The sequence below is a fragment of the Variovorax sp. PAMC26660 genome (genome assembly GCF_014302995.1).
Classification (GTDB): Bacteria; Pseudomonadota; Gammaproteobacteria; order Burkholderiales; family Burkholderiaceae_C; genus Variovorax.
Genome location: NZ_CP060295.1, coordinates 3851266 through 3905503, shown reverse-complemented (window position 1 = coordinate 3905503; position 54238 = coordinate 3851266). Strand labels below are relative to the sequence as shown.

57 protein-coding genes (1 of these 57 cut by a window edge) are annotated in these 54238 nt (G+C 64.9%); 8 read left to right on the top strand and 49 right to left on the bottom strand.

Annotated elements, in window-relative coordinates; translation table 11 throughout:
- Nucleotides 1-2 precede the first annotated feature (2 nt).
- The 9 genes from tatC to H7F35_RS18430 all read right to left on the bottom strand — a co-directional run bounded on the left by tatC (nt 3) and on the right by H7F35_RS18430 (nt 4875).
- A complete protein-coding gene (gene tatC / locus H7F35_RS18470; protein WP_187108061.1) occupies nt 3-821 on the bottom strand; it encodes a twin-arginine translocase subunit TatC in 819 nt (272 codons plus the stop codon).
- Between the two features lie 66 nt (nt 822-887).
- Complete coding sequence (gene tatB / locus H7F35_RS18465) at nt 888-1355, bottom strand: Sec-independent protein translocase protein TatB (protein ID WP_187108060.1); 468 nt, start codon at nt 1353-1355, stop codon at nt 888-890.
- A gap of 16 nt (nt 1356-1371) precedes the next feature.
- Nucleotides 1372-1623, bottom strand: coding sequence for a Sec-independent protein translocase subunit TatA (tatA, locus tag H7F35_RS18460; RefSeq protein WP_187108059.1), 252 nt, complete (start codon nt 1621-1623; stop codon nt 1372-1374).
- 65 nt (nt 1624-1688) lie between these two features.
- Complete coding sequence (locus H7F35_RS18455) at nt 1689-2048, bottom strand: histidine triad nucleotide-binding protein (protein ID WP_187108058.1); 360 nt, start codon at nt 2046-2048, stop codon at nt 1689-1691.
- Nucleotides 2038-2427, bottom strand: a complete 390-nt coding sequence (locus tag H7F35_RS18450; protein WP_187108057.1) for a DUF4870 family protein — start codon at nt 2425-2427, stop codon at nt 2038-2040. Before H7F35_RS18450 ends, H7F35_RS18455 begins: the two co-directional genes overlap by 11 nt.
- Before the next feature lie 10 nt (nt 2428-2437).
- Nucleotides 2438-2818, bottom strand: coding sequence for a phosphoribosyl-ATP diphosphatase (locus H7F35_RS18445; RefSeq protein WP_187108056.1), 381 nt, complete (start codon nt 2816-2818; stop codon nt 2438-2440).
- Entirely contained in the window at nt 2815-3204 is a 390-nt protein-coding gene (gene hisI, locus H7F35_RS18440; protein WP_013539725.1) for a phosphoribosyl-AMP cyclohydrolase, read from the bottom strand. Before hisI ends, H7F35_RS18445 begins: the two co-directional genes overlap by 4 nt.
- Before the next feature lie 37 nt (nt 3205-3241).
- A complete protein-coding gene (gene hisF / locus H7F35_RS18435) occupies nt 3242-4021 on the bottom strand; it encodes an imidazole glycerol phosphate synthase subunit HisF (RefSeq protein WP_187108055.1) in 780 nt (259 codons plus the stop codon).
- Between the two features lie 20 nt (nt 4022-4041).
- Nucleotides 4042-4875, bottom strand: coding sequence for a D-hexose-6-phosphate mutarotase (locus H7F35_RS18430; protein WP_187108054.1), 834 nt, complete (start codon nt 4873-4875; stop codon nt 4042-4044).
- Nucleotides 4876-5040: 165 nt separating this feature from the next.
- On the opposite strand from H7F35_RS18430, the gene H7F35_RS18425 reads away from it, so the two are divergent.
- A complete protein-coding gene (locus tag H7F35_RS18425; RefSeq protein WP_187108053.1) occupies nt 5041-6348 on the top strand; it encodes a dicarboxylate/amino acid:cation symporter in 1308 nt (435 codons plus the stop codon).
- 8 nt (nt 6349-6356) lie between these two features.
- Nucleotides 6357-7277, top strand: coding sequence for an amino acid ABC transporter substrate-binding protein (locus tag H7F35_RS18420; protein ID WP_187108052.1), 921 nt, complete (start codon nt 6357-6359; stop codon nt 7275-7277).
- A gap of 16 nt (nt 7278-7293) precedes the next feature.
- Here H7F35_RS18420 and H7F35_RS18415 read toward each other — a convergent pair whose 3' ends face one another.
- The 22 genes from H7F35_RS18415 to H7F35_RS18310 all read right to left on the bottom strand — a co-directional run bounded on the left by H7F35_RS18415 (nt 7294) and on the right by H7F35_RS18310 (nt 29408).
- Nucleotides 7294-8463, bottom strand: coding sequence for an AAA family ATPase (locus H7F35_RS18415; protein ID WP_187114328.1), 1170 nt, complete (start codon nt 8461-8463; stop codon nt 7294-7296).
- A gap of 19 nt (nt 8464-8482) precedes the next feature.
- Nucleotides 8483-9226 carry a 1-(5-phosphoribosyl)-5-[(5-phosphoribosylamino)methylideneamino]imidazole-4-carboxamide isomerase gene (hisA, locus tag H7F35_RS18410; RefSeq protein ID WP_187108051.1) on the bottom strand — a complete coding sequence of 248 codons (744 nt, stop codon included), beginning with the start codon at nt 9224-9226 and terminating at the stop codon, nt 8483-8485.
- Nucleotides 9227-9289: 63 nt separating this feature from the next.
- A complete protein-coding gene (hisH, locus tag H7F35_RS18405) occupies nt 9290-9946 on the bottom strand; it encodes an imidazole glycerol phosphate synthase subunit HisH (protein WP_187108050.1) in 657 nt (218 codons plus the stop codon).
- A gap of 19 nt (nt 9947-9965) precedes the next feature.
- Entirely contained in the window at nt 9966-10583 is a 618-nt protein-coding gene (hisB, locus tag H7F35_RS18400; protein WP_187108049.1) for an imidazoleglycerol-phosphate dehydratase HisB, read from the bottom strand.
- The gene (gene hisC, locus H7F35_RS18395; RefSeq protein WP_187108048.1) at nt 10580-11671 is read right to left on the bottom strand and encodes a histidinol-phosphate transaminase; all 1092 of its coding nucleotides are present in this window, start codon (nt 11669-11671) and stop codon (nt 10580-10582) included. Before hisC ends, hisB begins: the two co-directional genes overlap by 4 nt.
- Nucleotides 11668-12039 (bottom strand): hypothetical protein, encoded by a 372-nt coding sequence (locus H7F35_RS18390; protein WP_187108047.1) that lies wholly within the window; start codon nt 12037-12039, stop codon nt 11668-11670. Before H7F35_RS18390 ends, hisC begins: the two co-directional genes overlap by 4 nt.
- 7 nt (nt 12040-12046) lie before the next feature.
- The gene (locus tag H7F35_RS18385; RefSeq protein ID WP_187108046.1) at nt 12047-12856 is read right to left on the bottom strand and encodes a hypothetical protein; all 810 of its coding nucleotides are present in this window, start codon (nt 12854-12856) and stop codon (nt 12047-12049) included.
- A 34-nt stretch (nt 12857-12890) separates the two neighbouring features.
- Nucleotides 12891-14213, bottom strand: a complete 1323-nt coding sequence (hisD, locus tag H7F35_RS18380; protein ID WP_187108045.1) for a histidinol dehydrogenase — start codon at nt 14211-14213, stop codon at nt 12891-12893.
- A complete protein-coding gene (hisG, locus tag H7F35_RS18375; RefSeq protein ID WP_187108044.1) occupies nt 14210-14854 on the bottom strand; it encodes an ATP phosphoribosyltransferase in 645 nt (214 codons plus the stop codon). Before hisG ends, hisD begins: the two co-directional genes overlap by 4 nt.
- Complete coding sequence (murA, locus tag H7F35_RS18370; protein ID WP_187108043.1) at nt 14851-16140, bottom strand: UDP-N-acetylglucosamine 1-carboxyvinyltransferase; 1290 nt, start codon at nt 16138-16140, stop codon at nt 14851-14853. Before murA ends, hisG begins: the two co-directional genes overlap by 4 nt.
- A 42-nt stretch (nt 16141-16182) precedes the next feature.
- Nucleotides 16183-16425, bottom strand: a complete 243-nt coding sequence (locus H7F35_RS18365) for a BolA family protein (protein WP_007835251.1) — start codon at nt 16423-16425, stop codon at nt 16183-16185.
- Nucleotides 16426-16444: 19 nt separating this feature from the next.
- On the bottom strand, nt 16445-17209 hold the full coding sequence (locus tag H7F35_RS18360) for an ABC transporter permease (protein WP_187108042.1): 765 nt from the start codon (nt 17207-17209) through the stop codon (nt 16445-16447).
- Nucleotides 17206-18153: an ABC transporter ATP-binding protein gene (locus H7F35_RS18355; RefSeq protein WP_187108041.1), complete on the bottom strand. Its 948-nt coding sequence runs from the start codon at nt 18151-18153 to the stop codon at nt 17206-17208. Before H7F35_RS18355 ends, H7F35_RS18360 begins: the two co-directional genes overlap by 4 nt.
- A gap of 33 nt (nt 18154-18186) precedes the next feature.
- Complete coding sequence (locus H7F35_RS18350) at nt 18187-18462, bottom strand: lipid asymmetry maintenance protein MlaB (RefSeq protein WP_187108040.1); 276 nt, start codon at nt 18460-18462, stop codon at nt 18187-18189.
- 15 nt (nt 18463-18477) lie between these two features.
- A complete protein-coding gene (locus H7F35_RS18345) occupies nt 18478-19134 on the bottom strand; it encodes a phospholipid-binding protein MlaC (protein ID WP_187108039.1) in 657 nt (218 codons plus the stop codon).
- A gap of 165 nt (nt 19135-19299) precedes the next feature.
- Nucleotides 19300-20016, bottom strand: coding sequence for a VacJ family lipoprotein (locus tag H7F35_RS18340; protein WP_187108038.1), 717 nt, complete (start codon nt 20014-20016; stop codon nt 19300-19302).
- A gap of 26 nt (nt 20017-20042) precedes the next feature.
- Nucleotides 20043-20531: an outer membrane lipid asymmetry maintenance protein MlaD gene (gene mlaD / locus H7F35_RS18335; RefSeq protein ID WP_187108037.1), complete on the bottom strand. Its 489-nt coding sequence runs from the start codon at nt 20529-20531 to the stop codon at nt 20043-20045.
- A gap of 37 nt (nt 20532-20568) precedes the next feature.
- Nucleotides 20569-21351 (bottom strand): lipid asymmetry maintenance ABC transporter permease subunit MlaE, encoded by a 783-nt coding sequence (mlaE, locus tag H7F35_RS18330; RefSeq protein ID WP_187108036.1) that lies wholly within the window; start codon nt 21349-21351, stop codon nt 20569-20571.
- Nucleotides 21348-22208, bottom strand: coding sequence for an ABC transporter ATP-binding protein (locus tag H7F35_RS18325; protein WP_187108035.1), 861 nt, complete (start codon nt 22206-22208; stop codon nt 21348-21350). The genes mlaE and H7F35_RS18325 overlap by 4 nt, the downstream gene beginning before the upstream one ends.
- Nucleotides 22209-22275: 67 nt before the next feature.
- A complete protein-coding gene (locus tag H7F35_RS18320) occupies nt 22276-23754 on the bottom strand; it encodes a glutamate synthase subunit beta (protein WP_187108034.1) in 1479 nt (492 codons plus the stop codon).
- 35 nt (nt 23755-23789) lie between these two features.
- Complete coding sequence (locus H7F35_RS18315) at nt 23790-28529, bottom strand: glutamate synthase-related protein (protein ID WP_187108033.1); 4740 nt, start codon at nt 28527-28529, stop codon at nt 23790-23792.
- Between the two features lie 183 nt (nt 28530-28712).
- Nucleotides 28713-29408 carry a transposase gene (locus H7F35_RS18310; protein WP_187108032.1) on the bottom strand — a complete coding sequence of 232 codons (696 nt, stop codon included), beginning with the start codon at nt 29406-29408 and terminating at the stop codon, nt 28713-28715.
- 68 nt (nt 29409-29476) lie between these two features.
- Here H7F35_RS18310 and H7F35_RS18305 point away from each other — a divergent pair, with 68 nt between their 5' ends.
- A complete protein-coding gene (locus H7F35_RS18305; protein ID WP_187108031.1) occupies nt 29477-30196 on the top strand; it encodes a DUF1266 domain-containing protein in 720 nt (239 codons plus the stop codon).
- Between the two features lie 7 nt (nt 30197-30203).
- Here the strand turns inward: H7F35_RS18305 and H7F35_RS18300 are convergent, their stop codons facing one another.
- The 11 genes from H7F35_RS18300 to H7F35_RS18250 form a co-directional block, all read right to left on the bottom strand.
- The gene (locus H7F35_RS18300; RefSeq protein WP_187108030.1) at nt 30204-31088 is read right to left on the bottom strand and encodes a class I SAM-dependent methyltransferase; all 885 of its coding nucleotides are present in this window, start codon (nt 31086-31088) and stop codon (nt 30204-30206) included.
- Nucleotides 31085-31660: a DUF1415 domain-containing protein gene (locus H7F35_RS18295; protein ID WP_187108029.1), complete on the bottom strand. Its 576-nt coding sequence runs from the start codon at nt 31658-31660 to the stop codon at nt 31085-31087. The genes H7F35_RS18300 and H7F35_RS18295 overlap by 4 nt, the downstream gene beginning before the upstream one ends.
- Nucleotides 31657-32901 (bottom strand): CynX/NimT family MFS transporter, encoded by a 1245-nt coding sequence (locus H7F35_RS18290; RefSeq protein WP_261803268.1) that lies wholly within the window; start codon nt 32899-32901, stop codon nt 31657-31659. Before H7F35_RS18290 ends, H7F35_RS18295 begins: the two co-directional genes overlap by 4 nt.
- 8 nt (nt 32902-32909) lie before the next feature.
- On the bottom strand, nt 32910-34040 hold the full coding sequence (locus tag H7F35_RS18285; RefSeq protein ID WP_187108027.1) for a deoxyguanosinetriphosphate triphosphohydrolase: 1131 nt from the start codon (nt 34038-34040) through the stop codon (nt 32910-32912).
- Between the two features lie 73 nt (nt 34041-34113).
- Nucleotides 34114-35223 (bottom strand): 3-dehydroquinate synthase, encoded by a 1110-nt coding sequence (gene aroB, locus H7F35_RS18280; protein WP_187108026.1) that lies wholly within the window; start codon nt 35221-35223, stop codon nt 34114-34116.
- A gap of 34 nt (nt 35224-35257) precedes the next feature.
- Nucleotides 35258-35806 (bottom strand): shikimate kinase, encoded by a 549-nt coding sequence (locus H7F35_RS18275; RefSeq protein WP_187108025.1) that lies wholly within the window; start codon nt 35804-35806, stop codon nt 35258-35260.
- Nucleotides 35807-35829: 23 nt separating this feature from the next.
- Nucleotides 35830-38004 carry a type IV pilus secretin PilQ gene (pilQ, locus tag H7F35_RS18270; RefSeq protein ID WP_187108024.1) on the bottom strand — a complete coding sequence of 725 codons (2175 nt, stop codon included), beginning with the start codon at nt 38002-38004 and terminating at the stop codon, nt 35830-35832.
- Nucleotides 38001-38540 (bottom strand): pilus assembly protein PilP, encoded by a 540-nt coding sequence (locus H7F35_RS18265; protein ID WP_187108023.1) that lies wholly within the window; start codon nt 38538-38540, stop codon nt 38001-38003. Before H7F35_RS18265 ends, pilQ begins: the two co-directional genes overlap by 4 nt.
- Nucleotides 38537-39214, bottom strand: coding sequence for a type 4a pilus biogenesis protein PilO (locus H7F35_RS18260; RefSeq protein ID WP_187108022.1), 678 nt, complete (start codon nt 39212-39214; stop codon nt 38537-38539). Before H7F35_RS18260 ends, H7F35_RS18265 begins: the two co-directional genes overlap by 4 nt.
- Nucleotides 39215-39220: 6 nt before the next feature.
- Complete coding sequence (locus H7F35_RS18255; RefSeq protein ID WP_187108021.1) at nt 39221-39841, bottom strand: PilN domain-containing protein; 621 nt, start codon at nt 39839-39841, stop codon at nt 39221-39223.
- The gene (locus H7F35_RS18250; protein WP_093246107.1) at nt 39838-40917 is read right to left on the bottom strand and encodes a pilus assembly protein PilM; all 1080 of its coding nucleotides are present in this window, start codon (nt 40915-40917) and stop codon (nt 39838-39840) included. The genes H7F35_RS18255 and H7F35_RS18250 overlap by 4 nt, the downstream gene beginning before the upstream one ends.
- Nucleotides 40918-41156: 239 nt before the next feature.
- Between H7F35_RS18250 and H7F35_RS18245 the strand changes: the two genes are divergently transcribed.
- Nucleotides 41157-43565, top strand: a complete 2409-nt coding sequence (locus tag H7F35_RS18245; protein ID WP_187108020.1) for a penicillin-binding protein 1A — start codon at nt 41157-41159, stop codon at nt 43563-43565.
- A 9-nt stretch (nt 43566-43574) separates the two neighbouring features.
- Here the strand turns inward: H7F35_RS18245 and cyaY are convergent, their stop codons facing one another.
- Nucleotides 43575-43907, bottom strand: a complete 333-nt coding sequence (cyaY, locus tag H7F35_RS18240) for an iron donor protein CyaY (RefSeq protein WP_187108019.1) — start codon at nt 43905-43907, stop codon at nt 43575-43577.
- A 12-nt stretch (nt 43908-43919) separates the two neighbouring features.
- Between cyaY and lptM the strand changes: the two genes are divergently transcribed.
- Nucleotides 43920-44195 carry an LPS translocon maturation chaperone LptM gene (lptM, locus tag H7F35_RS34610; protein WP_222621960.1) on the top strand — a complete coding sequence of 92 codons (276 nt, stop codon included), beginning with the start codon at nt 43920-43922 and terminating at the stop codon, nt 44193-44195.
- Nucleotides 44195-45484 carry a diaminopimelate decarboxylase gene (gene lysA, locus H7F35_RS18235; protein WP_187108018.1) on the top strand — a complete coding sequence of 430 codons (1290 nt, stop codon included), beginning with the start codon at nt 44195-44197 and terminating at the stop codon, nt 45482-45484. Before lptM ends, lysA begins: the two co-directional genes overlap by 1 nt.
- Nucleotides 45485-45499: 15 nt before the next feature.
- Here lysA and H7F35_RS18230 read toward each other — a convergent pair whose 3' ends face one another.
- The 5 genes from H7F35_RS18230 to H7F35_RS18210 form a co-directional block, all read right to left on the bottom strand.
- A complete protein-coding gene (locus tag H7F35_RS18230; RefSeq protein WP_187108017.1) occupies nt 45500-46165 on the bottom strand; it encodes a sulfite oxidase heme-binding subunit YedZ in 666 nt (221 codons plus the stop codon).
- A 31-nt stretch (nt 46166-46196) separates the two neighbouring features.
- Nucleotides 46197-47213 carry a protein-methionine-sulfoxide reductase catalytic subunit MsrP gene (gene msrP / locus H7F35_RS18225; RefSeq protein WP_187108016.1) on the bottom strand — a complete coding sequence of 339 codons (1017 nt, stop codon included), beginning with the start codon at nt 47211-47213 and terminating at the stop codon, nt 46197-46199.
- A gap of 122 nt (nt 47214-47335) precedes the next feature.
- A complete protein-coding gene (gene ccsB / locus H7F35_RS18220) occupies nt 47336-48652 on the bottom strand; it encodes a c-type cytochrome biogenesis protein CcsB (protein WP_187108015.1) in 1317 nt (438 codons plus the stop codon).
- On the bottom strand, nt 48649-50829 hold the full coding sequence (locus tag H7F35_RS18215) for a cytochrome c biogenesis protein ResB (RefSeq protein WP_187108014.1): 2181 nt from the start codon (nt 50827-50829) through the stop codon (nt 48649-48651). The genes ccsB and H7F35_RS18215 overlap by 4 nt, the downstream gene beginning before the upstream one ends.
- A 128-nt stretch (nt 50830-50957) precedes the next feature.
- A complete protein-coding gene (locus H7F35_RS18210) occupies nt 50958-51632 on the bottom strand; it encodes a c-type cytochrome (protein ID WP_187108013.1) in 675 nt (224 codons plus the stop codon).
- A gap of 73 nt (nt 51633-51705) precedes the next feature.
- Here H7F35_RS18210 and yihA point away from each other — a divergent pair, with 73 nt between their 5' ends.
- Together yihA and H7F35_RS18200 are read left to right on the top strand one after the other, a co-directional pair.
- The gene (yihA, locus tag H7F35_RS18205; protein ID WP_187108012.1) at nt 51706-52455 is read left to right on the top strand and encodes a ribosome biogenesis GTP-binding protein YihA/YsxC; all 750 of its coding nucleotides are present in this window, start codon (nt 51706-51708) and stop codon (nt 52453-52455) included.
- Between the two features lie 85 nt (nt 52456-52540).
- Nucleotides 52541-53455: an alpha/beta fold hydrolase gene (locus H7F35_RS18200; protein ID WP_187108011.1), complete on the top strand. Its 915-nt coding sequence runs from the start codon at nt 52541-52543 to the stop codon at nt 53453-53455.
- On the opposite strand, the gene H7F35_RS18195 is transcribed toward H7F35_RS18200, so the two are convergent.
- Nucleotides 53449-54238 carry the 3' portion of a lipid A biosynthesis acyltransferase gene (locus tag H7F35_RS18195; protein ID WP_187108010.1) on the bottom strand. It continues 95 nt past the right edge of the window, so only the last 790 of its 885 coding nucleotides appear in the window; its start codon lies beyond the right edge, outside the window; it ends in the stop codon at nt 53449-53451. The genes H7F35_RS18200 and H7F35_RS18195 overlap by 7 nt on opposite strands.

Genomic DNA, 54238 nt, shown 5'->3' with positions numbered 1-54238 from the left:
GATCAGGAAGACGCCGAGGAATCGGCGTTTTCTTTTTCTTCCTCTTCGGACTTCTTGCCCGAGCTCGCGAAGTAGCGGGCACCGATGATGCCCACTTCATACAGCAGGCACATCGGCACAGCCAGCGCAAGTTGCGACACCACGTCGGGCGGCGTGAGCACGGCTGCCACCACGAAGGCCACCACGATGAAGTAGCCGCGGAAGGACTTCAGCTTGTCGATGGTCACCAGCTCGAAGCGCACCAGCAGCATCACCACGATAGGCACCTGGAAGGCAACGCCGAACGCGATGTAGAGCGACAGGATCGCCTCGACGTACGAGGAAATGTCCGGCGTCGCCTGCACCGCGGCAGGCGCAAAGCGCTGGATGAAGCTGAACATCTTGTCCAGCACGAAGAGCTGCACGAAGGCGATGCCCCCGTAGGCCAGCAGGCTGCCGAAGAAGATCAGCGGCAACGCGAACTTCTTTTCGTGGCTGTAGAGCCCCGGCGCCACGAACATCCATGCCTGGTACATGAGCCAGGGCAAAGCCAGCAGCACGGCCGCCATCATCAGCACCTTGAGCGGCACGAAGAACGGCGAGAACACGCCGATCGCGATCAGCTTCGCGTCGTGCGGCATGTGGGCCTTGATCGGCATCGCGATGATGTCGATCAGCCCGCCCGGCCCCGGCCAGATGGACAGCAGGATGCCCGCGATCACGAGGCCATAGACGCAATAAAGCAGGCGGTCGCGAAGCTCGACCAGGTGCGCCACGAACGGCTGTTCGGTGCCCGCCAGCTCGTCTTCTTTGTCTTTGTTCTTGTTGTCGGAATCGGCCATTGGAAAAGAAGATAGCGTGACGTCGGCCGGCGTGCGGCGCGTGCAGAACGCGGTGTTGTGGATGCGCTAGTTGATCTTGTTGATCGTGTGCGGGCGGAAGCGCGCAACCCGCGCCGCACCCGACAGCGCCTTGGTGCGCACGCCGTTGCGCGCCTTGTACCACTGCGGCGTGGCGCCCTGCTTCAGGCGCCAGTTCTTGCGAGGGTGCCTGTATTCGGGCACCGAAGCCTCGGGCTCGGCCAGCGCCGAAAGCGTTTCGCCCGACCCGGAGAATTGCTTCTCGAAGTCGCTCGCGCCGGTGTGGATGGTGTGCTCGACGTCGCGCGCCGCATCCTCGACGGTGGTCTTCATCTTGCGAAGCTCGTCGAGCTCCATCGAGCGATTGACCTCGGCCTTGACGTCGCTCACATAGCGCTGTGCCTTGCCGAGCAAGGTGCCGACGGTGCGGGCCACGCGCGGCAGCTTTTCCGGCCCGATGACGATCAGCGCCACGACGCCGATCAGCGCCAGCTTCTCAATGCCCAGGTCGAACACGTTGCGGTGCCCGTGCTCAGGACTTCTGACGCGCTTCGACGTCGATGGTCGGCTTGTCGCTGTTGGCCGGCTGGCCGGTCACTTGCTGGGCCGGGGCCGACGAGGCGGCGGAAGCGTCGGCAGAAGAACCGCCTTCTTTCATGCCGTCCTTGAAGCCCTTGACGGCGCCACCGAGGTCCGAACCCATGTTCCGCAACTTCTTGGTGCCGAAGATCATGACCACGACGAGCAGCACGATCAGCCAGTGCCAGATAGAGAAAGAACCCATGGAAGACTCCTAAGAATGTGTCCGATTTTAGTCGGGCGGAATGTGACAGTTTGGCTTAATGCGGCTCAGCCGCGAAGCCATGGCCGGGGACCGCCCATGACATGGACATGGAGATGGTGAACCTCCTGCCCGCCCTCGGTGCCGGTATTGACGACGACCCGGTATCCGCCGTCCGGATAGGGCCGGCAGCCCTGCTCCAAAGCCAGTTTGGGCGCCAGGGTCATGATCTTGCCCATCAGCGCCGCGTCGTCAGGTGTCAGCTGCGCCATCGAAGCGATGTGCTTCTTGGGCACCAGCATGAAATGCACCGGCGCCCAGGGCGAGATGTCGTGAAAGCCGAACAGATCGTCGTCTTCGTAGACCTTGCGCGAGGGGATCTTGCCTTCGATGATTTTGCAGAAGACGCAGTTCGGGTCAGATGACATCTTTGGGTTCCATGGGGCGGCTGTCGTTCATGCGGATCATGCCTTTCACGATCCGGTAGAGAAACCACAGCGAAATCAGGCTCCAGGCGATCCAGCCAGGCACCAGAAACAGCAGCCAGAGCCAGGCCGTGAGGATGTAGGCCAGGCCGGCCCAGAGCACCGAGCGGATGCGCCAGCTGAAGTGCGACGCCTGCCAAGTGCCGGCTGCGTCGTCGCGCTTCACGAAGTCGATCACCAGCGCCACCAACAGCAGCAGCACCGAGGCCTGCGCGCCCGGCAGCACGGCGCCGATGGCCACGATCAGGTGCAGGATATAGCTGACCCAGCCCCAGGTCTTGAGGGAGTCGTCGGGTTCCACGTTCACGATGTCGTTGGCCATAAGGGTCCTTTCAGTCGTTGCCAGCCTCGCGGGCGTGCACCTTGCGCAAGGCTTTTTCCTCGATGCCGCTGGTGCCTTCGCGGCGCTCCAGCTCCGCGACCACGTCGGCCGGCGAGAAACCGTAGTGCGCGAGCGCCACCATGGTGTGGAACCACAGGTCGGCCACTTCGTTCACTATTTTCGAGCGGTCGCCGCCGTGGTCGGCGTCTTTCGCGGCCATCACGACTTCGGTGGCTTCCTCGCCGATCTTCTTGAGGAAGGCATCGGGGCCCTTGTGCAGCAGGCGCGCCACATAGCTCTTTTCGGGGTCGCCGCCGCGCGCGGGCAGGCGGGTCTCTATGACCTCAGCCAGGCGTGCAAGGGCGTCGGAGGTGTTCACGGTGGCCGTCATTTGTAGATCGACTCCGGGTCTTTCAAGACCGGTTCGACCACGGTCCACTGGCCCTTCTCGTACTTGCTGAAAAAGCAACTGTGGCGGCCGGTGTGGCAGGCGATCCCGGGCTCGTGCCCGAGCTGGGTGACCTTGAGCAGCACCACGTCGTTGTCGCAATCGAGCCGGATCTCGTGCACGGTCTGCACGTGACCCGATTCCTCGCCCTTGAACCACAGCTTGTTGCGCGAGCGGCTGAAATACACCGCGCGGCCCAGCTCGGCGGTCTTTTCGAGCGCCTCGCGGTTCATCCAGGCGAACATCAGCACGTCGTTGCTGCCTTGTTCCTGCGCGATGACCGGCACCAGGCCGTTCGCGTCCCATTTCACTTCATCGAGCCAATTCATCGGCATATTGTCAGGGATAGAAAAAGACCCTTGAAGCTCAGCTGCGCACAGGGATACCGCGCTCGGCCATGCGGGCCTTGGCCTGCCCGACCGTGTATTCGCCGTAGTGAAAGATGCTGGCCGCCAGCACCGCATCGGCGCCGCCGGTCTGGATGCCATCGGCCAGGTCGTCGAGGTTGCCGACGCCGCCCGAGGCGATCACCGGCACGTTGACCGCATCGCTCACCGCGCGGGTCAGCGCCAGGTCGAAGCCGCTCTTGGTGCCGTCGCGGTCCATGCTGGTCAGCAGGATCTCGCCCGCGCCCCGGCGAACCATCTCGGTCGCCCACTCGACGGCATCGAGGCCGGTGTTCTTGCGCCCGCCGTGGCTGTAGACGTCCCAGCCCGCGCCGCGCGTGGCCGCATCTTCGGGGCTGCGGCGCTTGGCATCGATGGCCACCACGATGCACTGCGCGCCGTACTTCTGCGAAGCGTCGTTGATCACCCGCGGATCGGCGATGGCGGCCGAATTGAAACTGGTCTTGTCGGCGCCCGCGTTGAGCAGCCGCCGAACGTCCGCCACGGTACGCACGCCACCACCCACGGTCAGCGGAATGAAGACCTGCGAAGCCACCGCCTCGATGATCGGCAGGATCAGGTCGCGGCCGTCGCTGGTGGCGGTGATGTCGAGGAAGGTGAGTTCATCTGCGCCCTGCGCGTTGTAGCGCGCGGCAATCTCCACCGGATCACCGGCGTCGCGCAGTTCGAGGAAATTGACGCCCTTGACGACACGACCGCCGGTGACGTCGAGGCAGGGAATGATGCGTTTGGCAAGCATGGGAATGAACCGGTAAGAAATCAGAGAACGCGAAGCTGTTGCCAGCCCTGCCATTGGGCGCCGGGGGCCAGCAGCACCGGCTCGTCGATGCGCGCCGCTTCGACGCACAGCATGTGGCGATAGCCGTCTTCGGGCATGTCGGCGAGTTTCGCACCGAGCACAGCGCCGGGGTTCCAGACCACGGTTTCGCTGCAGCTCGCGCTTTGCGAAATTTCGAGCGTGCCGCCGGGCTGCACCAGCCGCAGCGGCTTGGTGGGCGCGGCGTAGACGCTGTCGAACTCGGCATCGAAATGCAGGGCCGCCGCGGTTTCCACATGGCGGTCATCGCGCAGCGAATCCCAGCGGTTGGCGCCCTGCAGGCCTTCGAGGCGGACCTCGGCGATGTCGTCGACCCGCAGGTACGTATGCAGCGCGGCGGCGAAGGTCCAGGGCGCATGGTCGATGTTGGTCAGGCTGAGTGCCGTGCGCAGTTGGCCTGCGGACAGCGTGACGTCGAGCCGCGCCTCAAAAGCGTGCGGCCAGATCTGGCGGGTGGCTTCGCTGTCGCGCAGCGTCAGCCGCAAGGTGTCGGGCGTGCCCGCAGGCTCCTGTGCCCAAGGCAAATTACGCATGAATCCATGCTTGGGCAACATGCCGCGCTGGTTGAACTGGGGGCAGCAAATGGGCACGCCGCCGCGAATGGCCGCCTGCCCGTCGAACACGGCGCGCGGGCTCAGATAGAGCCTTTCCACTGCGTCGGCCGTGGCCCATGAGAGCACCTGCGCGCCATGCAAAGCCACCGTGAGGTGGCTTCCATCGGCGCCCACGGCACGCAAGGCGGGCTGGCCGCGAAACTCGATCGAGCTGATTTCCATGTGAGGAATTGTAGGCAGCGGGCGCTTCATGGCACGGATTTGGCATCGAGCCATTGCGTGCCCGGGGCCTTCTTGGATACCCTGTGGCTGCTTGCATGGGGGACAACGTGCAGGTCGGTCCCGTGCATTCGAGAAAACCACTCTTACACGACAAAGGGGATACGCATGAAGAAAAAGCTGCCGATGGCCGCCTGGATCCTGATCGCCATGGTGCTTGGCATCTTCATCGGCTACATGATCTTCACGAGCTTTCCGAACAAAAGCTCGGCGAAAGAGATCGCAGATTACGTCTCCATCGTCTCGGATGTGTTCCTGCGCCTCATCAAGATGCTGATCGGGCCGCTGGTGTTTTCCACGCTGGTGGTGGGCATCGCGCACATGGGCGACGCCAAGTCGGTGGGCCGCGTGTTCGGCAAGTCGCTGGGCTGGTTCGTCACCGCATCGCTGATCTCGCTGATCATCGGCCTGATCATGGCCAACCTGCTCAAGCCCGGCGAAAACCTCGGGCTGCCGCTGCCGGACATCGGGGCCTCGACCAACCTCGCCACCTCGAAGTTCACCTTCAGGGATTTCGTCTATCACGCGGTGCCCAAGTCCTTCATCGAGGCGCTGGCCAACAACGAGATTTTGCAGATCGTGGTGTTCTCGATGTTCTTCGGCGTGGCCCTCGCCTCGCTCGGCGACAAGGCCAAGACGCTGGTGTCGGCCATCGAAGAGCTCTCGCACGCCATGCTGAAGATCACGGGCTACGTGATGAAGCTCGCGCCGCTGGCCGTGATGGCCGCCATGGCCGCCACGGTGGCAGTGAACGGCCTGGGCATCCTGCTCAAGTTCGCGGTGTTCATGGGCGACTTCTACCTGGGCCTGTTCGTGCTTTGGGGCGTTCTGGTGCTGGCGGGTTTCGTGTTCCTCGGGCCGCGCGTGTTCAAGCTGCTGGTGCTCATCAAGGAAGCCTTCCTGCTGTCCTTCGCCACGGCAAGCTCCGAAGCGGCGTACCCCAAGATCCTGCAGGCGCTCGACCGTTTCGGCGTCAAGCGCAAGATCTCCAGCTTCGTGATGCCGATGGGCTACTCGTTCAACCTCGACGGCTCGATGATGTATTGCACCTTCGCCGTGCTGTTCATCGCACAGGCCTACGACATCCACATGCCGATCAGCACCCAGATCACGATGCTGCTGATCCTGATGCTCACCTCCAAGGGCATGGCCGGCGTACCGCGCGCCTCGCTGGTGGTGATTGCCGCCACGCTGAACCACTTCGACATTCCCGAGGCCGGCCTGCTGCTGATCCTGGGCGTGGACACCTTCCTGGACATGGGCCGCTCGGCCACCAACGCGGTGGGCAACTCCATCGCCACCGCGGTGGTCGCCAAATGGGAAGGCGAACTGCTCTCCGAGAGCGACGCCGAGGTCAATGCGCGGGCGCTGGACGCGGAAGGCGACGCCACCCTCGCCCACCCGGCCCACGCATGAGCCACGCCATGAAGCGCACAGGCCCGCTGCCGCGTTTCCTGGTCGCCTTGCTGCTGGCGGCCGCAGCCCTCGCTGCCGGGCCGGCGCAAGCGCAAGACCAGGGCCTGACAACACTGACCGGCACCCTGGCCAAGGCGCGCGAGACCGGCGCCATCACCATCGGCTACCGCGAGTCGTCGGTGCCCTTCTCGTACCTCAATGCGCGCAAGGAGCCCATCGGCTATTCGATCGAACTCTGCCGCGCACTGGTGACGGCCGTCGAGGACGCGGTGAACAAGAGCCTCGCGATCAAGTGGGTGCCCGTGACTTCCGATTCGCGCATCGACGCGGTCGCCAGCGGCAAGGTCGACCTGGAATGCGGCTCGACCACCAACAATCTCGAACGCCAGAAGCGCGTGAGCTTCTCGCCGACGATGTTCGTCTCGGGCACCAAGGTGCTGGTGAAGAAGGGATCGCCGATCAAGTCCTTCCGCGACCTGGCCGGCAAGAAGGTGGCGGTGACGGCCGGCACCACCAACGAGAAGACGCTGCGCGACCTTTCGGAGAAGTTCAAGCTCGGCATCCAGTTGCAGGTGGCGCGCGACCACGCCGAATCCTTCGGGCTCGTGAAGAGCGGCCAGGCCGACGCCTTCGCCACCGACGATGTGCTGCTCTACGGCCTGATCGCACAGGACGCCGCCAAGGCCGACTACGAGGTGGTCGGCGACTTCCTCTCCTACGACCCCTACGGGATCATGTACCGCAAGGGCGACGCGCAACTGAACAAGCTCGTCATCGATACCTTCCAGGTGCTGGCGGAAGACGGCGAAATCGACCGGCAATACAAGCGCTGGTTCCTGCGCAAGCTGCCCTCGGGCGCAAGCATCGACCTGCCGATGAGCGCGCAACTCGAAACGATCATCCAGACGATGAAGGTGAAGGCCGAGTAGGCCAGCGCCGTCCCGGCTACCGCGCGGGCCACTCCCAGCGCGGAATCTCGCTCATGTCGAGGTTCGCGATGCGGGTTTCGCCGAACTGCTTTTCGAGCACCACCGATTGCAGGTCTTCGCCGTCTTCGAGCGCAGCGATCAGGCGCGCCGCGTGCGACACCACGATCACCTGCGACCCACGCGCCGCCTGCGCAATGAGGCGCCCAAGTGCGGGCAGCAGGTCTGGGTGCAGGCTGGTTTCGGGCTCGTTGAGCACCAGCAGCGACGGCGACCGGGGCGTGAGCAGCGCGGCGATCCAGAGAAGGTAGCGCAGCGTGCCGTCCGAAAGCTCTGCGGCGGTCAGCGGACGCAGCAGACCGTGCTGGTGCATCAGGGTCTCGAAGCGGTCCTCGACCACGCGGATCTCGATGCGGGCGCCCGGGAAGGCGTCGTCGACGGCGCGGTCGAGCGCTTCGTCGTCACCGATCTCGCGGATGGTCTGCAGCGCCGCGGCCAGATCGGCGCCGTCGTTGGCGAGCACCGGCGTGTAGGTGCCGAGCTGCGGCTGGCGCGCGGGCGCGTCGGCGTCGGAACGGAAGTGATCGTAGAAGCGCCAGGAGCGCATCTGCTCGCGCAGCGTGAGCATCTCGGGTGCGGCACGCGGATCGGCGTACTCGGTCATCATGCTGGCGAAGGCGGGAATCGGGCGGCCGACGGCCTGCCAGCTCTTGTCTTCTCGCAGGCGCAGCGCTGCGCCCTTGCGATCGACCAGTTGCGTCGCGGGCCGCAGAAACGGGCCGCTCCAGATGGCTTCGCGCTTGATCTCGGGGTCGCGCCCGAACACGGTGTCGCGCGGAACCGGCAGGCCGATGTCGATGGCGTAGCCGAAGTCTTCAGCGCTGCTGCCCGCAAAACCCAGGCGCAGATTGACGGGTTCGCTGCGAGTCGAGCCTTGCACCGGCGCCTCACCGCGCAGCATCGCGGCCGAGAAACGCTCGGGCCCGGCCCAGAGTGTGGAAGAGAGCCCGCCCTCGCGCACCAGCGAACGGATCACACCGCCGTTGGCAATGTCGGCCAGCAGCCGCATTGCGCGGTACACGCTCGACTTGCCACTGCCGTTGGCGCCGGTCACGACCGTGAGCCGGCCGAGCGGCACCGTCAGCTGTCGCAGCGAACGGTAGTTGGCGATGGCGAGCGCGGAGAGCACGCGCTGCGCAAGGAAGGCGTCAGGCGCCGGCCAGTTCGTCCGCGCGGGCTTGCGCGGCGGCGAAATCGAGGTCGCCCGAGTAGATGGCACGGCCGCAGATCACGCCTTCGATGCCCTCGAACTCGACCGCGCAGAGCTTGTCGATGTCGGCCATGTTCGACAGGCCGCCCGAGGCGATCACCGGAATGGTCAGCGCCTGCGCCAGCTTGACGGTGGCTTCGATGTTGATGCCCGAGAGCATGCCGTCGCGGCCGATGTCGGTGTAGATGATCGACTCGACGCCGTAGTCCTCGAACTTCTTGCCCAGGTCGGCCACCTCGTGGCCCGTGAGCTTGCTCCAGCCATCGGTGGCAACCTTGCCGTCCTTGGCGTCCAGGCCCACGATGATGTGGCCGCCGAAGGCGCTGCAGGCGTCCTTCAGGAAGCCCGGGTTCTTGACCGCGGCGGTGCCGATGATCACGTAGCGCAGGCCGTCGTCGATGTAGCGCTCGATGGTGTCGAGGTCGCGGATGCCGCCGCCAAGTTGCACCGGGATGTCGTCGCCGACCTCTTTCAGAATCGCCTTGATCGCCGCGTGGTTCTGTGGCTTGCCGGCGAAGGCGCCATTCAGATCGACCAGATGCAGCCGCCGCGCGCCTGCAGTGACCCACTTGCGGGCCATGGCGGCGGGGTCTTCGCTGAAGACAGTGGACTGGTCCATGTCGCCCTGTTTGAGGCGAACACAGTGGCCGTCTTTGAGATCAATGGCGGGAATGAGGAGCATGGAAGTGGCGCGAGTGTGCGAAATCCGGGCTGTCAGAGAGTCGGCCCGGGCGGGATTGGTAGGTCAGGGATTCCAGTGGAGGAAATTTCGGTAGAGCTGCAACCCGTGGTCCGCACTCTTCTCCGGGTGGAACTGGGTGGCAAAAATGTTATCGCGTGCAACGGCTGCGGTAAAGCACGCGCCGTAATCCGCCTCGCCCACGCTGTGGCGGGCGTCGGCCGGCCGTGCGTAGAAGCTGTGCACGAAATAGAAGTAGCTCAGGTCGGGCACGCCCGCCCACACCGCGTGCGGCTGGGCTTGGCGCACCTGGTTCCAGCCCATCTGCGGCACCTTGAAGCGGCTGCCGTCGGGCTGCAGGCGCCCGGCCAGATCGAACTTGATGACCTCACCCGGTATGAGGCCAAGGCCGTCGGTCGGGCCTTCGTCGCTGCGCGACAGCAGCATCTGCATGCCGACGCACACGCCGAACAGCGGCTTGCTGGCGGCGGCTTCGAGCACCGATTCCTGCAGGCCGGAGTCGCGCAGCTCGCGCATGCAGTCAGGCATCGCGCCCTGCCCCGGCAGCACCACGCGGGTGGCCTTGCGCACCACGTCAGGGTCGGAGGTGACGAAGACCTGCACGCCGACCTGATCGGCCGCATGCTGCACGGCCTGCGAGACGGAACGCAGGTTGCCCATGCCGTAGTCGACGACAGCGACGGTGTTGGCTGCAGATTTCATGGCTGTTCGCAGGAGGAATTCAGAGCGAACCCTTGGTCGAGGGAATGACGCCGATGGAACGCGGATCGAGTTCCAGCGCACCGCGCATGGCGCGTGCGAAGGCCTTGAACACGGTCTCGCACTGGTGGTGCGCGTTCACGCCCTTGAGGTTGTCGATGTGCAGCGTCACGAACGCGTGGTTCACGAAGCCCTGGAAGAACTCGTAGGTGAGCTGGCTGTCGAAGGTGCCGATCATCCCGCTGGTGAAGGGCACGTGCATCACGAGGCCGGGCCGGCCCGAGAAGTCGATGACCACGCGGCTCAGTGCTTCGTCGAGCGGCACGTAGGCGTGGCCGTAGCGGCGAATGCCCTTCTTGTCGCCAATGGCCTGGGCCACAGCCTGGCCGAGCGTGATGCCTACGTCTTCCACCGTGTGGTGGCCGTCGATGTGCAGGTCGCCCTGGCAGTCGATGTCGAGGTCGATCAGGCCGTGGCGGGCGATCTGGTCGAGCATGTGGTCGAAGAAGCCGATGCCGGTGGAAAGCTTGGCCTTGCCGGTGCCGTCGAGATTCACGCTGACGGTGATCTTCGTCTCGGCGGTGTTGCGGGTGACCGTCGCGGTGCGATCGGCGTTGCCCGGGGTGGTGGGGGTGGTCATAGTGAGGCTTCGAGTGCCGCCAGCATCCGCGCATTCTCGTCGGCCGTTCCGACGGTGAGGCGCAGGCAATTGGCCAGCAGTTCGTGCATTTTAGAAACGTTCTTCACCAGCACCCCGTGGGCCTTCATGCCCTCGAAGGTCTTGGTGGCATCGGGCACGCGCAAAAGAACCATGTTGGCGTCGCTGGGCCAGGTCTTCACGCCCGGCAGCCGGCCAAGGCCCATCATCAGGCGCTCGCGCTCCTCGCGGATCTGCGCCGCCTGGGCCTCGAACACCTCGGCATGCTCCAGCGCGAACAGCGCGCACTCGCAGTTGAGCACGCTGATGTTGTAGGGCGGGCGCACCTTGTCGATCTCGGCGACCAGCGCAGCCGGCCCCATGAGGTAGCCCAGGCGGATGCCGGCCAGGCCGAACTTGCTGAGCGTGCGCATCAGCAGCACGTGGTCGTGGCTGGCGAGCCGGTCGATGTAGCTGCGGGCGGCGAAGGGCTGGTAGGCCTCGTCGATCACCACCAGGCCACCCTGCGCGCCCTGGGCCTGCACGATTTTTTCGATGACGGCATCGTCCCAGAGGTTGGCGGTCGGATTGTTCGGATAGGCCAGGTAGACGATGGCAGGCTTCTCGCGCGCGATGGCCGCCAGCATGGCGGTCTCATCCAGCTCGAAGTCCGCCGTCAGCGGCACGCCGACGAAGCGCAGGCCCTGCAGTTGCGCGCTCATGGCGTACATCACGAAGCCGGGCACGGGCGCCAGCACGGTGGCGCCGGGCAGGTCGCAGGCAATGGCCAGCAGCGAGATCAGTTCGTCGGAGCCGTTGCCCAGCATCAGGCTGAAGCCTTCGGGCATCTGCGCATGCGTGGCCAGCGCACGCTGCAGGTCGGTGCCGCGGTCGCCTGGATAACGGTTCAGCGCCAGCGCACCGAGCCGCGCGCCCAGTTCGGACTGCAGCGCGGGCGGCAGGCCGAAGGGGTTTTCCATCGCGTCGAGCTTGATGAAGCCGCGCGCGTCCTGCACCGCGTAGGCATGCATGGACTGCACGTCGGCGCGGATGCGTTGAAGGGGGCGGGCGGTATCTGGAGCGGTGGTCATCGGGTGCAGCGATAGCTGTTTCGTAAAGCGCCGGACATGACCAGTTGCACAGGCATGTCGGCTTCGTAACTGTCGGCGTTGCGGGTCAGTTCGGTCTGGTAGAGCGAGCGGGCCATGGAGGGTTCGAGGCGACGTCCCTCGACGCAGAACAAGGGCTTCTGGCCATTGCGCTGCGACGATTCGACGCCTTCGCGCAGGCCTTCGAGCACGCCCACGAGGTAGTAGCTGGCGTAGGCCTTGCCGTCTTTCTCGGCGGCTTCGAGCGTGCGCAACTCGCGGATGCTCATGGCCTGCGCGCCCGCACCGGCCGCCAGTGCGAGCAGCAGCACCGGCAGGCGCCGCAACAACTGGACGGCGGTGCGTTTCATCGGTAGATCACTTGCGATAGCGCGGCGGCGGCGCGTAGGCGCCATCGGCCGGGAAGGCGCTCGGCTGCGACGGCGTCGCGTCGCGGCGGGCACGGCGCGGCAGGTTGGGCTCATCAAGCTCGAACAGGGCCGCACCGATCACGCCGATGTTGCGCACGTCGCCAGCCTCGGAATTCGCGGCATAGGCGCGGCCCGGTGCGGCAAAGCGGAAGGCCGCGACCTCGTTCTGGTTCTTGCGGAAGCCTTCGATGGTCAGCGACTGCTGCGGGCTCAGCACGTAGCCACCGTTGCGCAGGCTGCCGGGCTTGCCGTTGAGCACGTCGAGGCCATCGACCGTGGCGATCACCTCGTAGCTGCGGTCGCTGAGGTTGCGAAAGCGCAGCGTGTAGCGCGAGCCTTCGACGCCGGCCAGCCGGAACATGTCCTCGGCACGGCGCGCGCGCTGCAGCGGCAGGGGCTTGCCGTCTTCGTCGAGCACCGACCATTCGATGTCGCCCTGGGCCAGCAGCAGGTTCAGGCGCCGCTCGGGGTTGTTGCCCACGGTGCGGCGCACGGCGTTCGCTTCGTTGTAACCCAGCGAGGCCACGTCATCGGGCTGGTCGGACAGGCGCTTGGCCGAGACCGAGCGGGTCTTCGATTCGATGCCCTCGCCCCATTGGGTGCCGAGTTGCGCGGGCGCGGGCGCCGCGGCGCTCTGCGTTGCAGCGGCCGGTGGGTCGCGAAGTGGCTGCTGGCCGCAGGCAGCAAGCAGGGCGGCGCCTGCAATGAGGCCGGTGGCGAACCTGAACAGGCGCGAACGATAGAAACGGTGAATCATCTGGATTGCTCCTCCCAAAGCGGGCTATGGAGCCTCAGATCTTACGCAGGCGCAGACGGGCAGCTTCAGCATGCGCCTGCAGGCCTTCGCCTTCGGCCAGCGTGACGGCGATCGGGCCGAGCACCTGGGCACCGGCTTCGCTGACTTCGATCAGGCTGGAGCGCTTCTGGAAGTCGTAGACACCCAGCGGGCTCGAAAAGCGCGCCGTGCCGCTGGTCGGCAGCACGTGATTCGGGCCTGCGCAGTAATCGCCCAGGCTCTCGCTGGTGAAGGCGCCCAGGAAGATCGCGCCGGCGTGGCGCAGCAAGGGCTCCCAGCGGTTGGGCTCGCTGCTGCTGACTTCCAGGTGTTCAGGCGCAATGCGGTTGCTGATCTCGCAGGCCTCTTCCATGCTCTTCGTATGGATCAGCGCACCACGGCCATTGAGCGAGGCGGCGATGATTTCCGCGCGCGGCATGGTCGGCAGCAGGCGGTCGATCTCGGCCTGCACGCGGTCGATGTAGGCGGCGTCGGGGCACAGCAGGATGCTCTGGGCCAACTCGTCGTGCTCGGCCTGGCTGAACAGGTCCATGGCCACCCACTCGGGCGGCGTGGTGCCGTCGGCCAGCACGAGGATCTCGCTCGGGCCCGCGATCATGTCGATGCCCACGGTGCCGAACACGCGGCGCTTGGCAGCGGCCACATAGGCGTTGCCGGGGCCGGTGATCTTGTCGACCGCAGGAATGGTGGCGGTGCCGTAGGCCAGCGCGGCCACGGCCTGGGCGCCGCCGATGGTGAAGCCGCGCGTCACGCCGGCCACATAGGCGGCGGCGAGCACGAGCGGGTTCTTCTCGCCCTTGGGCGTGGGCACGACCATGATGATTTCGGCCACGCCCGCGACGTGTGCGGGAATGGCGTTCATCAGCACGCTCGACGGATAGGCCGCCTTGCCACCCGGCACGTAGATGCCGACGCGATCGAGCGGCGTGACCTTCTGGCCGAGCAGCGTGCCATCGGCATCGCGATAGCTCCAGCTCTCGCCGCTCGCCTTCTTCTGGGCCTCGTGGTAACTGCGCACGCGGCGCGCAGCGGCTTCGAGCGCGTCGCGCTGCGCGGCGGGCAGCGACTCGAAGGCGGCCTTCAGTTCGGCCTGCGTGAGTTCCAGCTCGGGCAGGGTGGCAGCACCCAGCTTGTCGAAGCGGTTGGTGTACTCCAGCACCGCCTCGTCACCGCGCTTTTGCACGTCGGCCAGGATGTCGGCCACCACCTTCTCGATGGCCGCGTCCGCATCTGCGGACCAATGCAGCCGCGCCTTGAATTCAGCATCGAAGCTGGCTGAAGTCGTGGAGAGTCGGGCGGGGGCTGCTTTCAGAGTCATTTGGCGGGAGGGATGGCTGACGCGAAGGCGTCGATGATGCGGCGGATCGGCTCGCGCTTGAGCTTGAGCGCGGCCTGGTTGACCACAAGGCGCGCGCTGATGTCCATGATGCGTTCCACCTCGACGAGGTGGTTGGCCTTGAGCGTGTTGCCGGTCGAGACCAGGTCGACGATGGCGTCGGCCAGGCCCGTGAGCGGCGCCAGCTCCATGCTGCCGTAGAGCTTGATCAGGTCGACGTGCACGCCCTTGCTGGCGAAGAAGTCGCGTGCAAGGCCCACGTACTTGGTCGCCACGCGCAGGCGCGAGCCCTGCTTCACGGCCGAGGCGTAGTCGTAGTCGGCGCGCACCGCCACGCTCAGGCGGCAGGCGGCAATGCGCAGGTCCAGCGGCTGGTACAGGCCCTGGTTGCCGTGCTCGAGCAGCACGTCGGAGCCGGTCACGCCGAGGTCGGCGCCGCCGTACTGCACGTAGGTGGGCACGTCGGAGGCACGCACCAGCACCACGCGCACATCGGGCCGGGTGGTTTCGAGAATGAGCTTGCGCGACTTCTCGGGGTCTTCAGTGACCTCGATGCCGGCGGCGGCCAGCAGGGGCATCGTCTCTTCGAAGATGCGGCCTTTGGAGAGGGCGAGCGTGATCATGCGGCGGCTCCGGTCACGCGTTCGATGTCGGCACCCAGGCCGCGCAGCTTGGCTTCCATGCGGTCGTACCCACGGTCGAGGTGATAGATGCGGTCGACCAGCGTCTCGCCCTCGGCCACGAGGCCGGCGATCACGAGGCTGGCGGAGGCGCGCAGGTCGGTGGCCATCACGGTGGCGCCCGAGAGCTGCTGCACGCCCTCGACCATCGCGACCTTGCCTTCGACGTGAATGGTCGCGCCCAGGCGGACCATCTCGTTCACGTGCATGAAGCGGTTCTCGAAGATGGTTTCGGTGACCATCGAAGCGCCGCGCGCGATCACGTTCAGGGCCATGAACTGGGCCTGCATGTCGGTTGGGAAGCCGGGGTATTCGGTGGTGCTGAAGCTCTGCGCCTTCAGGTGCTCGCTGGCTGGAGCCTTGGAGCTGATGCGCACGCCGCCCTCTTCGGGCACGACCGTGCAGCCGGCGTCGCGCAGCTTGTCGATCACGGCGTCCATGTGGTCGGCGCGGGCGTGGCGCAGGAACACGTCGCCGCCCGTGGCCGCGACGGCGCACAGGAAGGTGCCGGCCTCGATGCGGTCGGCCACCACGGCGTGCTCGCAGCCGTGCAGCTTCTCGACGCCCTGGATGCGGATGTGGCTGGTGCCGTGGCCCTGGATCTTCGCGCCCATGCGGATCAGCATTTCGGCGAGGTCGACGATCTCGGGCTCCTGCGCGGCGTTTTCGAGCAGTGTCTCGCCCTCGGCCAGCGCGGCGGCCATCAGGAAGTTCTCGGTGCCGGTGACGGTGACCATGTCGGTCAGGATGCGCGCGCCCTTCAGGCGCGTGCGCCCTTCCGGCAGGCTGGCGATCATGTAGCCGTGCTCGACCACGATCTCGGCGCCCATGGCCTGCAGGCCCTTGATGTGCTGGTCGACCGGCCGCGAGCCGATGGCGCAGCCGCCGGGCAGCGAGACCTTGGCGTGGCCGAAGCGGGCCAACAGCGGGCCCAGGGCCAGCACCGAAGCGCGCATGGTCTTCACCAGCTCGTAGGGCGCCTCAGGGTTGGTCAGGTCGGCGGCGTTCAGGCTCACCGTGCCGTTGTCGTCGCGCTCGGCGGTCACGCCCATGTTGCGCACCAGCTTGAGCATGGTCGACACGTCCTGCAGGCGCGGCACGTTGTGCAGCGTCACGGGCTGGTCGGTCAAGAGCACCGCGCACAGCTCGGGCAACGCGGCGTTCTTGGCGCCGGAAATGAGTACTTCGCCGCGAAGCTGGCGCCCGCCGCGAATCAGAAGTTTGTCCATCGAAGTTCCAGCGAAATCAGGGGGCCCGCAGGGGCCGGAAAGTCATTTTTCCACTGCCGCCCATTCGGCCGGCGTGTAGGTCTTCATCGAAAGCGCATGCACCTCGTCGGTGTGCATTTTCGCACCGAGGGTGGCGTAGACCCGTTGGTGGCGCTGGATGGCGCGCTTGCCCTCGAATTCGGCCGAGACGATGGTCGCGTACCAATGTCGGCCGTCGCCTTCGAGCGTGATGTGTTCGCAGGGAAGGTGGGACTGGATCAGGGCCTGGAGTTGTTCGGCGGTCATGGGGTCTGGAAAGAAGCGGTCAACCGCGGATTTTGTAGCCGATGCGGAGAAGGTGGACGGCGATGACGCTCACCACCAGCCAGGCGGTGCCGACGATACCCAGGCTGAGCCAGGGCGAGGCGTCGCTCACGCCGAAGAAACCGTAGCGGAAGCCGTCGATCATGTAGAAGAACGGGTTCAGGTGGCTCACCTTCTGCCAGAAGGGCGGCAGTGAGCCGATCGAATAGAACACGCCCGACAGGAAGGTCATGGGCATGATCAGGAAGTTCTGGAACACAGCCATCTGGTCGAACTTCTCGGCCCAGAGCCCGGCGATAAGGCCTAGCGTGCCGAGCATCGCGGCACCCAGCAACGCGAAAACGATGATCCAGACCGGCGCAACGAAATTCGGCATGGCGAAGAACATCGTGACCACGAACACGCCCAACCCCACGGCCAGCCCGCGGATGATCGACGAGCCTACGTAGGCGAAAAACCAGCCCCAGTGCGACAGCGGCGTGAGCAGCACGAAGACCAGGTTGCCCATGATCTTGCTCTGGATGATCGACGACGAGCTGTTGGCGAACGCGTTCTGCAGGATGCTCATCATCACGAGGCCGGGCACCAGGAAGGCCGTGTAGCCGACAGTGCCGTAGACCGTCACCCGGCCTTCGAGCACGTGTCCGAACACCATGAGGTACAGCAGCGCGGTGAGCACCGGCGCGCCGACGGTCTGAAAGCCGACCTTCCAGAAGCGCAGCGTTTCTTTGTAGAGCAGCGCGCGCCAGCCCGTGACAGCCATCATCTCGCGACCTCCAGCGGCGTCTGTTCGCCCGCCATCAGGTCGATGAACACGTCTTCCAGGTCGGCCTTGCGCATTTCCACGTCTTCCACCGCGACGCCGGCTTCGCGGATCGCAGCCAGCAGTTGTTCGACTTCATGGGCGTTCTGCGCCGGCAACTGCACGATGCGCCCGGTGATGCGCGCATGCTGCGCAATGGCCCAGGGCAGCATGGCGTCGGTCTTGAAGCGCAGCACGTTGCTGGCGGCCGACTTGAGCAGTTCGCTGGTGCGGTCGAGCGCGATCACGCGGCCCAGCTTCAGCATTGCGATGCGGCTGCACAGCGCCTCGGCTTCTTCGAGGTAATGGGTGGTCAGCAGCACGGTGCTGCCCTGCTTGTTGAGCTTGGCGACGAACTGCCAGAGCGTCTGGCGCAACTCGACGTCGACACCGGCCGTGGGCTCGTCGAGCACGATCACCGGCGGCTTGTGCACCAGCGCCTGTGCCACCAGCACGCGGCGCTTCATGCCGCCGGAAAGCTGGCGCATGTTGGCCGTGGCCTTGTCGGTCAGGCCCAGGCTGTGCAGGAGTTCGTCGATCCAGTCGTCGTTGTTCTTGATGCCGAAGTAGCCCGACTGGATGCGCAGCGACTCGCGCACATTGAAGAAGGGGTCGAACACCAGTTCCTGCGGCACGATGCCCAACTGGCGCCGCGCCTCGGCGTAGTCCCGTTGCACGTCGAAACCATGGACGCTGATGGCACCGGCCGTGGGACGCGCGAGCCCGGCGAGCATGCTGATCAGGGTGGTCTTGCCAGCGCCGTTGGGGCCGAGCAGGCCGAAGAACTCGCCCGGCTCGATCTGGAAGCTGACCTCGTCGACAGCCCGCAACCCTTGTTTGCCTTGGGCTTTTTGCTGTTTTGAGGGGGGGTAGGTCTTGGAGACCGATTGGAATGAGATCGCGGGCATGGGAGCCCGTGATTTTACGGGGCTGTTACTTTTTCAGGGCGCGGCGGGCAAAAGGCCCGCGATACCGTACAGCGCCGCCAGCTCACGCAGCCGGGGCGACAGGCCCTTGACCGCAAAGCCTCGACCCAGCGCGCTCGACTCACGCCGGCATTCGAGCAGCACGGCCAATGCCGACGAATCGAACTGCGCCAGCGCGGTGGCGTCGACCACGGTCGACGACGAATCCGTCTGGCCCTTCAGCCCCTGCTGCAGCATGCGCATGCAGGCGGGGGCCTCGTCGTGGGTGAGCTTGGTAGGCAGGACCAGCATGATGGCGTTGGCTCGTCAGCCCTTGGCGTTGCCCTTGTTGCGCGCGGCCAGCGCGGCAATCAGGCCGTCGATCCCGCTCTTGTTGATCTCCTGCGCGAACTGGGTTCGGTAGGTGTCGACCAGCCAGACGCCCAGCACATTCAGGTTGTAGACCTTCCAGCCGGCGCCCTGTCCGGGCGTCTTCTCGAGGCGGTAGTCGAGCTGCACGGGATCGCCGCGGCCCTTGACCTCGGTGCGCACCAGCACATCGGTGTCGGTGGCGGCGCCGCGGAAGGGGCGGATCGTGACGGTCTGGTCGGTCACCTGGTCGAGCGCGCCGGCGTAGGTACGCACGAGCAGGGTCTTGAATTCGTCCTGCAGCCGCTTTTGCTGCTCGGGCGTGGCCTGGCGCCAGGCCGGGCCGACGGCGGAAGCCGTCATGCGCTGGAAGTTGACGTTGGGCATGATCTTGCTGTCGACCAGCAGCATGATCTTGTTGATGTCGCCGGTCTTGATGGACGAGTCGGCCTTGATCGTGTCCAGCACGTCGGTCGACAGGCGCTTGACGAGCGCGTCGGGCGTTTCATCGGCCGCGCGCGCAGGCTGCACGAAAGACATGGCGGCGCCGAACAGCAAGGCACCGGCCAGCACCAGGCGGCCGAGATCGCGTCGTTGCAAGGTCTTGTTGTTCATGGTGAGTCCCTCAATCAAATTTGAAAATCTACGAAGTACACGCAAGAAGCGAAGTACTGAGACAGAAACGGATTCGAGCGGCGCAGGGCCGACCGGGTTCCTGTCTGGCAGGTGAAGCCTTGCAACCGGATGCAAGCAGCTTCATCACCCGCCTTCCCCATGCTCTTACTTTCCGGCGCCATCGTCCGGTGGGTTGCCGTCGTAGACCTGGCTGCGGCGGCGCTGCAGGAACGCATCGCGCGTGAACGAGTACTTGTCGAGCGCCGCGTCGCCGATCAGACGGCCCGCACGCAGGTATTGCGCGCGCGTGTCCACCACGCGCAGGGCGACCAGCGAATTGCGCCAGCGGACGTCGTCCATGTGCGCCAGCGGGTCGCCGTAGTAGTCCAACGGTTTTGCCACGGTGTCACGCAGAGTCGACGGCCCCAGCAATGGCAGCACCACATAAGGACCGGAACCTACGCCCCAATAGCCGAGCGTCTGCCCGAAATCTTCCTCATGGCGCTGGATGCCGGCTTCGCTCGCGACATCCAACAGCCCGCCGAGCCCGAAGAACGTGTTCACGTTGAGCCGCATGAAGGTCTCTGCACTGCCCTGCAGCTTGAGCTGGGCCACATTGTTGGCCAGGCTCCAGACGTCGCCGATGTTGTTGAAGAAGTTGTTCACGCCCGAGCGCACCATCGAGGGCAGGACTCGCTGGTAAGCGGTGGCCACGGGGACCAGCACCGCATCGTCGACAGTTTCATTGAAACTCGAAACACCACGGTTCAATGGCTCGAACGGGTCGGCCGGATTGGCATTGGGGCCGGTGGCGCATCCGGCCACGAGTGCAAAAGCGGCTGCAGCGCCCGTCCAACGGGCGTATTGAGCTATATTTTTCATAGCAAATGACAGATTAGATCGTGTTTTCATTTTTTATTCGCTGTACCAGGCGCCGTATTTCCCTCGGCTGCCTTGCTGTAGAGGAACTGGCTGATCAGGTTTTCCAGCACCACGGCCGACTGGGTCGAAGTGATGGTGTCGCCGGCCTGCAAGTTCTTCTCCTCGGCGCCCGCCTCGATCCCGATGTACTGCTCTCCGAGCAAGCCACTGGTCAGGATCTTGAGCGAGCTGTCCTTGGGAAAACTGTAACGGTTTTGCAATGCCAGCGTCACGCTGGCCTGAAAGGTCTTGTCGTCGAAGGAGATTGATTCCACTCGGCCGACCACCACACCCGCGCTCTTGACCGCCGTCTGCGGCTTGAGCCCGCCGATGTTGTCGAAGCGCGCGGTGACCGCGTAGGTCTTCTGGAAATTCAGGCTCAGCAGGTTGGCCGACTGCAGCGCGAGGAACAGCAATGCGGCCCCGCCGATCAGCACGAACAGGCCGACCCAGATGTCATTGTTGGAACGTTGCATGGTTTGCACTCTCTAGAACGATGAGGCCCTGGCCCCTTTAAATACTGAACATCATGGCGGTCAGCAGGAAGTCGAGCCCCAGCACCGCCAGCGACGCCATCACCACGGTTCGCGTGGTCGCACGCGACACGCCTTCGGGCGTGGGCTGGGCCTCGTAGCCCTGCAGCAATGCGATGAAGGTCACGGTGAAACCGAAGACGATGCTCTTGATGACGCCGTTGCCGACATCGCGCCACACGTCGACGCCGCCCTGCATCTGGCCCCAGAACGCGCCCGGGTCCACGCCCAGCATCAGCACGCCCACCACGTAGCCGCCCATGATGCCGACCGCGCTGAACACGGCGGCCAACAGCGGCATGGTGATGATGCCGGCCCAGAAGCGCGGCGCAAGGATGCGCTGGACCGGGTCGACCGCCATCATTTCCATCGCGCTCAATTGCTCGCCGGCCTTCATGAGACCGATCTCCGCAGTGAGCGACGTACCGGCGCGACCGGTGAAAAGCAACGCTGCGACCACAGGCCCGAGTTCGCGCACGAGGCTCAGGGTGACCAGCAGGCCGAGCGCTTCGGAAGACCCATATCGCTGCAGCGCGTAATACATCTGCAGGCCGAGCACGAAGCCGACAAACAGGCCCGACACCGCGATGATCGCGAGCGAATAGTTGCCCAGGAAATGGATCTGGTCGCGCACGAGGCTGAAGCGGCGCAGGCTCTGCGCGCCCTGCAACGACAAACGAATGAACAGCTTCGCGGCAAAGCCGATGCCGGTCAGCTTGCTGCGCACCGCGTAGCCGATATCGGCAGGCTTCCACCAACTCATGACCGACCTCCGACCACGGGACCGAAATCGTCTTCGATGCTCGCACCCGGATAGTGAAAGCGCACCGGCCCATCGGGCAGTGCATTCACGAACTGATGCACCAGCGGATCGGCGCTGTTGCGCACTTCGGCGGGCGCGCCTTGCGCAGCGATGCCGCCGTTGGCCAGGATGATCACGTGATCGGCGATGCGGAAGGTTTCCTCGACATCGTGCGACACGATGATGCTGGTCAGCCCGAGCGTGTCGTTGAGCTGGCGGATCAGTCGCGCGGCGGTGCCGAGCGAAATCGGATCGAGACCGGCGAAGGGTTCGTCGTACATCACGAGGTCGGGGTCGAGCGCGATGGCACGCGCCAGTGCCACGCGCCGCGCCATGCCGCCCGACACCTCGCTGGGCATCAGGTCGCGTGCACCGCGCAGGCCGACGGCATCGAGCTTCATGAGCACGATGTCGCGCACCAGCGCTTCAGACAATTGCGTGTGTTCGCGCAACGGAAAGGCCACGTTGTCGAACACGCTCATGTCGGTGAACAGGGCGCCGAACTGAAACAGCATGCCCATGCGACGCCGCGCTGCGTAGAGCGCCTTTGCGTCGAACCTGACGACATCCTGACCATCGAACAGGACTTCGCCACGCTGTGCGCGTTGCTGTCCGCCGATCAATCGCAAGACCGTGGTCTTGCCGCCACCCGAGGCTCCCATCAACGCCGTCACCTTGCCACGCGGCACGGTGAACGACACGCCATCGAGAATCGCGCGCGCGCCGTAGCCGAACGTGACGTCTCGAAACTCTACGAAGGGAAGTGGCTGGGTGGCTGGGTCCATCTCAATAAAAAAGCCGGGCGCTTTTTCAAGCATCCCGGCATGCGGTTTTCCAGCGGATGATAACGGGGCCACGACGGTGGCCGCCGAATTGAAACAAAAATCAGCGAGGTAAGTCGCTGAAACCCATCAGAAATTCATCCACTGAACGCGCGGCTTGACGGCCCTCGCGAATGGCCCACACAACCAGCGACTGGCCACGGCGAATGTCGCCGGCGGCAAACACCTTCGGCGCGTTCGTGGCATAGCCGCCGATGAAGTCGACCGTGGCCTTGGCATTGCCGCGTGCGTCCTTCTCGACACCGAAGGCATCGAGAACAGTAGCGACTGGGCTGATGAACCCCATGGCCAGCAGCACGAGGTCGGCCTTGAGGATCTGCTCGCTGCCGGCCACTTCCTGCATGCGGCCGTCCTTCCATTCGACGCGAACCGTCTTCAGGCCGGTGACCTTGCCCTTCTCACCAATGAATTCCTTCGTGGAGATCGCAAACTCGCGCTCGCATCCTTCTTCATGGCTGGAGCTGGTGCGCAGCTTGATCGGCCAGTACGGCCAGGTCATCGGACGGTTCTCTTCTTCGGGCGGCTGAGGCATCAGCTCGAACTGCGTGACGCTGGCAGCGCCGTGGCGGTTGCTGGTGCCCACGCAATCGGAACCGGTGTCGCCACCGCCAATGACAATCACGTGCTTGCCGTCGGCGCGCAATTGGCCTTTGACCTTGTCACCCGCGTTGACGCGGTTCTGCTGCGGCAGGAACTCCATCGCGAAATGGATGCCATCGAGGTCGCGACCGGGCACCGGCAGATCGCGCGATTGCTCGGCACCACCGGTGAGCAGCACGGCGTCGAACTCTTTCTGCAATTGTTCGGGCGTGACGATTTCCTTGGCCAGGTTTGTGACCTTGGAGCCCTTGCCCAGCGGGTCTTTCGCGGCGCCGACCATCACGCCAGTGCGGAAGGTCACGCCTTCGGCCTTCATCTGCTCGACGCGGCGATCGATGTGCGTCTTCTCCATCTTGAAGTCGGGAATGCCGTAGCGCAGCAGCCCGCCGATGCGGTCGTTCTTCTCGAACAGCGTCACGTCGTGGCCGACGCGCGCCAGTTGTTGCGCTGCAGCCATGCCGGCAGGGCCGGCCCCGACCACAGCGACCTTCTTGCCGGTCTTGTGCTTGGCGATGCGCGGCGCGACCCAGCCTTCGTCCCAGGCGCGGTCGACGATCGCGTGCTCGATCGACTTGATGCCGATCGCGTCGTCGTTCACGTTGAGCACGCAGGCTGCCTCGCAAGGCGCGGGGCAGATGCGGCCAGTGAACTCGGGGAAGTTGTTGGTCGAGTCGAGCACCGCGAAGGCGTTCTGCCAATCATCGCGATACACGAGGTCGTTGAAGTCCGGAATGATGTTGTTGACCGGGCAGCCGCTGTTGCAGAACGGCGTGCCGCAGTCCATGCAACGCGCACCCTGCACCTTGGCCTGCTCGGGTGTCAGGCCGACAACGAATTCCTTGTAATGCTTGACGCGCTCGTCGATCGGCTTGTAGCCCTCTTCGATGCGCTCATGCTCCATGAAGCCGGTGATTTTTCCCATCGTGCTGTCCTCTGTTCTTCGTGTGTCGTTGCCGCTCAGACCGCGGCTGTTGCGGCCAGCGCGTGCGGCTCGAGGCCGGCGTGCGCGTTGTTGCCGCTGCTCGCCAGTTCGACCTTGCGGTCGTGCAATTCGCCCAGCGCACGCTTGTATTCGTTCGGGAACACCTTCACGAACTTCGTGCGCGACACGGCCCACGTGTCGAGTAGTTCGCGCGCGCGCTTGCTGCCGGTCCAACGGTGGTGTTCTTCGAGCAGCTTCTTGAGCTGGGCTTCATCGGTCTCGCCGCCGTGCCAGATCTTGCGATGCACGCTCGCGGTTTGCTCGGCCGAGGTCAGCACCTTGTCGAGCGACACCATCGAGAGATTGCAGCGCGTGGCGAACTCGCCGTCTTCGTCATAGACGAAGGCCACGCCGCCGCTCATGCCGGCCGCGAAGTTGCGGCCCGTCTTGCCGAGCACCGCGACCGTCCCGCCCGTCATGTATTCGCAGCCATGGTCGCCCGTGCCTTCGATGACCGCAGTGGCGCCCGAGAGGCGCACCGCGAAACGCTCGCCAGCCACGCCGCAAAGGTAGGCTTCACCGGTCGTCGCGCCATACAGCGCGGTGTTGCCGACGATGGTGTTGCGCACAGCTTCACCGCGGAAGTCGAGGCTGGGGCGAACCACCACGCGGCCGCCCGAGAGGCCCTTGCCGGTGTAGTCGTTGGCATCGCCAATCAGGTACAGCGTGATGCCGCGTGCCAGGAAGGCACCGAACGACTGGCCGCCCGTGCCTTCGAGCTGGATGCGGATCGAATCGTCGGGCAGGCCCTGCGGATGTACCTTGGTCAGCGCGCCCGAGAGCATGGCGCCCACCGAGCGGTTGACGTTGCGCGCCACTTCGATGAACTGCACCTTCTCGCCCTTGTCGATCGCAGGACGCGACTTCTCGATGAGCTTCACGTCCAGCGCACGTTCGAGGCCATGGTCCTGGTTCTCGACATGGAAGCGCGGCACGTCGGCCGGCACGTTCGGCAGCGCGAACAGGCGGCTGAAGTCCAGGCCCGAGGCCTTCCAGTGCTCGATGCCCTTGCGCATGTCGAGCAGGTCGGCGCGGCCGATCAGGTCGTCGAACTTGCGGATGCCGAGCTGGGCCATGATCTGGCGCACTTCTTCGGCAACGAAGAAGAAGTAGTTGACGACGTGCTCGGGCTTGCCCGAGAACTTCTTGCGCAGCATCGGGTCTTGTGTGGCCACGCCCACCGGGCAGGTGTTCAGGTGGCACTTGCGCATCATGATGCAGCCCTCGACCACCAGCGGCGCGGTGGCGAAGCCGAACTCGTCGGCGCCCAGCAGCGCGCCGATGGCGACGTCGCGACCGGTCTTCATCTGGCCGTCGGCCTGCACGCGGATGCGGCTGCGCAGGCGATTGAGCACCAGCGTCTGCTGCGTTTCGGCCAGGCCGATTTCCCAAGGGCTGCCCGCATGCTTGATCGACGACCAGGGCGATGCGCCCGTGCCGCCGTCATGGCCCGCGATCACGACGTGGTCGCTCTTGCACTTGGCCACGCCCGCGGCGATGGTGCCCACGCCGATTTCGCTCACCAGCTTGACACTGATGCTGGCGTGCGGCGCGGTGTTCTTCAGGTCGTGAATGAGCTGTGCGAGGTCTTCGATCGAGTAGATGTCATGGTGCGGCGGGGGCGAGATGAGGCCCACGCCCGGCACGGCATAGCGCTGCTTGCCGATGTACTCGGTGACCTTGCCGCCCGGGAGCTGGCCGCCCTCGCCCGGCTTGGCACCCTGCGCCATCTTGATCTGGATCTGGTCGGCCGAATGCAGGTATTCGGCGGTGACGCCGAAACGGCCCGAGGCCACCTGCTTGATGCGCGAACGCAGCGAGTCGCCGTCCTTCAGCGGCAGGTCGACTTCGACGTTGGCCGCGCCGATCACGCTCTTGAGCGTGTCGCCCTGCTTGATCGGGATGCCCTTGAGTTCGTTGCGGTAGCGCGCCGGGTCTTCACCGCCTTCGCCGGTGTTGCTCTTGCCGCCGATGCGGTTCATGGCAATCGCGAGCGTGGCGTGCGCCTCGGTGCTGATCGAGCCGAGCGACATGGCGCCGGTGGCAAAGCGCTTGACGATTTCTGCAGCCGCTTCGACCTCGTCCACCGGAATGGCCTTGGCCGGATCGATCTTGAACTCGAACAGGCCGCGCAGCGTGAGATGGCGACGGTTCTGGTCGTTGATGAGCTGCGCGTATTCCTTGTACGTGTTCCAGTTGTTGGAGCGCGTGCTGTGCTGCAGCTTGGCGATGGCGTCGGGCGTCCACATGTGCTCTTCGCCGCGCGTGCGCCAGGCGTATTCGCCGCCGGCGTCGAGCATGTTGGCGAGCACCGGGTCGTCGCCGAAGGCGGCCTTGTGCATGCGGATGGCTTCTTCGGCGATCTCGAAGACGCCGATGCCTTCCACACGGCTGGCCGTGCCGGTGAAGTACTTGTTGACGGTGGCGGTGTTCAGGCCGATGGCCTCGAACAGCTGCGCGCCGCAGTAGCTCATGTAGGTGCTGACACCCATCTTCGACATGATCTTCGACAGGCCCTTGCCGATGGCCTTGACGTAGTTGTAGACCGCCTTGTCGGCACTCAGGTCGCCCGGCAGGTCTGCATGCATGGCCGCCAGCGTTTCCATCGCAAGGTACGGGTGCACGGCTTCCGCGCCATAGCCCGCCAGCACGCCGAAGTGATGCACTTCGCGGGCCGAGCCGGTTTCGACCACGAGGCCCGCCGTGGTGCGCAGGCCTTCACGCACGAGGTACTGATGCACGGCCGAGAGGGCGAGCACAGCCGGGATCGCCACTTGCGTCGGGCTCACGCCACGGTCGCTCACGATCAGGATGTTGTGGCCGCCCTTGATGGCGTCCACCGCTTCGGCGCACAGCGAGGCCAGCTTGGCTTCGACGCCTTCGTCGCCCCAGGCGAGCGGGTAGGTGATGTCGAGCACGTAGCTCTTGAACTTGCCCTGCGTGTATTTGCCGATGTCGCGCAGCTTGGCCATGTCGGCGAAGTCGAGGATCGGCTGGCTCACTTCGAGCCGCATGGGCGGGTTGACCTGATTGATGTCCAGCAGGTTGGGCTTGGGGCCGATGAAGGACACCAGCGACATCACGATGGCTTCGCGGATCGGGTCGATCGGCGGGTTGGTCACCTGCGCGAACAACTGCTTGAAGTAGTTGTAGAGCAGCTTGTTCTTGTTGGAGAGCACGGCCAGCGGGCTGTCGTTGCCCATGGAGCCGATGCCCTCTTCGCCGGCCTGCGCCATCGGGCTCATCAGGAATTTGATGTCTTCCTGGGTGTAGCCGAAGGCCTGCTGGCGGTCGAGCAACGCGACCTGCGAGAGCGGCGCCGCGACCGGCTCGGCCTTGACGCTGTCGAGCTTGATGCGCAGGTTTTCGATCCACTGCTTGTAGGGCTTGCTGTTGGCGAGGGTGGCCTTGACCTCCTCGTCGTCGATCATGCGGCCCTGCTCCAGGTCAATCAGGAACATCTTGCCGGGCTGCAGGCGCCACTTGCGCACGATCTTCTGCTCGGGCACTGGCAGCACGCCCGATTCGGAAGCCATGATGACCAGGTCGTCGTCGGTCACGCAATAGCGCGAGGGGCGCAGGCCGTTGCGGTCGAGCGTGGCGCCGATCTGGCGACCGTCGGTGAACACGATGGAGGCCGGGCCGTCCCACGGCTCGAGCATGGCCGCGTGGTATTCGTAGAACGCGCGGCGACGCGGATCCATGGTGGCGTGCTGTTCCCAGGGCTCGGGAATCATCATCATCACGGCCTGGCTGATGGGGTAGCCGGCCATCGTCAGCAGCTCGAGGCAGTTGTCGAAAGTGGCGGTGTCAGACTGGCCGGCGAAGCTGATCGGGTAGAGCTTCTGCAGGTCGGCGCCGAGCACGGGCGACGACATCACGCCTTCGCGTGCCTTCATCCAGTTGTAGTTGCCCTTGACCGTGTTGATTTCGCCGTTGTGGGCGACATAGCGGTACGGGTGGGCCAGCGGCCACTCGGGGAAGGTGTTGGTCGAGAAGCGCTGGTGCACCAGGCCCAGGGCCGAGACGCAGCGCTTGTCCTGCAGGTCCATGAAGTACGTGCCGACCTGGTCGGCGAGCAGCAGGCCCTTGTAGACCACCGTGCGGCTGGACATGCTCGGAACGTAGTATTCCTTGCTGTGCTTGAGCTTCAGGCGCTGGATGTTGGCGCTGGCGGTCTTGCGGATCACGTAGAGCTTGCGTTCCAGCGCGTCCTGCACGATCACGTCATTGCCGCGGCCAATGAAGACCTGGCGCAGCAGCGGCTCCTTGGCGCGCACGGTGGGCGACATGGGCATGTCGCGGTTGACCGGCACGTCGCGCCAGCCCAGCAGTACCTGGCCTTCGGCCTTGATGGCGCGTTCCATTTCCTGCTCGCAGGCTTCGCGGGAGGCGTGTTCCTTCGGCAGGAAGATCATGCCGACGCCGTATTCACCGGGCGGGGGCAGCGTGACGCCCTGCTTGGCCATCTCTTCGCGGTACAGGTGGTCGGGCAGCTGGATCAGGATGCCGGCGCCGTCGCCCATCAGCTTGTCAGCGCCCACTGCGCCGCGATGGTCGAGGTTTTCGAGGATCTTCAAGCCCTGCTGCACGATGGCATGGCTTTTCTCGCCCTTGATGTGTGCCACGAAGCCGACGCCGCAGGCGTCGTGCTCATCGGCACCGGAATACAGACCGTGTTTTTGGAGATGTTCGATCTCGGCAGCCGTCGTCATGGCGCACTCCTTCAGTTTTCGCAGGGAAAGGGAGCATATTGCGATGCACAAAGAATGCCAAACATTTTAATAGGGGTCAGATTCTTATTAAATCCCGAGTTTTCTTGTCAGAATTAAATTAGGGACGTATTAAAAACAGGAGCAAAAGGCCAAGTCACTGCAACGGCTTGAGCCTCTGAACGCTCAGGAAATGGGGCTGGAAGGCGGTCGGCCCGCCTTGGCCTTGACCACGCGGCGGTCCGTGGCCTTCTGAAGCGAGTCGAGAAAATCGACGTCGCCTGCCGCCCAGCCCCGCAAAGTGGCCTCGGTCAGCGCAGTCTGGTCAGCCGCCCGCACCCCGCCGCGCACCAAGTCGACGTAGGCCGCCTCTCGCGCGAATGGCGTGTTGCCCAGTTCCCAGTACAGCGGATGCGGCGTCAACAGCCGGTCGTGCCGCAGTCCGGCGTAGTGGCCGTGGCTGGACCAGGGGAAGTCGCGCGCATCGGTCACCATCCCCGCCCGCACAGGGTTGAGGTCGATGTAGGCCATGCAGGTCATCAGGTAGCGATCGGTCTGGATCAGCGTCGACCGGTAGCGCCCTTCCCACAGGGTGCCGCTGCGGCCGTGGCGGTCATTGAAGTAGCGCACGTAGCTGCGCCCCACCGACTGCATGAACTGCGGCAGGCCGGTGGCGCTGTTCGGCGTGGCCAGCAGGTGAAAGTGGTTGTCCATCAGCACATAAGCGTGCAGCGCGACACCAAAGCGCGCTGCGTTCTCGGCCAGCAGGCCGAGCAGCCTCTCGTGGTCCGCGCGATCGACAAAGATCGGCTGGCGGTTGTTGCCGCGCTGGATCACGTGGTGCGGCATGTCGGCCAGCGTGAGACGGGGTAGACGGGCCATGGGATGGGTTGTGGCGCAGGGCTTGTATCCTAAGCGGCCCGTTTACCAACAAGTCTGGGGAGCTGCGAATGTTCAAGTTTTTCAAGGAATTGATCGATTCGGCAAAGGAAGGCCTGGCAGAGGGAAAAGCCGAACTGGCGCAGGAGGCGGCCGAGCGCGAGACGGCACGGCAGGAAGGCAATGCGGCGCTGGAGACGCGTCTTGCGGCCTCGTCGCGCTTCGAGAACTTCGCCGTGGCACTGGCGGCCGTGTACCGCGAGACCTTCGCGTCCGACCTGCGGGAAGCCGAGGAGATGCAGCGCAGCGCGGTGCACCTGCTGTGCGTCGACATTCCCGCGAAAGAGATCGAACCCTGGAAGAAGCTGCTGGCGCGCGATTTCTCGGTCACGGAGCGCGAGGGCGCCGAGGCCGCGGTGACGGAAATCGTCCACGGCCTTCCCTCGCAACCCAGCGACGACGACCTGGCCCTCTGGATCGGACGCGCCAGCCACCTGGCCACGGGCGCGGCAGCGGTGGGCTATGTCAGTGCACAGGCGGCACTGGAATGGCTGGTGCCGGCCGTGGAGTTGGCCGTCGAGCGCTTCAGTGGCTGGGACAACTATGCCCAGAGCTTCCTCGCGGGTGAACGCGAGGCGCCGGGCAGCAATTTCGTCGGCCGCAAGCTGCTGGCCTCGATGGCGCAGAAGCTGCTGGAGAGCGAACGCAGCCCGTGGAAGACTGTGGCTTGGCCCGAACGCGATTCGCTGGCCGAGTTGCTGGCGTCGCGCGAAACGCCTCGCTCCACCTGAGATTCAGTCAGTTCAGGCGGAAGCGCGTGTCGCCCAGCGTGTCGAGCCCGAACTGCGACAGCAGCTCGCCCAGCCGCGTCGCAGCGCTCGCCTTGCGCTGGCCGGTGTAGCGCGCCAGGATCAGCTCGTTCTTCATGCTGTGTTCCCAGCCGACCAGCTCGGTCACGGTCACGCTGTAGCCGTTGGCTTCCAGGTACAGGCAGCGCAGCACGTTGGTGAGCTGGCTGCCGATCTCGCGCGTGTGCAGCGGATGGCGCCACAGCTCGGCCAGCGGCGTGCGCGACAGCGCCAACGCCTTGGTTTCGCGCAGGCAGGCAGCCACTTCGGCCTGGCAGCAGGGCACCAGCACCATGCAGCGCGCCTTCTTGGCGAGACCGAAGGCAATGGCGTCGTCGGTGGCAGTGTCGCAAGCGTGCAGCGCGGTGACCACATCGATCTGATCGGGCAGTTCGCTGGCCTGGGCCGATTCGGCGACGGTCAGGTTCAGGAACGACATGCGCCCGAAACCCAGGCGTTGTGCAAGCGCCCTCGATTTTTCGACCAGTTCGGCGCGCGTCTCGATGCCGTAGACGTGACCGCCCTGGCGCGCCCGGAAGAACAGGTCGTAGATGATGAAGCCGAGATAGGACTTGCCTGCGCCGTGGTCGGCCAGCGTGGCGCCAGTGCCTCCTTCAGGCAGCTCACGCAGCAGTTGCTCGATGAACTGGAACAGGTGGTAGACCTGCTTGAGCTTGCGCCGCGAGTCCTGGTTGAGCCGGCCCTCGCGCGTGAGGATGTGCAGCTCCTTCAGCAGTTCGATGGACTGGCCCTCGCGCAGGACTTCGGACAGTTCTGCATCGGCCTTGGCCGCTTTGTTGGTTTTCACGGGTGGGGTCGGGGCCTTGGTGTTCATGGCTTGGCACTCCCGGCACCGACGTCCAGCGCCTTCCAGCCCGACGCGCCCAGCGCCTCGAGCGTGTCGATGTTGCGCTCGAAGATCGCTTCCGCTTCGGGAAACGCCTCGACCGCACGGCTCACGCTGTCTTCGCGCAGCAGGTGCAGCGTGGGGTAAGGCGCGCGGTTGGTGGCATTGCCGATGTCGTCGATCTCGGTGCCGCCGAACTGGAACTGCGGATGAAAGCTCGCCAGTTGGAACACGCCGTCGAAGCCCGCGCGTGCAAGGCGGCGCTCGGCACGCGCCGTGAAATCGTTGAAGTCCAGAAAATCCGCCAAGGTGTTGGGTGCTATCAGAAGGGTGGTGTCGCGCACGGTGGCGTCGAGGGCTGCGAGCTCGCTGGCTTCGGAAAGAAGCGTATCCATCAGGTCGGCCTCCTCTGTGGGCAGGTAGATGGCGTAGTAGATCTGCGCCTTCACATGCACCGCCTTTGCGAACGGGCACAGGTTGAGGCCGATCACCGCGCGTTCGAGCCAGCGCCGCGTATCGGCTTCGGCCTGGGCGGCGGATATTGTCGCCGGGCCGGTCATGCCACCTCCGCCGCAGGGCGAATCCGCCCCAGACGCCGCGCGAGCGCCATGCCGGCCAGCGAGCAGGCCAGCGTGGCGGTCCAGGTCCAGTGCCAGCCGCCGACGCGGTGGGCCACCCAGGCGACCGCTGGTGGTGCCAGGAACTGGCCGAGCGAGGACGCCTGCTGCATCAGCCCGACCGTTGTGGACACCGTGGTCGGACTGGGCGCCAGCCGGACGCCGAGCAGGAAGAGGGTCGCCGGCACCATGCCGCCGCCCAGAGAAAAAGCACAGACGGCGATGTAGCGAAGCGCCGGCGGCAGGCTCAGCACGTCAGCGCCCTGCCCCACTTGCGCGAAAGCCGCCACGCCGCCCAGCGCCATCGCAAGAAAGCCCCATTGCAGCAGCCGCTCGGGCGCCACACCACGTTGCAGCCAGCGGCCACCGGCGATGTTTCCAACGATGTTCATTGCGGCCGCAAGCGCCGTGAGCACCGCGTTCCAGCCGGACGGCACACCCGCGCCGGCATAGATGGCGGGCAGGAAACCGATCACCGCCATCCACTGGGCCGAATACACGGCGAAAGTCAGCGCGATCAGCCAGGGCCCGCGCGCACCGACCGTGGCACGCAAACGCGGCGTCCAGCCGACGGACACGTTGCCCACGGCGGCTGTACGGAGACGGTCGGAAGGCACGACCAGCCAGACCCAAAGCGCCGCAGCAGCCGACACCACGGACAGCAGCCACCACCAGTCGGCCCATCCGCCCCATGCAATCAAGGCCGGCCCGAGCAACAACGCAAGCGCCACGCCGAGCGGCATGTAGGCGCCCCACAGCCCCAATGCGGCCTTGTCGGCACCTGGGGGTGTCAACGCGCGAATCAGTCCCGGCCCTGGCATGACCGACAGCAAGAAACCGATGCCCTCGATGGCGCGCAAAACCAGCAGCCATTGCACCGCATGCGCCCCGCCCACGAGCCCGGCGCCGACCGCGCCGCCCAGCAGGCTGGCAACCGTCAGCACCACCAGCCCCGTCAGCATGCTGCGTCGCAGGCCGATGGTGTCGGCCGCGAGACCGGCGATCAGCCCCAGGGTCATGCTCGCCACCTGCACGAGCGACAGCAGGAAGCCGGCCTCCACGAGGCTGATGCCCAGCGATGCCTGCAGTGCCGGCACGGCAGGCGGCAGCTTGCCGAGATGCAAGGCCGCGCTGACGCCCCCCAGCAGGACGGCGTAAACAGCGGCTGGCACGCGTGCAGGCATGGTCCGGCTCATGCGATGCCCCGACGGCCGGTGAGCCGCTCGTGCTCGCGCATGGCGAAACGATCGGTCATGCCGGCGATGTAGTCGGCCACGGTACGGTGTCGGTCGCGGCGATCGGCATAGGAGACGGGCATCTCGTCGCTGCGTTCGAGATACGCCTCGAACAGCTCCCGCACCACCTCCTGCGCCTGGTCGGTGGTCTGGGTGACCTGGGGATGCCGGTAGAGATTGCGGAACAGGAAACGCTTGAGCTCGTCCGACTGCGCCTGCATCGTTTCGCTGAAGGCGACGATAGGCGGGGCGTTGCGCACCGCGTCGGCATCGACCGGCGCGAGCGCTTCGATTGCTGCGCGCGTCGCGTCGATCACGTCGTAGACCTGCGCGCTCAGCATGCGCCGGATGGTTTCGTAGAGCACGCGCCGGTCCTGCAACTGCGGATGCTCGGCCAAAGCTTCGCGGCGATAGCGCTCGAAAAGCTCCACCTCGGCCAGTTGCTCGACGGTGATGAGGCCCGAGCGCACGCCGTCGTCGATGTCATGGGCGTTGTACGCAATGGCGTCGGCCAGGTTGCACAACTGCGCTTCGAGCGCGGGCTGCGTGCGGTCCAGAAAGCGCCGCGCCACGCCGTGCGGCTCGGCGGCCTCGATGCGCTCCGCATTGGCGCGCGAACAGTGCTTGAGGATGCCTTCGCGGGTCTCGAAGCTGAGGTTCAGGCCGTCGTATTGCGGGTAGCGGTGTTCGAGCGCATCGACCACGCGCAGGCTCTGCAGGTTGTGCTCGAAGCCGCCGTGCCCGGCCATGCAGGCATTGAGCGCATCCTGCCCGGCGTGTCCGAACGGCGTGTGGCCCAGGTCGTGCGCCAGCGCGATCGCCTCGACCAGGTCTTCGTTGATGCGCAGAGCGCGGGCGATCGAACGGCCCAATTGGGCGACTTCCAGCGAATGCGTCAGCCGCGTGCGAAACAGGTCGCCTTCGTGGTTCAGGAAAACCTGGGTCTTGTAGACCAGCCGGCGAAAAGCCGTCGAATGAACGATGCGGTCGCGGTCGCGTTGAAAGGCGTCGCGCGTGGGCGCGGGCGACTCGGCATGGCGCCTCCCTCGCGACTTCGCGGGGTGGCAGGCATAGGCCGCCAGGCTCATGGGTGCACCCTTGGCGCTGCGCGCCTTCCCGCCAAGCGGGAGCGAGCGTGCTTGGGACGGCCCGGCGCGGCGCTCATCCCGCGCAGCACTGCGCGAGCACTTCGCGCACGAGCGCATCGGGCGCGCTGCGGACCACGGCCGAGCCGGGTTTGTCGATCACCACGAAGCGGATCTCGCCCGCTTCCGACTTCTTGTCGACGCGCATCAGCTCCAGATAGCGTTCGGCGCCAAGTGCGGGACCGACGATGGGCAGGCCGGCGCGCTCGATCAGGCGCGTGAGCCGATCGACAAAGGCCGTATCGATACCGCCGAGTCGTTGCGACAGATGAGCCGCCATGACCATGCCGCAGCCGACCGCTTCGCCATGCAACCACTCGCCGTAACCCAGGCCGGACTCGATGGCATGGCCGAAGGTGTGGCCGAAATTGAGGATGGCGCGCAGGCCCATCTCGCGCTCGTCCTGGCCAACGACCAGCGCCTTGATCTCGCAGCTGCGCTTGACGGCGTAAGCCAGGGCCGCAGGGTCACGCGCCGTCAACGCATCGATGTTCGCTTCGATCCAGTCGAAGAAAGCCATGTCGTAGATCGGACCGTACTTGATCACTTCGGCCAAGCCCGCGCTGAGTTCGCGCGGCGGCAGGGTCTGCAGCGTGTTCAGGTCGCAGAGCACGAGCTGCGGCTGGTAGAACGCGCCGATCATGTTCTTGCCCAGCGGGTGGTTGATGGCCGTCTTGCCGCCCACCGAGGAATCGACCTGCGCGAGCAGCGTGGTCGGCACCTGGACGAAGGGCACGCCGCGCATGTAGCTCGCGGCGGCGAAGCCGGTCATGTCGCCCACCACGCCGCCGCCCAGCGCGAACAGCACGGTCTTGCGGTCACTGCCGTGGCCCAGCAATGCGTCGAAGATCAGGTTCAGGGTCTGCAGGTTCTTGTGCACTTCGCCGTCGGGCAACTCGAGCAGGTGCACGGTGCGGAAACGGTTCGCCAGCGCATTGCGGAGCGCCTTGGCATAGAGCGGCGCCACCGTGGTGTTGCTGACGATCAGAGCAGAAGCGGCTGCGGGCGTGGCAGCAAAGCTCTGGGGATCGTCCAGCAAGCCGGCACCGATCAGGATGGGGTAGCTGCGGTCGCCGAGCTGGATGTCGACGCGTTCTGGCGAAGCGGGAAGTACGGGCAAAGACATGGCCGCGAGTTTAGGCGCTGCGGCCAAGGCAGGCTCAGGCGGAGGGATCTTCGGGATGAGCGCCCGGCTCGACGATGCCGGCCAACTCGAGCTGCATCACGATGATGTTCACCAGCATGGCGATCGACGGGCGGCCGGTGTCGACAACATCATGGGCTGTTTCCCGATAGAACGGATCGCGCGCGTCGTGCAGCTCGCGGAGTCGCCCCAGTGGATCGGCAACCTGCAGCAAAGGCCGCTTGACGTCGTGGCGCAAGCGCCGAAACAAGTCTTCGGGCGAAGAGCGCAGGTAGATCACATGGAAGTGGTCGCGCAACTGGCCACGGTTGGCTTCCCGCAGCACGGCGCCGCCTCCGGTGGCCAGCACGCCTTGCGCATTCGCAGCGAGATCGGCGATCACGGATTGCTCGAGGTCGCGGAAGGCGATTTCCCCTTCACGCTCGAAGTAGTCACGGATCGAGCAGCCGATGCGGTGCTCGATCACGTGATCGGTGTCGATGAATGGAAGGTCCAGCCGCATCCCCAGGCGCCGGCCCACTGCGGATTTTCCGGCGCCGGGCAAACCGACGAGTGCGACCGCCACGCGGTGGCTGCTACGCCCGCGCGTCAGCGCGCGGCGTTGCGGTCGGTAATCATCTTCGGGGTGATAAAGACGAGCATTTCGGTCTTGTTGGCAACGCGTTCGCGCTTACGGAACAATGCCCCCATGTAGGGGATTTCACCCAGCACCGGTATGCGCGATTCGTCATTGGTTTCGGTGAGCTCGAAGATACCACCGATGACGACCGTGCCGCCGTTCTCGACCAGCACCTCGGTCTGCACGTGCTTGGTGTTGATGGCCGGGCCCGCCGACGTGTTGACGCCACGGGCATCCTTGCTCACATCCAGGGTCAGGATGATGTTGCCCTCAGGCGTGATCTGCGGCGTGACTTCGAGCTTCAGCACCGCCTTGCGGAACGAGATGGAGGTGGCGCCGCTGGACGTTGCCTGCTGGTACGGAATTTCTTCACCCTGCTCGATCAGCGCCTTGGTCTGGTCGGCGGTGATGACGCGGGGGCTGGACACCAGCTTGCCCTTGCCGTCGGCTTCCAGTGCGGAGATTTCGAGATTCAACATCCGCGAGAAGCTCGAATTGAACAGTGAAAGCGCGAACGATCCGGCCGCATTGCCCGTGCCACCTGCGTCGCCAGCCGGGAGATTGATGAAATTGCTGCTTGTTGGCGAGCCGAAACTGACCGTGGGGCTGGTCGTGGTCGATGTCGATGTCGAGGTACCACCCGTCGAGGTCTGCGTCGAAGTCGTACCACCACCGGTGACCGAAGGCCAGGTTCCGAATGAGTTGTTGCGATTGATCACGCCGCCCCCCAACTTCACACCGAGTGACTTGCCGAAGGTGTCAGAAGCCTCGACGATCCGGGCTTCGATCAGCACCTGCCGCACAGGGATGTCCAGCTTCTGGATCAGCTCGGTCACCTGGGCCAGGCGCGACGGAATATCGGAGACGAACAACTGGTTGGTGCGCGACTCGGCGATCACGCTGCCACGAGGGCTCAGAATGCGGCTCGTCGTACCGCCGCCACCACCACCACCGCCAGACGATGCACCCGTGCCCGTCAAGCCTTGAGCAATGGCGATGGCCTTGGTGTAGTTGAGCTGGAACGACTGGGTTCGCAACGGCTCGAGGTTCTCGATCGTGGCCTTGGCCTCGAACTCGAGCTTTTCCTTGGCATTGATTTCGTCCTTGGGCGCGATCCACAGCACGCTGCCGTTCTTGCGCATGCCCAGGTTCTTCGCCTGCATGATGATGTCGAGAGCCTGATCCCAGGGCACGTCCTTCAACCGCAGCGTCAGCGCGCCCGTCACCGAATCCGAGGTCACGATGTTGAAGTTCGTGAAGTCGGCGATCACCTGCAGCAGCGAGCGGATCTCGATGTTCTGGAAGTTCAGCGAGAGCTTCTCGCCGTTGTAGCCGGCACCTTGCGTGAGCTTGGTCGGATCGACCTTACGGGCACGCAGCTCAACCACGAACTGGTTTTCGCTCTGGTAGGCGCTGTGCTCCCAGTCGCCCTTGGCCTCGATCGTCATGCGCACACGGTCGCCGGACTGTTGCGACGTGATCAACTGCACCGGGGTGCCGAAGTCGGCCACATCGAGGCGGCGGCGCAGGCCTTCGGGCAAGGTCGACTTGGTGAACTCCACCACGAGGTTCTTGCCCTGCTGCTTGACATCGACGCCGACCTGGTTGTTCGGCAGGTCCACGATGACCCGGCCGGTGTTGTCGGAACCAAGGCGGAAATCGACGTCCCGCAAAGGCAGGGTGTCGCGGTTGCGGTTTTCCGCAAAGGTCGTCGCTGCGGAAGCCACCAGTGCAGCACCAGCCGCCGGCTCAAGAATGACCAGCAGCGACTTGCCCTGGATCTCAGCCTTGTACGCAGCGGCCTGCTTCAGGTTCAGCACCACGCGGCTGCGTTCGCCGGCCTGGACCACATTGACCGAACGCAGGTTGCCCTGGTTCACTTCAATCGCGGAACGACCGATGGCGTTCGTCACGCCAGGAAAATCAAGCGCGATGCGCGCCGGGTTCTGCACGACAAAGCCGGCCGGCACGGCAGCGAGCGGCTGCGCGAGATCGATCCGGATCACCTCGGCGCCAGACTGCGTCGAACTGGTGACGGCCTCGATGGAATTTTGCGCATGGGCCACGGCCAATGCACCGAACGCCAGCAGACCCAGCCCTGCGGCGCGCAGCCACTGTGCCATCGTTGATTTTTCTTGGTTCATTTCGCACTCTCTTGCAGCTGCAGCGTTGCCACGCGTTCGATCCATTCACCGGCGGCGTCTTGCACGATTTCACGCAAGGCGACTTCGGTTTCGTTGATACGGGTAATGCGCCCGTAGTTGAGTCCCAGGTATTCGCCGACGCGCACCTTGTAGAGCAGCTTGTCGACACGGACCAGCGCCACAGGCTGGCCATTGCGGTTCATGCTTCCGACCATCGCCATCGTGTCGAGCGGAAACGCTTCGAGCGATTCCTTGCGACGTGCCAGCTCGGGCGCGATCAGTTCCGATGTGCTCGGCTGGTTCGATTCGCGGCGCAGCGCCTGCGTCAGCTTCAGCATGTTGAAAGGCTCGAACGACGAGGCCTCGGTGTAGGTCTGCGGCGTGAACTTCTTCGGCTCCGTGATCGGAGGCACGGAGGGCTTCACCTCGGCACGCTGCTCGACCATCCAGCGCTGCAGGTCTTCCTGGTCGGAATCGCAGGCACTCAGGCCCAGCGTGGCCAGCGTCAGCCACAGGACTTTGGCGACTGCCTTCATTTCTTCGCCTTCGGCGCCGCAGCGCGTTTCTGGGCGGCCCGCTCATCTTCATCGAGATAGCGGAAGGTGCGCGCGGTGGCGTCCATCGTCAGCACATCCTTGTCCTTTTGCGGCGTGACGGTGATGTTGTTGAGCGTCACGATGCGCGAGAGCCCCGCGACATCCGCGGCAAAGGCACCCATGTCGTGGTATCGGCCGGTGACGCGCACGGCGATGGGGAGCTCGGCGTAGTAATCCTTGACCGAAATCTGCCCTGGCCGGAACAGCTCGAACTGGAGACTTCGGCCGAGCCCCGCCTGATTGATGTCCGAGAGCAAGGCGTCCATCTCTGCCTTGCTGGGCAATTGCTTTTCCAGCAAGGTCACGTACTGCTGCACTTGCTCACGCTGCTTCTTGAGCAGGTCGAGGTTGGCCGCCTGCGCCACCTTCTTCTTGTAGTCTTCCTTGAGCGTGACTTCCTTGGCACGCTCGCCTTCGAGCTGATCGTTCGAATTGGTCAGCCAGACGAACCACAGGGCCACCAGCACCAGTGCGGTGACCGCTAGGCACAGTGCGTAGCGCGGCACTGCCGGCCATACGGATGGATCGTTTGGATTGAGGCCACGAAACTGTTCGCCGAACCCGCGCAGTACGGCGGCGACGTCAATTTTTTGGGAGGGGCGATTGCTTGCCATGATCGGTTACCCCTTGGATTGCGCCGCTGCGGCCAACGCCTTGTCGGCCGCTGCCTTCTGCGCGTCGGTGGGGCGCTTCAGGCCGATGCGCATCGTGAAGTTCGCCACGCGACGTTGATCGCGCTGACTCAGGTTCACCGTCGTGGATGTGATTTCGACCAGCTCCGGCTTCACCAGCCAGGGACTGTTGTTGCCCAGATTGCGCAGCAATTCCGACACCCGCTCGTTCGATTGCGCCATGCCCTGCAGCGTGACGGTCTGGTTGTCCTGCTTCATGCTCGTCAGGTACACGCCGTCAGGCAGTTGCCGGACGAGTTCGTTGAGCAAGTGCACTGGCAGGTTGCGGTCGCCCTGCAGATCTTCGACCGCCGCCTGGCGTGCGCGCAGGGCGGCGATTTCTTCCTGCAGCGTCGAAATCTCCTTGATCTCGACCTCGAGCTTCTTGATCTCGGCCTGGAGAAAGCCGTTCTTCGATTGCTGGTTGGAAATCTGGGCCTCGAACCAGAGGTAGCCAAGACCGGCAATCAGCACGCCCAGGACCGCGGCGGCGCCCAACGTTCCATAGAAAGCCTCGCGCCGGCGCTTGCGCGCAGCTTCGCGGTGAGGAAGCAGATTGATCAGGATCACTGCAGAAACCTCCGCATGGCCAGACCGCACGAGGTCAGGTAGGAAGGCGCTTCGCGCCGAACCTTCTTCTCGCGGATGTTGGGGCCGAAGTCCATGCCGTCGAAAGGATTCACGAGCGAACAAGCGAACGAGGTCTGGCGCGTGACGGCATTGGTCAAGCCCGGCAGCGACGACGAGCCGCCGGCCAGCAACACGTAGTCGACGCGGTTGTGCGGTGTGCTCGTAAAGAAGAATTGCAGTGCACGCGCGATTTCCTGGGCGATGCTTTCCACGAAGGGCTTGAGCACGCCGGAGCCGTAGTCGTCCGGCAGATCGCCGCTGCGCTTCTTGGCTTCGGCTTCTTCGGCGGAAAAACCGTACTGGCGCACGATCAGCTGGGTCAGTTGCGCGCCACCGAATGCCTGGTCGCGGTCGTACAGCACTTCCTGATTGCGCAGCACCTGCATGCTGGTCGTGAACGCGCCGACTTCGAAAAGCGCCACGATCGAATCCACGCCCTTGCCGGGCAGTTGCTCGATCAGGCGGGCCGTTGCAAGGCGAGACGCATAGGACTCGACATCGAGGATCATGGCCTTCAGGCCGGCAGCCTCTGCCAAGCCTTCGCGGTCCTGGACCTTTTCCTTGCGCGAGGCGGCGATCAGCACTTCGACGTCACCGGCGGATGTGGTGCTCGGGCCGGTAACGCAAAAATCCAGGCTGACTTCGTCCAGCGAGAAAGGGATGTACTGGTTGGCTTCGGATTCGACCTGAATCTCGAGCTCTTGCTCGCTCATGCCACCCGGAAGAATGATCTTCTTGGTGATCACGGCCGACGGCGGCAGTGCCAGCGCGACATTGCGGGTGCGCGTGCCGCTTTTGCGGATGACGCGCCGAACGGCTTCCGCGACCTCGTCGAATTTCTCGACATTGCCGTCAGTGATCCAGCCACGTTCCAGGGGTTCGATGGCACAGCGTTCCAGAACCAGCTTGCCGCTGGCCTCACGGCCGAGCTCGACCAGCTTCACGCTGGACGAGCTGACGTCCAGTCCCAGCAGGGGGGCATTCTGACGACGAAACAATGATCCAAGAGCAGCCAAGTTAGGTCCCTCTCCCCCTGTATTTGTAACCAATGGAAAAATATGCGTTCGGTTGCATGCTAGCAGCAGGCGTAACGCCAACCAAGCAACCCCGGGGGGCAAAAACACCAATCGTTGTCAAAACCTGACGTCAAAGCCGCATTCTGTAACTTTTGGATTAGAGCATCACGAGGGGAGCAAAGATCGGATCGTGCGAAGGAGCCGGCTTTTTATAATGTCCGGTGACTCTCCGGCCCTCCATGCAAGAAACATCAAGCCCCAAAGGGCCAGCCAAGACCCCTCCACCCGCACGCCCAGCCTGGCTGAGATGGCTGCTGCGCTTCTTCTTCTGGGGGTTCGGTCTTGCCGCGGCCGGTGTGCTGTCTGTCCTTTGCGTGGTGGCCGTGGCGCTTGCCGTGGCCTACCCGAACCTGCCGGACATCTCGGAACTCTCTGATTACCGGCCCAAGTTGCCGCTGAGGGTTTTCTCGGCCGAAGGCACGTTGATCGGCGAATTCGGGGAAGAGCGCCGCAACCTCACGCCAATCGCGGCGATTCCCAAGGTGGTGAAGGACGCAGTGCTCGCTGCCGAAGACTCCCGCTTCTATGACCACGGCGGCGTCGACTACAAGGGCATGGTGCGCGCGGGCCTGGCCAACATGAACCGCGTGAAGAGCCAGGGCGCATCGACCATCACGATGCAGGTGGCACGCAACGTCTACCTGAGCTCGGAAAAGACCCTGACCCGCAAGATCTACGAGGTGCTGCTGACCTTCAAGCTGGAGCACCTGCTCAGCAAGGACCAGATCTTCGAGATCTACCTGAACCAGATCTATCTCGGCAATCGTGCCTACGGTTTTGCCGCTGCGTCCGAAGCGTACTTCGGCAAGCCCCTGCAGGAGCTCACGATCGCGCAGGCCGCCATGCTGGCCGGCCTGCCGAAGGCGCCGGGTGCCAACAACCCGGTCAACAACCCGCAGCGTGCGCGTGGCCGCCAGTTCTACGTGATCGACCGCATGCAGGAAGCCGGCTTCATCACCGCCGAGCAGGCCGCCGAAGCCAAGAAGGAAGAGCTGCACCTGCGCGATGCCGCCGACCCGAACCGCCTGCACGCCGAGTACGTAGCGGAAACCGTTCGCCAACTGATGTATGCGCAGTACGGCGACAGCACCTACACGCGCGGCCTGAAGGTCTACACCTCGCTGGTCGCGGCCGACCAGGCGGCTGCCTACAAGGCGCTGCGCAAGGGCATCATGGATTACGAGCGCCGCCAGATCTACCGCGGCCCCGAGAAGTTCGTCGACCTGCCCAACGACGCCAAGGAACTCGACGAAGCGGTGGACGATGCGCTCAGCGACCACCCTGACAACGGCGACGTGATGGCGGCCGTGGTGCTGAAGGCCAGTGCCAAGGAAATCTCCGCGGTGCGTGGCAACGGCGACCCGGTGCAGATCACCGGCGAAGGCCTCAAGCCCGCGCAATCGGGCCTCTCCGACAAGGCCCCGCCCAACATCAAGATCCGCCGCGGCGCTGTGATCCGCGTGGTGAAGACACCGAAAAACACCTGGGAGATCACGCAACTGCCGGAGGTCGAAGGCGCCTTCATTGCCATGGACCCACGCGACGGCGCCATCAAGGCACTGGTCGGTGGCTTCGATTTCGGCAAGAACAAGTTCAACCACGTCACGCAGGCATGGCGCCAGCCGGGCTCGAGCTTCAAGCCCTTCATCTACTCGGCCGCCCTCGAGAAAGGCTTCACCCCCGCCACCGTCATCAACGACGGCCCGCTGTTCTTCGATGCCGGCACCACCGGCGGCCAACCGTGGGAGCCCAAGAACTACGGCGGTGGCTACGACGGCCCGATGTCGATGCGCACCGCGCTGATGAAGTCGAAGAACCTGGTGTCGATCCGTATCCTGCAATCCATCGGCACCCGCTACGCGCAAGACTGGATCACCAATTTCGGCTTCGACAAGGACAAACACCCCGCCTACCTCCCGATGGCGCTCGGCGCCGGCTCGGTCACGCCGATGCAGATGGCGGTGGGCTACTCGGTGTTCGCCAATGGCGGCTACCGCGTCAATCCGTATCTGGTGACCCGCATCACCGACCACAAGGACAAGCTGCTGGTCGACAAGCAGCCGCCGCTGCTCAACGACGCCAACCGCGCCATTCCCCAGCGCAACGCCTTCATCATGGACACGCTGCTCAACTCCGTGGCGCGCGCCGGCACCGCCGCCAAGGCGCAAGCCATGCTCAAGCGGCCCGACCTCTACGGCAAGACCGGCACCACCAACGACTCGCTCGACGCCTGGTTTGCGGGCTTCCAGCCGACGATGACCGCCATTTCGTGGATCGGATACGACACGCCGCGCAACCTGGGCGACCGCGAAACCGGCGGCGGCCTGAGTCTGCCCATCTGGATCAACTACATGGAAACCGCCATCAAGGGCGTGCCCGTGACCGAACTGTCCGCCACGCCGCCTTCGGGCATCGTGAACGTGGGCGGAGAGTGGTACTACGACGACTACGCACCGGGCCGCGGCGTTGCCAGCCTGGGCGTGGAATCGACACCTGCCGCGCCAGCAGAGTCGCAAGGCGGCGCACCGTCGAGCCCGCCGGCCCCGCCCGAGGAGCGCAATCGCATCCTCGATCTCTTCAGGAACTGACGATGACGATCAGGCAGCCGCGAACACCAGCGGCTGCCCTGCCTGAAGGGTCGCCTCGCGCGACAGGTTGCCGAAGAACTCTTCCCCCGTCTTGGTGTCGACCCAGGCCTGGCCGTCGTGCTTGTAGTGGTAGCCACCGGAACGCGCGGCAAGCCAGATTTCCTGCAGGGGTTTCTGCAGGTTCACGATCAACTGACTGCCATTCAGGAATGAAATCGTGATCATCCCGCCCACCCTCTGGTTGTCGAGATCGGCCTCGGTCACGTCGTTGATGCTGTCGCAAGCCTGCTCGATGGCAGCAAGTGCGGCTTCTGCGCGGTCCATGTACTCGGTGTCGGTCATTACAATTTCGTTATGTTGAATCTCCGCCAAATTCTAGTGAGCGCTCGCGCCCGCACTGCGCTCATGGTCTGCCTCGTCGCGGGGGCAGCCGGTTTGGCTGCCTGCGGCCAGAAGGGCGCCCTGTATCAACCGAACGATCCGGCTGCCGCCCAACGAGCCACGCTGCCGCAGCTTTTGGTGCCGGGCGGCTTGTTGAACTCAACCCCCTCGACCGAGGCGGCTCCAGCACCGGCCGCAGCCAGCAGCGCCCCCGCTGCAGCCACCACCGGCAACGGAGCGCGCAAGTGATGGCGAGCAACGTATCCCCCACCGCCCTGCCCGGCCACCCGCACATCGCACAGCGCGACGGCGCGCTTCACATCGAAGGCCTTGCGCTCGACGCGCTGGCCCGCGAGCACGGCACTCCTCTTTTCGTCTATTCGAAGCAATGGATGCTGGATGCGCTGGCCGCCTACCAGCGTGGCTTCGAAGGCCGCCAGACGCTGATCTGCTATGCGATGAAGGCCAACTCGTCGCTGGGCGTGCTGCGCGTATTCGCCGAAGCCGGCTGCGGCTTCGACATCGTGTCGGGCGGCGAACTGGCGCGCGTGCTGGCGGTGGGTGCCGATCCGCAGAAGATCATCTTCTCGGGCGTGGGCAAGACCCGCGCGGAAATGCGGCAAGCCCTCGCCGCCAACATCGCCTGCTTCAACGTCGAGAGCGAAGCAGAACTCGACGTGCTCAACGAAGTGGCAGTGGCCGAAGGCCGCCGCGCGCCCATCAGCATCCGGATCAATCCAAACGTCGATCCGAAGACGCACCCCTACATCTCTACGGGCCTGAAGGGCAACAAGTTCGGCATCGCGCACGACCGTGCTGTCGAGGCCTACCTGCACGCCGCAAGGCTGCCGGGCCTCGAAGTGGTCGGCATCGATTGCCACATCGGCTCGCAGATCACGGAGGCCTCACCCTACCTCGATGCCTGCGAGCGCGTGCTCGACGTGGTCGAAGCCATCGAGGCCGCGGGCGTGCCGATCCATCATCTCGACTTCGGTGGCGGCCTGGGCATCGACTACAACGGCGAAACGCCACCCAAGGCCGATGCGCTCTGGCAGCAGTTGCTTGCGCGGCTCGATGCCCGCGGTTTCGGCCAGCGCAAGCTCGTCATTGAGCCTGGCCGCTCGCTGGTCGGCAACGCAGGCGTGTGCATCACCGAAGTGCTTTACACCAAGCCCGGTGAAGACAAGAATTTCTGCATTGTCGATGCGGCCATGAACGACCTGCCGCGTCCCGCGATGTACCAAGCCTTCCACAACATCGTGCCACTGCGCACCCGCGCCGGTGACGCACCGACCTACGACGTGGTCGGCCCGGTCTGCGAGAGCGGCGACTGGATCGGCCGCGACCGCGCGCTCAACGTGGTGGCCGGCGACCTGCTGGCCGTGCTGTCGGCGGGTGCGTACTGCATGAGCATGGCCAGCAACTACAACACGCGCGCCCGTGCTGCTGAAGTGCTGGTGAGCGGCGCCAGCACGAAGCTGATCCGCCGTCGCGAGACGATGGAAGACCAGCTGCGCAGCGAACAGATCGACGGCTGAACGGCCGGAACAGTCTCAGCCGGTCGTGGTGCTGCGCAGCGGTTTCTCGCCGCCACGCGCCGCGCCCACCGGCTGCTTCGCCTTGCGCTTGCTCGCGAAGTTCCACACGCGCCAGCCAAGCAGCACCGCGATGATCGCGACGTAGATGAACACCTCGGCAAAGTTGTTCTTGCCCGCCCGCATCCAGAAGAAGTGCAGCAGGCCGAGCCCCGCGATCACATAGACCAGCTTGTGCAGCATCTGCCAGCGCTTGGCGCCCATCGCCTTGATCGCGCGGTTGAACGAAGTGGCGGCCAGCGGCGTCAACAGCACGAAGGCCGAGAAGCCCACCAGGATGAACGGCCGCTTCGCGATGTCCTTGGCGATGTCGCCCCACTCGAAACCCATGTCGAACCAGCTGTAGCACAGCAGGTGCAGCACCACGTAGAAGTACGCGAACAGCCCCAGCATGCGGCGGTAGCGCGCCAGCGCGTTCCATTTGCCGATGACGCGCAGCGGCGTCACCGCCAGCACGATGCAGATGAAGCGCAGCGTCCAGTCACCGGTCGCGCGGATCAGGAACTCGGCCGGATTGGCCCCGAGCCCGTCCGTGAATGCGCCGTAGCCCAGCCGCACGAACGGCAGCAGGCACAACAGGAAGATGACCGGCTTGGTCGCCGGATGCATGAGCAGCTTGTTCATGGAGCGATGGCCGGATGACGACGGTGCCGGCTCAGAAGTTCTTCTTCAGGTCCATGCCTGCATAGAGCTGGCCGACCTGGGCTTCGTAGCCATTGAACATCTCGGTCTTGCGACGCTTGGCGAACAGGCCGCCGCCGTCGCCGATGCGGCGCTCGGTAGCTTGGCTCCAGCGCGGATGGTCGACGTTCGGGTTCACGTTCGAATAGAAACCGTACTCGTTGGCGGCCGCCTTGTTCCATGCGGTGCTCGGCTCTTTTTCGACAAAGCGGATCTTGACGATCGACTTGCCCGACTTGAAGCCGTACTTCCACGGCACCACGAGACGTACCGGCGCGCCGTTCTGGTTGGGCAGCACCTCGCCGTACATGCCGAAAGCCAGCAGCGTCAGCGGATGCATCGCCTCGTCCATGCGCAAGCCTTCGGTGTAAGGCCAGTCGAGCACGTGCGAGCCCACGAAGGGCATGGTCTTGGGGTCGGCCAGCGTCACGAACTCGATGAACTTGGCGTTGCCCTGCGGTTCGACCTTCTTGATCAGTTCGGCCAGCGAATAGCCCACCCACGGAATGACCATCGACCAGCCTTCGACACAACGCAGGCGGTAGATGCGCTCTTCCTGCGCGCTGAGCTTGAGCAGGTCTTCGATGCCGTACTTGCCCGGCTTCTTGACCAGCCCTTCCACTTCCACGGTCCACGGCCGCGTCTTCAGCGTGCCGGCATTCTTGGCCGGATCGGCCTTGTCGGTGCCGAACTCGTAGAAGTTGTTGTAGCTCGACGCGTCCTTGTAGTCGGTGAGCTTGTCCATCGACATCGCACCCGGCACAGCCGACTTGGCGCCCGGCAGCGGCGCGAGCTTGTTGGGGCGCACCGTCTGGGCCAGGGCCTGGCGCGATGCGAAACCCGCCAGTGCCGCGCCCGCCGCGCCGCCGGCCATCAGCTTGAGCAGGTCGCGCCGGCCTTCGTACGCAGCGCGCGGTGTGATCTCGCTCGACAGCGGATGGATGAAGCCGCTGTCTGTGGAGCGACGTTGCGGACGGGAATGGAACGACATGACAGGCCTTTCGCGTGAATCGTTGTGCTCAGGGTAGTTCGTGAGATGCCCTGATTTGGTTACGCGCCATCGCAGCGCGTGGTTTCAATTCTTCGCAAAAAGCCGGCGGCCCGGGCCTGCGCCTACAAGGTGCCGTAGCTGTGCAGGCCGCTCAGGAACATGTTGACGCCGAGGAAGGCGAAGGTGGTCACCGCCAACCCGCCCAGCGCCCACCAGGCCGCCACGGTGCCGCGCAGCCCCTTCACGAGTCGCATGTGCAGCCAGGCCGCGTAGTTGAGCCAGACGATCAGCGCCCAGGTTTCCTTCGGGTCCCAGCTCCAGTAGCCGCCCCAGGCATCGGCAGCCCACAGGGCACCGAGCACGGTGGCGATGGTGAAGAAGGCAAAGCCGACCGTGATCGATTTGTACATCACGTCGTCGAGCACTTCATTCGCGGGCAGGCGGGCGGCAATGCGCTTGCGACCGAGCAGGATACCGGCCGCGATGAGCGCAGAGATGCCGGCATACACCACCCAATAGCTGCCACCGGCTTCTTGCACGCGCTGGCGGAAGGCCACCGGCACAAAGCACAGCGCCACGCCCAGCAGCCAGATCGGCGTGAGCTTGTACCAGCGCGTCTCGCTGGCCTGCTCCTTGATGAGATAGGCAAAGGCCACCATCGCCGCGAGCGAGAAAGTGCCATAGCCGATGAAGTTGGCCGGTACATGCAGCTTCATCCACCAGCTTTGCAACGCAGGCACCAGCGGCTGGATTTCATGCGCCTCGCGCACGATCGTGTACCAGAGCAGGAAGCCGACCGCCGCGCTGACCACCAGCATCACGAAGGCACCAAGAGCGCGCGTGTTGTAGCGCTCTTCAAAGTACAGATAGAACGCAGCCGTCAGCCAGCAGAAAAGCACGAACACTTCGTACAGGTTGCTGACCGGGATGTGGCCGATGTCCGGGCCAAGCTGGTGGCTTTCGTACCAGCGCACCATGGTGCCGATCAACGCCATCGTGACGGCGGCCCAGGCCAGGCGCGAGCCGATCGCATCGAAGGTGTCGGACTGCTTGCCGCCGAAGAAGCCGAGCCAGTAAAAGATCGTGCTCATGAAGAACAGCACGCTCATCCAGAGGATGGCCGACTGGCTCGACAGGAAGTACTTGAGCCAGAACACCGAGTCGGCACGCGCCAGGTCGCCCTGGTACGAACTGATGGCCAGCAGCGACGCCGCCGCCACCACCAGGGCCAGCACCCGCAGCGGACGCCAGAACCAACCGATGGAAATCATCGCGATCGTCGCAGCGGCAAGGATGGGCTTCTCGTAGTAGTCCATCGACCCCGCATAGCGCGCGAAGGCGAACATGCCACCTGCCAGCACCAGCGCCGCAAAAACCCAGTCGAACAGGTTGCGGCGCGAGAGCCAGCTTTCATTGAGCGTGAGGGTCGTGGTGTTCATTTTGTCGCCGGTTCGTCTTTGTTCAGTGCGAGCAGCTTGTACTTGAGATGCTCGAATTCGCGATCGCTGTCGATGGTCTTGCGGTTGACCGAGAACGCCATCGTGGCGGCCGTGGAGTTGCTGCCGTTGTCGGCGGAACCGGCGCCCTGGGGCGTCAGCCACACCCACAGCCTGCGCTCGCGGACGTACAGCATGGCAAAAATCCCGATGATCAGCAACAGGCAGCCCAGATAGACGACGCTCTTGCCAGGGGCACGCGCCACCTGGAACACGCTGGCCTGCACCTGGGTGAAGTCGGTCATCATCATCGCGACGGGCGCGGGATAGAAGTGCGCATCGCTGATCGCCAGCACGGCCTGCGTCAGGTAGGCCTGTGATTTTTCGTCGTTCGGCATGGCCGCCAGGCCGGCGCCTTCGCGGCTCAGGTTGAGCACCTCGAACAGCACGTCGTTGAGGATGCGCACCAGCACGCCGCCGGCGCGCTCGCGCTCGGCCTCGGGCACGTTGACTTCCATGAATTCGGCAATCGCCTGCCAGCCGCCCACGGTGGTGGCGTCGGCCTTGGCGCGCTCGCTGCCCGCGAACAGCGCCAGCGCGCGGGTGGCGGACACGCGCAACTGCTCGGCCATCTCGGGGCGCTTGGGGTCGCTCGCCTTGGCGATGTAGCGCTCGATGGCGCGTGCGCGGGTGTCGGCATCGCCGAGCGCGGCGCGCATGCGCACGAAGCCGTCCATCGAGCCCTGGTCGTCGGCCGGCACGCGCAGGTAGCGGAACGGGTCCTCGGGCTTCTCGCGCATGCCGAGCAGGAACACCGGCTGGCCGTCGCCGGTGTCGACCGGCACCATGTAGTTCTGGTATTCCCGCGCCTGCCCTGCGGCATCGCGCAACTTGTAGCCGATGCTCGGGCCGATGTTGCGCAGCACCTTGGGCTTGTTGACCTTGTTGGCTGCCCCCAGGCGCGATTCGATGTCGTGCCGCAGGTCGACCTTGCGCACGTCAGCGCCGCTGCTCATGGCGCCGGCATCGGCGAAGTTCTCGACGTTGATCACGCGCAGGGCGGCGTATTCGAGCGTGAGTTTTTCCTTGCCGTTGGTGATCTCGGTGCTCGGGCCGCCGATGATGCCCTCGACCTCGAAGGGCTTGGCCGCAGCTGCCATCGGCACCGCCTTGAGCTTCACCTTGGAACCGCCGTCGTCGAAGCTGGACTGGTAGATCTCCACGCCCTTGTAGCTGGCCGGATGGTTGACCTCGATGCGCGCCGGCACCTGCGCGCCGGTCTCGCGGTCATGCAGAACCACTTCGCTCGCGAAGAGCTTGGGCATGCCGGTCGAGTAGTAATCGACGATGAATTTCTTCAGCTCGATGGAGAACGGCAGCTCCTGCAGCAGCACGCCATCGGCCTGGTTCAGGATGGCCACGCTGCCCTGCCCGCCTTCGGGCACAAGGATGTTGCCGCGGAAGGTCGGGTTGCTGGCCGAGAGGCGGTGCTCGGGCGCCACGTCGGCGATCATGCCGCCGCCGGTGAAAACGCTCTTGCCGTTGAACCAGGTCTGGGCGCGCACCACGAGGTCGCCGTCGAGCAAACCGCCGATGCACACCAGCACGATCGCGCTGTGGGCCGCGATATAGCCCAGCTTGTGGGCGCCGCCGGCGCGCGCCGCGACCATCCAGCCGCCGGCGGACTTGCCGTCGCCCGTGGCCTCGCGCTGCTGCAGCTTGACCTTCCAGCCGCCACTGACCAGCAATTGCCCGATGCGGTTGGCCGCTGCGTCGGGCGCTTCGTCCAGGTGGGTCTCGGCGCGCTGGCCGAAGGCCTTGAGGCTCTGCGCGCGGATGTCTTCCTTGAAGGTCTTCAGGTCGACCAGGATGCGCGGCGTGTTGCGCGCGATGCACAGCGTGGTGCTGATCACGAGGAACAGCAGGATCAGCAGGAACCACCAGGCGCTGTAGATCGTGTCGAGCCGGGCGGCCCGGAAGAATTCCGCCCAGAACGGGCCGAACTGGTTGATGTAGTTGTTGACCGGCTCATGCTGCTTGATCACCGTGCCGATGATCGAGGCGATGCAGATGATGGTGAGCAGCGCGATCGCGAAGCGCATCGACGAGAACAGCTCCACACCTGCGCGAAGCACCTGCGGGCCGCGATGGACGCGAAGGCCATGGGTGGAGACTGACATCGGATGGAGAGAAGAAAAAAGAAAAGAGAGGGAAAAACAAAAGGGCGGGCCATCCTGCTGGATCGGCCCGCCCTTTGTTTGGGGTTGTTATCGGCGGTTAGTTCATCACGCGCGAAAGCGCGCCATCTTCAGCGCAGGCCGGCGATGTAGTCGGCCACGGCCCTGATTTCACGATCATTCAGCTTGGCGGCCACACCGGTCATCGGCAGGCTGTTCAGCCGCACGTTGTCGCGGAAGGCGGTCAGTTGGGTCACGGTGTATTCGGCGTTCTGGCCGCCCAGGCGCGGGTACTGGGCAGGCATGCCGGCGCCGTTGGGGCTGTGGCAGCCGGCGCAGGCCGGGATCTGGCGATCACCGATGCCGCCGCGGTAGATCTTCTCGCCCAAGGCGATGGTGTCCTTGTCTTTCGAGAAGCCCTGCTTGACCTTCTTCGAGCCGACGAACCAGGCGATGTTGCGCATGTCTTCGTCGGACAGCGCCGAGGCCAGCGGCTTCATGATCGCGCTCTTGCGCTTGCCGGACTTGAAGTCCTGAAGCTGCTTGAGGATGTATTCGGGATGTTGTTGCGCCAGCTTCGGGTTGGCCGCAATGGCCGAGTTGCCGTCCGCGTTGTGGCACGAAGCGCAGCTCTGGCTGTTCGCCGGCGTTGCGTTGAACACCGTGTCGCCCTTGGCGGGATCGGGCTTGGCCGGCTTCGCGGGCTCTGCGGCGGCCGGGGCCGCTGCATGCTCATCGGCTGCAAAACTCGCGCTGGATGCGATGCCCACGAGGGCTGCAAGCAGAATATTGGCAAACAACTTCATATCGGGGGCTTCGAATTTATTGGCGCAAAACCTCACGATTCTACAATGTGGGTCTAGTTTCGAAAGTCCGTAGATGCCCACCCCGCCGCGCAAGTCCGCCGCCTACCCTCCCCGCGCGGCTCAGCCTGCGGATCCCCAAGTCGCCGAGCGCGAGCGCGTCGCGCTGGGCTGGCTGCACACCGCCCACTTCCTCACCAGTGCGCCGCAGCTGGAGCATTTGCCCCCTGTCGACCTGCCTGAAATCGCTTTCGTCGGCCGCTCGAACGCGGGCAAATCGACCGCCATCAACACCCTCACGCAGCAGACGCGCCTGGCTTTCGCATCCAAGACGCCGGGCCGCACGCAGCACATCAACCTGTTCGGCATCGGCAAGCAGAAGGTCGATGACGCCGTGCTGGCCGACTTGCCCGGCTATGGCTACGCGGCCGTACCGAAAGAAGCCAAGCTGCGCTGGCAGCGCGTGATGGGCAACTACCTGATGACGCGCGAGAGCCTGCGCGGCGTGGTGCTGATGTGCGACCCGCGCCAAGGCCTGACCGAACTCGACGAGATCCTGCTCGACGTGATTCGCCCGCGGGTGGAGCAAGGGCTCAAGTTCCTGGTGCTGCTGACCAAGTCCGACAAGCTCACCCGCAGCGAAGCCGCCAAAGTGCTGTCGATTACGCGACTGAACGCCGGCGGCGGTGAGGTGAAACTGTTCTCGGCTTTGAAGAAGCAGGGCGTTGGCGAGGCAGCCGAACTGCTGTGGCGCTGGGTACATCCGGACGGAGCAACCACACCGGCCACGGCACCGGAGCCGCCGGCAACGCCAGAAGAGGCCTGACCACAAAACAGGCTGTACCGACCGTCCCATCTGCGAAGTTCACTATCAAAACAATAGCGACAGTCAACCCAAGGAGACAACAAGCATGATCGAGACCTTCCAACGCAGCCTGCCCAACGGCACCACCCTGAGCTGCCGCGCCGCCGGCAAGCCGGGCCAGCCGCTGATGGTGTTCCTGCACGGCTTTCCCGAAGCCGCGTTCATCTGGGACGAACTGCTCGACTACTTCTCGGACCCCGTCCACGGTGGCTACCGCTGCGTCGCGCCCAACCTGCGCGGCTTCGAGAAATCGAGCGCGCCGACCGAAGTGGCGGCCTACAAGCCACAACTGCTGATCCAGGACATCCAGCAGCTTGTCGCCACCGAAAGCGCCGACGGCACCATGGCCGCGCTGGTCGCCCATGACTGGGGCGGTGCCTTCGGCTGGGGCTATGCCAACGCCTTCCCGGCGCAGGTCGGCAAGCTGGTCATCATCAATTCGCCGCACCCGGGCACCTTCACGCGCGAGCTGCGCAACAGCCCCGCGCAGCAGCAGGCCAGCGCGTACATGCACTTCCTCGCGCGCCCCGACGCCGAGGCACTGCTCGCGGCCGACGACTTCAAGCGCATGTGGCCCTTCTTCACGCTGATGAAGGCCGGCCCGGACGGCTTCGGCTGGCTCACCGAAGAGGTGAAGCAGAAGTACCGCGAAGTCTGGGGCGCGGGCCTCACCGGCGCCTGCAACCTGTATCGCGTGACGCCAATGAAGCCGCCGCTGCCGGGCCAGACCATCGACGGCATTCCGGTGCTGCCGCGCGAACGGCTCACGGTGAACGTGCCGACCTTTGTGTTCTGGGCGCTCGACGATGCGGCGCTGCTGCCCGGCCTGCTCGAAGGACTCGACGACTACGTGCCCCAGCTCGAGATCAAGAAAGTGCCCAACGCCACCCATTGGATCGTGCACGAGCAACCGCAACTGGTGGCCCGCGAAATCGAGGCCTTCCTGCAGCGAACTCAGTAGATCGAAGGATCGCCTTCGGGGCGGGTCTTGAAGCGGCGATGCACCCAGTAATACTGGGAAGGCATCGTGTCGATGTAGCCCTGCAGGCGCTTGTTCATGAGCGCCGTGTCGGCCTCGACATCGTCCGTCGGGAAGTTCTGCCAGGCCGGCAGCACCTGGATCTCGTAGCCGTCGGGCGTGAGCTTGGACACGATCGGCACCACCTTGGCCTTGCCCAGCCGCGCGAAGCGCGAGAGCGAGGGCACGGTCGCGGCCTGCACGCCATAGAACGGCACGAAGATGGTCTGGTCGCGGCCGAAATCCATGTCGGGCAGCAGGTACAGCAGGCCGCCCTTGCGCAGGCCTTGCAGCACCGGCTTGATGCCGTCGACCCGGTTCAGAGCGGCCACGTCGCCGAAGCGCGTGCGGCCCTCGCGAATCCAGGCGTCGACCATCGGGTCGCGCTGGGTCGTGTAGATGGTGGCCGAGGGGCGGGCCGTGTGCATGGTCAGCGCGGTGGCTGCCGCGTCCAGGCCGTAGAAATGCGGCGCGAACAGGATCATGGGCGCATCGCCTTCGGCGATCTCGCGGATCTCCGGCGCCGCGCCGACCACCTTGAGCCGGCTCGCCACCACCTTCTCGGGTGCATGCCAGAGCCAGCTGCGGTCCAGCCACGACTGCGCCACGAAGACAAAGGTCTCGCGCGCGATGGCGCGGCGCTCGGCCTCCGATTTCTCGGGGAAGCAAACGGCCAGGTTGGTGTCGACCACGCGCCTGCGAGGCACGGCGACGGTGTGCAGGATG

What these genes read in the sequence shown, in the direction of transcription:
- hisB (WP_187108049.1), bottom strand. Translation starts at nt 10,583, where the DNA reads ATGACCACCCCCACCACCCCGGGCAACGCCGATCGCACCGCGACGGTC.
- H7F35_RS18445 (WP_187108056.1), bottom strand. Translation starts at nt 2,818, where the DNA reads ATGACGGCCACCGTGAACACCTCCGACGCCCTTGCACGCCTGGCTGAG.
- H7F35_RS18295 (WP_187108029.1), bottom strand. Translation starts at nt 31,660, where the DNA reads ATGACCGGCCCGGCGACAATATCCGCCGCCCAGGCCGAAGCCGATACG.
- ccsB (WP_187108015.1), bottom strand. Translation starts at nt 48,652, where the DNA reads ATGAACACCACGACCCTCACGCTCAATGAAAGCTGGCTCTCGCGCCGC.
- H7F35_RS18315 (WP_187108033.1), bottom strand. Translation starts at nt 28,529, where the DNA reads ATGACGACGGCTGCCGAGATCGAACATCTCCAAAAACACGGTCTGTAT.
- hisC (WP_187108048.1), bottom strand. Translation starts at nt 11,671, where the DNA reads ATGACCACCGCTCCAGATACCGCCCGCCCCCTTCAACGCATCCGCGCC.
- H7F35_RS18350 (WP_187108040.1), bottom strand. Translation starts at nt 18,462, where the DNA reads ATGCTGGTCCTGCCTACCAAGCTCACCCACGACGAGGCCCCCGCCTGC.
- H7F35_RS18265 (WP_187108023.1), bottom strand. Translation starts at nt 38,540, where the DNA reads ATGAAGGCAGTCGCCAAAGTCCTGTGGCTGACGCTGGCCACGCTGGGC.
- H7F35_RS18355 (WP_187108041.1), bottom strand. Translation starts at nt 18,153, where the DNA reads ATGCCCGCGATCTCATTCCAATCGGTCTCCAAGACCTACCCCCCCTCA.
- hisF (WP_187108055.1), bottom strand. Translation starts at nt 4,021, where the DNA reads ATGCTTGCCAAACGCATCATTCCCTGCCTCGACGTCACCGGCGGTCGT.
- H7F35_RS18305 (WP_187108031.1), top strand. Translation starts at nt 29,477, where the DNA reads ATGTTCAAGTTTTTCAAGGAATTGATCGATTCGGCAAAGGAAGGCCTG.
- H7F35_RS18325 (WP_187108035.1), bottom strand. Translation starts at nt 22,208, where the DNA reads ATGCTTGAAAAAGCGCCCGGCTTTTTTATTGAGATGGACCCAGCCACC.
- murA (WP_187108043.1), bottom strand. Translation starts at nt 16,140, where the DNA reads ATGGACAAACTTCTGATTCGCGGCGGGCGCCAGCTTCGCGGCGAAGTA.
- H7F35_RS18360 (WP_187108042.1), bottom strand. Translation starts at nt 17,209, where the DNA reads ATGATGGCTGTCACGGGCTGGCGCGCGCTGCTCTACAAAGAAACGCTG.
- H7F35_RS18425 (WP_187108053.1), top strand. Translation starts at nt 5,041, where the DNA reads ATGAAGAAAAAGCTGCCGATGGCCGCCTGGATCCTGATCGCCATGGTG.
- hisH (WP_187108050.1), bottom strand. Translation starts at nt 9,946, where the DNA reads ATGAAATCTGCAGCCAACACCGTCGCTGTCGTCGACTACGGCATGGGC.
- H7F35_RS18345 (WP_187108039.1), bottom strand. Translation starts at nt 19,134, where the DNA reads ATGAACAACAAGACCTTGCAACGACGCGATCTCGGCCGCCTGGTGCTG.
- hisA (WP_187108051.1), bottom strand. Translation starts at nt 9,226, where the DNA reads ATGCTCCTCATTCCCGCCATTGATCTCAAAGACGGCCACTGTGTTCGC.
- tatA (WP_187108059.1), bottom strand. Translation starts at nt 1,623, where the DNA reads ATGGGTTCTTTCTCTATCTGGCACTGGCTGATCGTGCTGCTCGTCGTG.
- cyaY (WP_187108019.1), bottom strand. Translation starts at nt 43,907, where the DNA reads ATGACCGACACCGAGTACATGGACCGCGCAGAAGCCGCACTTGCTGCC.
- H7F35_RS18310 (WP_187108032.1), bottom strand. Translation starts at nt 29,408, where the DNA reads ATGGCCCGTCTACCCCGTCTCACGCTGGCCGACATGCCGCACCACGTG.
- H7F35_RS18285 (WP_187108027.1), bottom strand. Translation starts at nt 34,040, where the DNA reads ATGAGCCTGGCGGCCTATGCCTGCCACCCCGCGAAGTCGCGAGGGAGG.
- mlaE (WP_187108036.1), bottom strand. Translation starts at nt 21,351, where the DNA reads ATGAGTTGGTGGAAGCCTGCCGATATCGGCTACGCGGTGCGCAGCAAG.
- H7F35_RS18230 (WP_187108017.1), bottom strand. Translation starts at nt 46,165, where the DNA reads ATGAACAAGCTGCTCATGCATCCGGCGACCAAGCCGGTCATCTTCCTG.
- yihA (WP_187108012.1), top strand. Translation starts at nt 51,706, where the DNA reads ATGCCCACCCCGCCGCGCAAGTCCGCCGCCTACCCTCCCCGCGCGGCT.
- H7F35_RS18260 (WP_187108022.1), bottom strand. Translation starts at nt 39,214, where the DNA reads ATGGCAAGCAATCGCCCCTCCCAAAAAATTGACGTCGCCGCCGTACTG.
- H7F35_RS18340 (WP_187108038.1), bottom strand. Translation starts at nt 20,016, where the DNA reads ATGAAAAATATAGCTCAATACGCCCGTTGGACGGGCGCTGCAGCCGCT.
- tatC (WP_187108061.1), bottom strand. Translation starts at nt 821, where the DNA reads ATGGCCGATTCCGACAACAAGAACAAAGACAAAGAAGACGAGCTGGCG.
- hisI (WP_013539725.1), bottom strand. Translation starts at nt 3,204, where the DNA reads ATGAATTGGCTCGATGAAGTGAAATGGGACGCGAACGGCCTGGTGCCG.
- H7F35_RS18300 (WP_187108030.1), bottom strand. Translation starts at nt 31,088, where the DNA reads ATGAACACCAAGGCCCCGACCCCACCCGTGAAAACCAACAAAGCGGCC.
- H7F35_RS18365 (WP_007835251.1), bottom strand. Translation starts at nt 16,425, where the DNA reads ATGACCGCCGAACAACTCCAGGCCCTGATCCAGTCCCACCTTCCCTGC.
- pilQ (WP_187108024.1), bottom strand. Translation starts at nt 38,004, where the DNA reads ATGAACCAAGAAAAATCAACGATGGCACAGTGGCTGCGCGCCGCAGGG.
- aroB (WP_187108026.1), bottom strand. Translation starts at nt 35,223, where the DNA reads ATGTCTTTGCCCGTACTTCCCGCTTCGCCAGAACGCGTCGACATCCAG.
- H7F35_RS18430 (WP_187108054.1), bottom strand. Translation starts at nt 4,875, where the DNA reads ATGGAAATCAGCTCGATCGAGTTTCGCGGCCAGCCCGCCTTGCGTGCC.
- H7F35_RS18320 (WP_187108034.1), bottom strand. Translation starts at nt 23,754, where the DNA reads ATGGGAAAAATCACCGGCTTCATGGAGCATGAGCGCATCGAAGAGGGC.
- H7F35_RS18210 (WP_187108013.1), bottom strand. Translation starts at nt 51,632, where the DNA reads ATGAAGTTGTTTGCCAATATTCTGCTTGCAGCCCTCGTGGGCATCGCA.
- H7F35_RS18385 (WP_187108046.1), bottom strand. Translation starts at nt 12,856, where the DNA reads ATGATTCACCGTTTCTATCGTTCGCGCCTGTTCAGGTTCGCCACCGGC.
- H7F35_RS18245 (WP_187108020.1), top strand. Translation starts at nt 41,157, where the DNA reads ATGCAAGAAACATCAAGCCCCAAAGGGCCAGCCAAGACCCCTCCACCC.
- lysA (WP_187108018.1), top strand. Translation starts at nt 44,195, where the DNA reads ATGGCGAGCAACGTATCCCCCACCGCCCTGCCCGGCCACCCGCACATC.
- H7F35_RS18450 (WP_187108057.1), bottom strand. Translation starts at nt 2,427, where the DNA reads ATGGCCAACGACATCGTGAACGTGGAACCCGACGACTCCCTCAAGACC.
- msrP (WP_187108016.1), bottom strand. Translation starts at nt 47,213, where the DNA reads ATGTCGTTCCATTCCCGTCCGCAACGTCGCTCCACAGACAGCGGCTTC.
- H7F35_RS18420 (WP_187108052.1), top strand. Translation starts at nt 6,357, where the DNA reads ATGAAGCGCACAGGCCCGCTGCCGCGTTTCCTGGTCGCCTTGCTGCTG.
- hisG (WP_187108044.1), bottom strand. Translation starts at nt 14,854, where the DNA reads ATGATCACGCTCGCCCTCTCCAAAGGCCGCATCTTCGAAGAGACGATG.
- hisD (WP_187108045.1), bottom strand. Translation starts at nt 14,213, where the DNA reads ATGACTCTGAAAGCAGCCCCCGCCCGACTCTCCACGACTTCAGCCAGC.
- lptM (WP_222621960.1), top strand. Translation starts at nt 43,920, where the DNA reads ATGTTGAATCTCCGCCAAATTCTAGTGAGCGCTCGCGCCCGCACTGCG.
- H7F35_RS18390 (WP_187108047.1), bottom strand. Translation starts at nt 12,039, where the DNA reads ATGAAACGCACCGCCGTCCAGTTGTTGCGGCGCCTGCCGGTGCTGCTG.
- H7F35_RS18200 (WP_187108011.1), top strand. Translation starts at nt 52,541, where the DNA reads ATGATCGAGACCTTCCAACGCAGCCTGCCCAACGGCACCACCCTGAGC.
- H7F35_RS18290 (WP_261803268.1), bottom strand. Translation starts at nt 32,901, where the DNA reads ATGCCTGCACGCGTGCCAGCCGCTGTTTACGCCGTCCTGCTGGGGGGC.
- H7F35_RS18215 (WP_187108014.1), bottom strand. Translation starts at nt 50,829, where the DNA reads ATGTCAGTCTCCACCCATGGCCTTCGCGTCCATCGCGGCCCGCAGGTG.
- H7F35_RS18455 (WP_187108058.1), bottom strand. Translation starts at nt 2,048, where the DNA reads ATGTCATCTGACCCGAACTGCGTCTTCTGCAAAATCATCGAAGGCAAG.
- mlaD (WP_187108037.1), bottom strand. Translation starts at nt 20,531, where the DNA reads ATGCAACGTTCCAACAATGACATCTGGGTCGGCCTGTTCGTGCTGATC.